Origin of the sequence: Streptomyces albospinus, from assembly GCF_014648695.1 — a bacterium.
Lineage (GTDB): Bacteria > Actinomycetota > Actinomycetes > Streptomycetales > Streptomycetaceae > Streptomyces > Streptomyces albospinus.
This window is the reverse complement of sequence record NZ_BMRP01000012.1, coordinates 1-57,671: the sequence shown is the minus strand read 5'-3', so window position 1 is coordinate 57,671 and position 57,671 is coordinate 1. Positions and strand designations below refer to the sequence as shown.

Below are 57,671 nucleotides of genomic sequence, written 5' to 3'. Positions count from 1 at the left end.
GGATGGCATCGGCGCGGGCGGCCTGGTGCAGTCGTGAGGCGTGCTGGGCGACACTGCGGTGGATGGCACCCTCCAGCACCATCCGTCCGTAGACCGCTGCGTGCTCCGGCCGTGGACAAGCCGCCACCAGGGAGTGCGCATAGGAGGCGGTCAGGCCTCGGGTGTGCTTGCTCGCCTTGGCGACCGTGTCGGTCATCCACGACATCGGCACGGGGCCAGCACCCTGCGCCTTCGAGGCAGGGTGGCCGTCGGCTCGGAGCCTGAGCATTGCAGCGTAGATCGCAGCGTGTGCCGGACGGGAGAAGTGCTCCGGCCGTAGCCAGGGCGAAAGGTGGTCAAGCTGGCCGGGAGCCAGGAAGACCGAACCCAGGACGGCCTGCTCGGCGTGGACGAGCGGTGTCACCGTCGAACCTCACGAACGGGAGTGTCGGAAGCGTCGCGTGCGTTGGGCAGATCAGCGACGGCTCGGTTGGCGGCGGCCATATCGGTGGCGAAGCGGTCCAGTTCGCCCGTAAAGGCGCGGTCGGAGGCGAGCATGGCTCCGGAGGACGATACGAGCCACCAACAGCCGCCGCGGCGTACGACGGGAGCGTCGGCCAGCCGCTCGGATTGGCTGAGCGATGCCCAGGACGGTGCGGGGTGTGGCATGGAAGAGCACCTCGTGAAGAAGGCGAAGGCCAGGAAGCGGATCAGGCGGCGGCGCGGCGCGGGGGTCGCGCCGGGTGGGTCTTGCCCGGCGGCGGGGTCGCAGGAGGCCGGTCATGCCGCAGGAGTGAAGTCGTCCTGGCGCAGTGCCTTGGCGGCAGCGCGTTCGCTGATCGCGGCTGTGGCCTTGGCGGACGCGGCGCCCAACTTCTTGGCGCCCTGGCCCTTGTACCAGGGCTTGAGGTCGATGCGTGCGAGGCGGATACCGGTGGCCATCAACACGGCGGTGCCCTTGGGCATCGCGCGGAGCATGTCCAGTGGGAGCACGCGCTCCTGGCGCATCGAGACGGAGGTGGACTTGCCCGACTCGCCGGTGGAGACCGAGACCGTGCGCACGTCGTGGTCACCGCCGAGGCGTGAGATCTTGTCGGCGAAGTCGGCGTCGTCCATGCCGGAGCCGATCACCTTGATCGTCGCGGCGGAGAGCAGTGCGTCCATGCCGGACTGGCCCCAGACCCTGACGCCCTGCTGGTAGGACTGCAGGATCGTCATCGGGATGACGCCGCGGGACCCGAGATGCGAGTACAGGTCCGGCAGGTCGGCGATCTTGCAGACGTTGGCGGCCTCGTCCAGGATCGCCAGTAGCGGGGCATCGAGGCGTCCGCCGTCGCGTTCGGCCTGGATGACGGCAGTGCGCATGACGGCGTCGGCTGCTGCGGCGATGATCGCCGAGGCGGATCCGCCGCCGTCCTTCGACAGCAGATACAGAGTGTCCTTGCTGGTCGCGAACGCTTCCGGCTTGAATTCCCATACCTTTTCAAGGCTGTTGGGTGGCGTGACCCAGGCGGCGATGCCGGGATCGAGCAGGCAGCTGGCGTACTGCCGGGCTGTTTCGAAGATGCCGTCGCGGGTTTCGACCGCGCCGGCCACGGTGCCCTGCAGCTGGGCGGCGACCGCGTCGAACCCGGCGTCCTGGAGCAGATCGATCGCCGTGCGGTCGGCCGGCGAGGCCAGCCAAGCCAGGACGTCCGTGATCGGGCGTCGGGCCTGAGCCGCGGCCAAGAAGAACGCGGTGAGGGTGTTGGCCGCGGCCGTGGACCAGAAGTCGCCTGCGCTCGACTCGTCTACGGAGGCCGTGACGAAGTGCCCGGCCAGCCGCCGCGCCCCAGCGAGATCGCGGGCGTCGGCGAGGATGTCCCACCACATGATCTGCGGCGCGTGGGCGATCTGCTGCGGATCCAGCGTCCACACCGTCCCTACCTCCGCTCGGGCGTCGACGGTCGCGGTATAGGCGTCGCGTGCCGCCTTGTTGGAGGTCAGTAGCACGGGGCCGGGGGCGCGCAGGATGGCGGGGATGGCCAGGCCGGAGGTTTTTCCGGAGCGGGGAGCCATGATCGCCAGGATCACGTCCTCCCAGGAGGAGCGGAGTTCGTCCTTGCCCGGTGTGAGGGTGCCCAGCAGAACGCCCCGGTCGTCGGGGGCGATGTCCTTGGGCTTCTTACCCGCCAGGCTGGGGCGCAGGTCGATGGCCTTGGTGGCGATCTGCTTCGCCAGGAGAGGTTCCAGGTCACGTCGGGTGGCCAGCCCCGACGGGCTGCTGCGGTAGCGCAGCCAGACCTTCGCGGCGACGACGGCGGTGGCTACCAGGACGAGGGCGGGCAGGACGTAGCAGCCGGTGATCTGAGCGGGTTGCGGCAGATGAGGCCAGACCCGCTCCGGGTGAAGCAATGTTTCTTCAGGGCGGTAGCCGGCCCATGGGTCGGAGCCGGCGATGGCGTTGGTGAGGTTGCCGAACAGCCAGGCCAGTGAGCCTCCTGCCATGCCGAGCCCGGCGACGGCGAGCAGGAGGTAGAGGAGGAGGTCGGTGCCGGTGGTGGTCGAGGGCGTGCTGGTTCGTGGGGAGGACAAGGTGAGTTCCAGGGGGCGCGGCGCGGTGAGGGACGGCGGGGCGGCGCGTTGTTCTGGTGATCACGAGGGCTCCTGGGTGGTGTTAAAGGAGGGGGCTACGGACGGCGGGAGGCGGCGGTCTGTGCGCCCGTTGGCGTGTGCGTGTCGGCGGTCGGGCTGGTGGGCCAGCCGGGGTAGTCGGGGCGGCGGTCGCGGATCTCGGCCCATGTGGCATCGCGGGTGGATTCGCACATGAGGTGGGAGGCGATGTCGGTGTAGTGGCCGGCATGGAACAGATGGACCATGGCCTGGGTGGCACGGGCCTTCTGCTCGGCCTCCGTCAGCCCCTCGGGCAGGCGCAAACGGAAGGCGGTGCCCGTCGGCTCGAAGCCGCAAACCCGGAAGATCAGGCGGGCGCAGTTGTTGCGGCAGTCGGCGATGACCGCGCCGCTGGTCGGGTCGCGGAGATCTCGGCTTCCCGCCCGTACACCTCGTAGAGGGAGGAGATGCAGCGGGACAGGAATCGGCTGATGCGGGACATGGGACGGCCTTTCGGAAGAAGAGTGGTGGCGGGTCAGGCAGCGAGCTGGGCGGTCAGGGCGCCGGCGTAGTGGTCACATGCGGAGCGTGCGTGGAAGGTGTCCTGATGGATCCGGGCCCGGCGTCCGTCCTGGCGGATCACGTTGGCGACGAGATCCACCGAGCGGTGGCCCCGGGCAACGCGACCCACCGGCAGGCGGTCGTGTCGCCGCCGGGCTCTATCCCCGTGGCGGCGACGATGTCCTTTACCAGGGCCGCCCACTGCTCGTCGGACAGGACGCGGCCGGTGTCCTTGACCACGGAGCAGTGCCAGGCGGGACGGGCCAGCCTTCGCCCGGTGCGCTGCTGGCGTGCATGGAGGGGCTCATCGAGCAGTTGTACGAGATGCGCGAGGGAGGGCGCGTTCGCGGCTTCCAGGTGCGGCGACCAGGCGGCGAGGAGGTAGGGCTCGAAGCCTTCTTTGCGGTTGGCGTGGAGCGTGGTGAGAAGTGCTGCGGTGTCGGCGGAGCGCCGTATGTGGCAGTCGAAGGACGGATGCACGGCAGATCCCTTCGGGGGTTAGAAGTGGGGGTTTTCGTTCGGCCGGTCGCCCTCGGTGGCGGCGTCCAGCAGCTCAGGCAGGTCGGCGGGGTCGGCGTCGCGCTGGTCGATCCACCAGCTGGCGCGGGTCAGAGGGCGCACCGCGTCCTCGATGGCCTCCCATTCCGCTTCGCTGGTGGTGCCTTCGAGGACGAGGGCGGCGTAGGCGGCGGAGACGAGCTGGTGGCGGCAGCGGGTGCCCCAAGCGATGGCACGGTCTGTGCCTTCCAGATCGGGCATGCGGTACTGCTCGGACCACTCCTGGGCCTCGGCCTGCTCGGCGGCCTGCTTCTTCGCCAGCCACTCGGCCTTCGACTCGGCATCCTCGCCCGGGGCGGCCCGCCAACAGTCGGTGCAGTCCCGTGCTGAGAGCCAGCGGGCGTATCCGGCACGCCGGTCGGCCGGACGGTCGGAGAGGTCGGCCTCGGTGGTGTGTCCGCAGGCGTGGTCGATGGTCCACAGCGTCTTGACGGCCATGACAGGAACTCCTTCATCTGTGCTTCGGGGATCGAAAAGGGGTGGTCAGCGTGTACGGCGGGGGCTGGGCGACGCGGCCGTGGAATGGGGCGCTTCTTCCGGAGCCGCAGGAAGGTCGGCTGGGCGCTTCGGTGAGGACGCCACGGCCGCGCGAGCACGGGCGGTGTGCGTGACGGAGGGGACCTCATACCGCTTCGGGAGCGGAACGTCGGCCAGCGGCGGGGCATCCTTGGGTGTCACATCCGGCATGACCGACAGATCGAGCTGTGCGTCGGCCAACCGGTCGCCGAGAAAGGCGACATGGTGCGCAACCGTGCGCAGGTGCTGGCCCAGCTCCCGGCCGCCCGGGGTATCGAGTCGCTCGCACCAGGCGGCAGCGGTGTCGATGAACTCCTCCAGATCGCCGACGGCACCGTGGTGCTCATCGAGGATCTGCTCCAGCACTTCGGCGACGTCGGCCGAGCGACGCAGCTCGTGCAGCTCGCCGGTCAGCGCGGTCAACGACTGCCCAGGCTGCGTTGTACGTGCGGTCACACCGTCCGGCGTGGGGATGGGCGGCGGCAGCATGATGCGGGGATCGACAGCGACGGTGTGGCCGGCATCCTGGAATTCGCGGGTGGCGGCGGCCACGGTCCGGACCGCGGTGTTGTGTGGTGTGCCTTCTGGCAGGAGGTAGACGTCCAGGTCCTGGCTGTAGCGGAAGTGGTGCTTGCGCAGGACCTTGTCCAGGTGCGGCCGGTCATCCACTACCGCGGCGGCCACACCAAGATCGGGGTGGACTCCGAAGGCGACGTCGGGGTTGTCGGGGAGGTTCATCGCGAAGGATCCTTCGAGGCTGGAGCGTTAACGGGCGCGAACCGGCTGCTGGGCGGTGGAGGGCGGGCGGTAGGCGACGGTGGCGGCTGGCTGCTGCGGCAGGGTGACGCCTGCACGGGCCGGGGAGAGGGCGGTGGCTGCCTGAGCGCGGCGCTGCATCATCGACAGCCGCGGGTCACGACGCTCGTTGCCGGGCATCGAGTAGAAGGCGTCGAACGCGCGGCCGGTGTGCTCCAGCCGAGTATCGACGTACCGCAGATCGCCCTCGCCGCGGAGCAGCAGTCCCTCGCGGGTACGTACGTCCGTGCCGACCGCGCGCAGGTTGCCCTCACGGTCACGTACCTGGTCGTGCACCACGATCTGAGCTGCCCGTATGTCAGCGTCGAGCGCGCGGGCGGAAGCGAAGGCCGCCTGCCCGGCGCTGGGCACCTGCGGGAAGGAAAGTTTCTCCAGTCGGCCAAGACCTTGGTGGGGGGTGAGCGGGGCGTGGGGATTGAGGTCGTATGCGGTGTCTGAGGTGACCGTGTACTGCGCGGCACGCAGGGACTGGACCGCCTGCTGTCCTCGTCGGCCCGGATCGCGGTTCGGTTCGGCCAGGGCGTAGAGGTTGCTGCCAGGCAGCTGCTCGAAGCCGACCCGCCGCAGCATGTGGTCGGCGACGTGATTTTCGTGCGAAGCCGCTGCCACGACGCCATAGCGGTCGTGGTGGTTGACGGTGATGTGCGGACGTGTTTCCGCCACGAGTGGTGCACCTCGCAGAGGTTGGGGCCATGCGGACGACGAGGGTGCGGCCCGAAGAGGGGTTTGGTGACGCCTGGACTATCTGCTAAGGGATTTCGGTTCAGGGCGACGCTGATCTCCGTGGCGGGCGTATCCCTGAGGAGCCCGTCGCGACGGGCCGGTTGTTCATTCGCGGGTCGACGGTTACGGCCGTATCCCAGTCCGCATCAGCCGCTACTCGATCGCGATCCGGCTGATCGGCAAACGCGTTGCGAGCCGTGCTACATGCCTTTCATCTGGTGGCCTACAACCAGAACGTGTCGGTGGCCGGCACGAACGACTGATCGCGAAGCGGCCGTCCGCCTGGGCCTGGATCACTTGGAAGTCCTGAACGGCAAGTCGGGCGCCTCCCCGGCTCTGCAACTCCCGGACAGGCTGATTCACCGGGCAGTTCCCCCCCCAGGCTCACGACGCCTGGGGGACCAGACCGCAGGAACCACGGCGACCGGGACGGCACCCGGACACTGATCGAGGTCCTCCTGATGGCGATGTCACCTGGCCACACGCATACAGTCGCCGGCTTGGCCGCGGCCTTGCGGGCTGGGGTCATGACCGCTCACGTGGTCGCCGTGGGAGCCGAAATCAGCCCAGGACGAGTCTTGCCATGACGTAGCCCAGTCACTCAATAGCTCTCGAAGCGACACGGCAGAGCGAAAGTGACGGAGGTCACGGAGTAACTCATCGTTGATGCCTCGCTCTTGAAATGTCTCACCTCATCATGAAATCTACGAAGACAGTCAGTTTGATCACTACTGGTCGTTACTAAATAACAGGAAGCTGACAAGCCGGTACCTTTCGATACACCTTCGTGGAGGCCCGGCGATGTATGTTCCATGCCGATCGCGGGGACCTCGACTCGCGTGAACCGGGGGGTTCATCGGGGCGGTTTTCCCTTGCGATTCAGCCATTTCACGTTTCGCCAGAGGGGGAATTCAATGTTCGGCTTCAATGTCAAATCCAGAAGAAGATCTGCTGTGGCTGCAGCTGCGTTAGCGATGCTGGGGCTTGCCGCTCCGCAGGCAATTGCTGCCGACGCCACTGCGGGGCCGGGGGTAAAGATTTCCGCCCGAGCAAGTGACAAGGCACGGGCCCTCGCGGCCGCGGATCCCCAGTCGGTACGCGCGGCAGCCAATCTCTGCGGTTCAGGTTATGAGCTCTTTATGGCTGAGCGTCTTCCTGATGCAACCAGGCTTGGGACCCTCTTCACCTACACGAAGAGCGGTTCCTCGGGCCTCTCTGGCGCTTGTGCGATTTTCGACAACAACACAGGAGCCAAGCAGTACATGAAGCTCAAGATCTGCCCCAACCGGACGGGGGCAACCTGCGACACAGACGAGGGCACATTCAGTGAGTACGCCGGTCCCGTCTACACCACTGGCTACAACAGCTACATCCTCTGCTCGAAGGTGACTGCCGTCATGAAGAGCGGTGGTGTCGCAGTGATCGACCGTGTCACCTACGCCGCTCCATGTAACTGATGGGGAACCGCGCTGCTCGCCCCACTCCACATCCGTCCTGGCGTCGGACTCTAAAAGTGTCCCTTGCACTGGGAGTGCTGGCTGCGTTGTCTGTCGCTGCCTTCATCGGGCTCCGGCAAGACGGACCCGGTGAACACACAGGACCGGCTGTCACGGCCGCCAGGCGGGCGGGAAGCTCTCCAGAGACGACAAGCGGAGAGACGGGCTCTTCGCAGAACCCACAGCCGACCCAGAGTGCATCCCCCGGTACGAAACCGAGGAGATCCCATCCACCGTCCCAGGCAATCGCAGAGCCTAAAGCCCCGTCAAAAGACTCAGCGGTAAGGCCGGGCGCACCACCCCCGGCTGTCGTCAGCAAAGACGGTGTGAGGGTGAAGCAGCCTGTTCCCAAGCCTTCCGGGAGCGGGATGTGGGTAGCGATCGAGATTGCCAACCGGGAACAATCATCGGCCGCTTACAAGGTGGAGATCCGTGTGACCGGTCCTGAAGGTTTCTCGGCAACCGTGAGGACCACAAGTGGTGTGCTTGCACCGGGGGCCACGGCGTCTCAGGTACTCACAGCGATGGATTCTTCCGGAGCACGCATACCCAAGCACCCCAGGGTCGAGATCATTCGCGTGACACGCACGCCCGCATAGCTGGGCGTTGGCCGCCGCACTCGCCGGTGCGGCGGCCAACTGCAGCCTGGGCCAAGCCGACAGCATCGACGACGGCTTGACGGCTCCTGCTCAGCTGTCCACCACAACGGCGTCGGTCGCCCCTACGACACCCGCAGCCGTCTCAGGACCACCACGGCGTCCCCGTCGTCTGCGGCGCCGGCCCACGAAGTGCTCGCCTGCCCTCCATGTCCGTCCGGCGCAGCGGGTGCTGACCATGTGGTTCACGATCGCCACCGATGAACGTGCACCCTCCTCGTCCCCGGTCAGATGACTGCCACGAACTTCGGACGAGAACGTCGGACACCGTCACCGTGTCCGTCTTCAGACAGGACTGCTCCGCCCAGACCACGATGCCGCCCAGACACGTTTCCGCTGCCTGGAGGCCGTCCCTTCCCGTGGACATCGATGTCCGCATCGCTCACAGAAAGGCACCTTGTGATGTCCGGCTCCCGAAGAACTGTGGTGGCGGCTTTGGCTGCCACCGCGACCCTGTTAGGGCTCTTACAGGCCCAGTCCGCAATCGCCAAACCCTCTCCCACACCCAGTGCCTCGGACGCCGCCCCAACCGGCGGCGTCAAGAACCCGAACAAGACCCTCGGTCGCGGCTGGAAGAGCAGCCAGGACCGCGCTGTGACTGGCGCGCCTGACACTGACGGATACAAGATCCTCGTTGCTGACAGCGGCAAGGCGTACGACTGGAACGCCGCCGCGACCCTCGCCGAACCCGGTATGCGGACTGACTCGTGGATCGGCAACGAGTGCATCATGGACGCCAGCCATGTAGCTGCTGTCTACGCACCCCGTACGTTCACCAACAAGCCTGACCTGATGCAGGGCGGGGCCTTCGCAGCCATCGTCAACTTGAAGACCGGCGCGGTGACCAAGCTGCGGTTCACTGCTTCGCTCTTCTCCTTCGACCCCACCTGCAACCCGGCGACCCGCACCGCAGCCTTTACAGCCTTCCGTGGCATGAACGATGTCAAGGGAATGAAGACGCGGGTGGTCACGGTCACCACAGCTGGCCGCACGACCGGCGACGTGACAACAGGCGGCGAGGTGACATCCGCCGTTCCCGTGTCTGACGGCACCGTGGCCGCCCGCGGCAACCGTCTCATCCACCTCGACCGCGCCGGCAAGGTGAAGACCCTCGCGGCAGCTCGCGGCGTTCCCTTTGACATCCGCCCGACCCAGGGAAGCGGAGTGGCGTTCATTGAACGCGACGGGGACAAGACGGCACACGCAAAGGTGTGGAAGGACACCGAGAAGCCGACCGTGGTCGCGACCGGCTCCCTCGGCGATCTCGCCCTCGCCCAGGGCGCCTCCCGCGTCTTCCTGACCGGACACCCGACGGGTAGAGCGAGCAGCGCCGGAACCGGCATCACCCGCCTGAACGTTCCTGCCACCTCCGACATCTCCTCCGAGGGCCGCCTGGCCACCACCCCTGTCCTGTCCCCGGGCGTCAAAGCCGGACTGGACCGGATCGCCAGCGCAGGCAAGGGATTCACGAAAAACAGCGCGGCGAAGATCAAGACGCGCGGGACAAACAGGCCCGACAGCCAGCCGCTGACGGTGACGTCGACGGTCACCGCGACCGGTGCCAAGGTCACCCAGGCCGTTACCCAGCAGACGGCGAGCGCCTCCGCCTCCCATCCCTCGCCGGCCCTGATCGCCACCGGAAAGAAGCCGCGTTCCCTCGCAGCCGCCGGTGTCTCCCACGACCCCACCGACCCGGACCGCCACTGCGCGATCTCCCGCAACGACGTCCACAGCCAGGCGCTCCAGCCCACCCCCAACCAGGTGGAGTGGGCGGTCGATATGGCCGTGCGTGGTGAACTGCACGCTGGCTACCTGATCCAGACCGGTTACCGCGACCAGATTGGCATCGGCACCGTCGACCCGCAGGGCATGTTCCCGAAGCCGACGCTCAAGGGGGGCGGCCGGGTCCCCGCCAACGTGCTCCTCGGCATCCTCGCCCAGGAATCCAACCTGTGGCAGGCCGAACCCGGCTCCATCCCAGGCCAGATGGGCAGTCCGCTCGCCGCCATGGACGGCTATTACGGCCGGAAGGCCGTCGAAGGCGACCCGAATGCCTACTGGAGGATCCACTGGGACGACTCCGATTGCGGGTACGGGGTCGGACAGGTCACCGACGGCATGCGCCTTAACGGATTCGAGAAGACCGACCCGTCCGGGAAGAAGATCCCGAACCTGCCGCCCGCAAAGCAGAAGGCCGTGGCAGTCGACTACGCCACGAACATTGCCGCAGCCGTGCAGATCCTCGCCGACAAGTGGAACGAGGTGCACACCGACGGCCAGAAGGTCACCGTGAACAACGACGACCCCTCCAAGGTCGAGAACTGGTTCACCGCTATCTGGAACTACAACCTCGGATTCAATGCCCCATCGGACGCTGGCGCCAACAACGGACACTGGGGCCTCGGCTGGTACAACAACCCTGCCAACCCGGTATACGCCAAGGGGTGGGGGCACCCCTTCATGGACACCGACGTGGATGGCTCTGAGGCCAACAAGGACGCCGCCCACCCTCAGGACTGGCCCTATGAGGAGAAGGTGATGGGCTGGTCCGCCTGGTCCATAGACACCGGCTACTCCTACGCCACTTCCGGCCGCCAGGACTGGCCCGGAGAGGCTGGCTACGCCACTGCCGGCTTCTACCCTGCTTGGTGGAACTCGACGGGAGCACGCAGCGCCGTCTCACCGCCCCTGAGCACCTTCTGCAACAGCAACAACAACTGTGACACCGCAACTCCGCCGGTCTGCCCCGACGCGGCGTGCTATCAGAAGTACTGGTGGCACCAGCCGAACGCCACATGGAAGTCCGACTGCGACAGCACTTGTGGAAACGAGCACATCAAGTACACAACGCTCATCACCGAGCCTGGCCGCGGATACCGGCTTCAATACGGCCAGCCTGTATGCGCCGGTGCTCCGCCAGGCTCCCATGTCGTCGCCTCTGTCCCTGACACCACCAAAACGTGGAGTGACTGCGGGCAGATCGCCTCATCGGGAAGCTTCCAATTCACCTTCTACCCCGACAGCGACAATCACTACGAAGCAAAGGAAGATCTCTACCAGATCGGTGGCGGGTATGGCGGCCACTTTTGGTACGCCCAGACCCGCAACAGTGAACACCTGGGCGGCGAAAACGGCCCCATGACCGTCAAGGGCACCTGGACTGATCCCGAAACCCTCGGTTGGGCCCGGGTCCTGGTCCACCTCCCCGACACCGGCGCACAGACCCGCCAGGCGAAATACCACGTTCTCAACACCGACAGCGACAGCTCAGTACGCGCCGTCGAGCAGCGCGCGGGCCGATGGGTCAGTCTCGGCGTATTCCACTTCAACGGAACACCCAAGGTCGAGCTGTCCAATGACACTCAAGACGGTACCGCCGACGAAGACATCGCTTGGGGGGCCGTAGCCTTCCAGCCGCTGCCTGGCAAGCCGAAGCACATGATCGTGGCCATGGGCGACTCCTACTCGTCCGGTGAAGGCGCCTCCGAAGGAAACCGCGACTACTACCCCGAGACCAACTACCGCAACAAGAACAATGACAAGTCCCGCGACGCCTGTCACCGCTCCCGCTACGCGTGGTCACGGCAAGCCACACTTCCCGGCGAGTCCCGGGCAATCGGATCCCTGGACGACAACTCGGACTCGGACATGGACTACCACCTCATCGCCTGCTCCGGGGCGCGTACCTACAACGTCCTGAGCAAGGTTCAGAAAAATGGGGGTGAACTCCCGCAGATCAATCAGGGCTACCTCGACAAAAACACCACCCTGGTCACGATCTCCGTCGGCGGCAACGACGCCCGCTTCGCCGATACCGTCCAGAAGTGCCTGGTCTCCTTCGGTGGCGGCAGCTGCCAAGACAAGGCCTTCGACAAGCCGGACGAAGATGTCCACGGACGGGACCAGAAGTTTGTCGGGCAGCCATTGGTGACCGCTGTCCCCGGCATCATCAACGAAATCGTCCGACCCGACATCACCCAGACCCTCTTCCAGATCCACTCGTTGGCCCGGAACGCGAAGATCGTCCTCATGGGCTACCCGCCTCTGATCTCCGACAAAGGCTCCTGCCTCAACATCAGCATCATCGGCTTGCCCACCATCGGTCTGTCCGAAGCCTCCGCCATCTGGCTCAACAGCACTGCCGAAACCCTCGCCGGCGCTATGCAGGGCGCAGTCGACGATGCCAAGAAGCAGGGCGTGCCCGTCTGGTTCTCCTATCCAAGGGAAGACTTCGTGAACCAGGCGGTATGCGGTGATCCCGAACAGGTTCACGGGCTCGTGAAGACCCTGACCGCGTCCGACGATCCCGTCAAGGACTGGCCAATCATCAACAAGTACGGCCTCTCTGCCCAGTCCTTCCACCCCAAGATCGGGGGTGCGCGGCTCTACGCGAACTCCCTTGAAAGGACCATGGCGGGCATGGGTCTGTAACCGTACCTCCACTACCTGCGGGGGCGCTCCACATGGGGCGCCCCCATCCGTAGGAGTGTCCGTTCGCGTAGACATCGCCAACCACGTTGGGACAATGACAGCATGACCACCAAACAGGCGCAGAGGGCCGCAGCCACCTTACGTGACGCCGTCCGACGCATCTTCGGGATTCTCTCCGTCCTCCTCATTTTCGCCTTGACCGCCTGCTCCTCCCAAAACCGCGCCACCAGCCCCAAAGAGGTACGCAGACTCGCAGGAAGCGCGCAGGCCGAAGAGTCGCGTCACAAGGCAGAGAAACGGCTGAGGTCCATCGCAGAGGCCTATGGCAAGGAGACCCCCCTCACCCTGGCCCTGGTCACCGTGGACGACATCTGCTCAGGTGGACAAGCCAAACAGTGGTTCTTTCAGGACGGAAAGGACCAGTACAAGATCCGCTGTGCCCTTCGCGTCACCGCCTACTATGGCGCCGACCCCCACCGCATCGGAGACACTCTGCACGGCGTCTTCGCCGCCGGTGACCACTACGCCTCCCAGGGCACGGCCGGGGCCACCATCCCGTTCAGCCATGACTCCTATCGCAGGCGCCTCGTCGACTACTACCGAGGCCACGGTCCAAACCCATCGGGCCCGGACGCGCAGGAGCCGGCCCAGGTCTTCACCCCTTCGCAAACCCTTTCATGGGACACCGTACGCAGCAGCAAGAAGCGCCTGCTGCAAGAGCTGGCTCCCTGCATGAAGGGTGATCCGCCGGTCACACGGTGCCTGCACGAACCGGCGCAGAAGACGGTGGCCGAGATACGCAGGCAGTATGGAATGGTGTTCAAACTGGAATTCCCGGTAGTTGACTACTACCAGGTTTCCAAAAAGGGTGAAGTGCTTATAAGTTAGGGAGCCCTTTGCGCGTACTCCCTGCCCTCGGTTCGACAACCGTCACATGTTGCCTCGCCTTCCGCCAGTCACACTCCCAGGACCGCTTGCTCACCCAGTCCGCACAACGATGGCCGGACGGTTCATGAGGGAGGCTGAAGTGCTGCGGGCTCTCCAGCGCGACCTGTTGGGGGGAGCCGCGCGGTGACACGCGGCAACCGCAGAGAAACGTTGGCATGCGGAGATGTTCGTCCGGCCTTACTTCGACGGCATCACGAAGGTGAGCGATGCCGTTCCCGTTCCCTCGTAGTAACTGACCTTTCCGCCCTTGCGTGGCACGTCAAGGACGATGTCACCGGTTACGGCCTCTCCAGGGTGGTACGTCGAATCGACACGCTGTGTACCAGTCGAGTACAGCGTGGCAACCCCCTGCGTCACGGTATTTCCGCCCTCCCATTTCATGAAGCCGTATGGATGGAAGGAGCCATCTCTACTGCCAGTATTGGTGACTTCGATGGTGATCACCGCATATCGTCCCTTTGGTTTCCCTGCGCTGATCTCCGACGCTGTCACGTACTTGGCGGAGTGAAAGGTGACAGAAAAGGTCGTCCTTGCCCCTGTAGTGCCATTAGCAGCGCTGTAAGAAGCCGTCTTTCCGACAGTAACGACCGGAGCCTTGCCCTGCTTCTGCAGCGGCCCTGTAGCCTTCTCTCGCTTCGGTACTGACGGGTGTGGCCGGTCCGCAGGTGCTTCTGGCGACGACGAACAGCCGGCTACAAACGTCGTCATGCCTAACGCTGCTATGACGAACGCAGTGGCGTGGCGAGATGGGCGCATGGCGTCCCCCAGACTCCAGCGGGCCCCCTGCCCGCGACGGAGCGCACTGTACGGCATGCGGCTCCACGAAGGTTTGTTTAGGGCCTCACTGACCCTCGCGAAATCTCGCCGACGGTGCGCAGCGCACCGACCACCGGGCCGAGCCAACATCGTCCGGTGTCAGGAATGGCATGAAGGCGCGGTCCCTGCTGCCCAGCCATGGGAATGGATGACTTCGATGCTTGGGAGGAGTGGGCGGAGGGAGCCGAAGCGCGGCTTCGGCTCCCTCCGTGAGGTGAGCAGGGCGATGGCTGATGCTCAGGCGTGCATGCGGATATCTGTATCGAACAGTTCGCGCTCGCGCGGGTGGAGGAGGTGTTGTGTGATGAACGACCTGCCTGCCACCTTCCATAGGCCCCGGCCCTTGGTGAGGGCGGACACGGCTTGGGTCTCGACGCCGGTGAGCCCCAGCAGGGCAGCGGCGGACGCGAGTTGGTCGGCTTCCTGGCGGTAGATGATCCGGGTCGAGCAGTCGGTGAGCAGACCCTCGGCCAGTGCCCGGCCTCGGGAGCCGGCATCGCCTGCGGTCAGCAGGTCGCTGAGGCGGTGGATCACCATGAGGTTCGCGATGCCAAGACCGCGTGAGAGCTTCCACTGGCTCTGCATGCGCTCCAGCAGGGCGACGTGCCGCATGACGCGCCATGCCTCGTCATAGATCACCCAGCGCCGCCCACCGGTGGGGTCGGCGAGCGCGGACTCCATCCACGCTGAGGCGCAGGTCATTGCGAGGACGAGCGCGGTGTCGTCGCCGGCACCGCCCAGGCGCGAGAGGTCGATGGACAGCATTGGCGCACTGGGGTCGAAGGCCACGGTGCTGGGGGCGTCGAACATGCCGGCCAGGTCACCGTGTACGAGCCTGCGAAGCGCGTGGGCCAGGTCTTCGGCTGCGTGTCCCAGGCGGCCGGTCAGCTCGCCGAGCGCGGAGTCGAGCCGCTCAGTGGAACCGAGGATATGCGCGACATCGCCCAGCAGCGGCGTGGTGCCGTTGGCCTCGGCGTGAGCGACGGTCTGGTCGAGCGCCACATCGAGAGCGGTGTGCTCGATCGGGTGCAGGTCCCGCCGCATGACGGTCTTCGCGAGCGAGCCGAGGAGGAGAAGGCGCCGCTTGCGGACCTCATTGGCCCAGTCCTCCTCGCTGACGCCGTGCGGCCTGGCGGGTGCGTCCAGGGGGTTGAGCCGTCCGGGCAGGCCGGGGCCGAGGGCGATGGTCTGGCCGCCCAGCTCCTGGGCGACCACGGTCCACTCGCCCTTTGGGTCGCAGGGGACGTAGATGCGGTAGTCGAAGGCGACGGCCCGCAGGGCGAGGGACTTGGCCAGGGCGGACTTGCCCATGCCGATGATCCCGGCGAGCAGGATGTTCGGATTCGTGAACCCGTCGAGACGCCCGTACAGCGCGAACGGGTCGTAGGTGAACGCCGCCTCGGCGTGGACGTCGCGGCCGATGTAGAGCCCCTGGGCGCCGAGGCCGCCCTCGGCGAGGAATGGATACGCGCCGCTCGCGGTGGCAGTCGTCATCCGGTGGGCGGGGAGCTTGAGACGGCCCCCGCGGGCGGAGTACGGGCCGGGCCGGCCGGCGGCCGGGTAGGTAGCCCGCAGCTCGGAGTCGATGCCCGGTTCGGCGCGGCGGGCTTGGGGACGTGCGGCATGGCGGGCCTGATCGCGGGCGGCAGCGAACTGGACACGGGCCGCGCGGGCGGAGCGGCGGTCGCTTTTGCGGGGGACGAACAGCGGGCTGGCGCTGGCGCGGTCGCGGGTGTGGTTGGACATGACGGGTGCTCCAGCAGGTCAGTGGCGGGTCAGGCCGGTGAACGGGTCGCGCAGGTCGGCCGGGGTGTGGTCACGGCGGACGTGGGCGGAGGTGGCCAGGTGGCGCTGGCAGATGGCCAGTTCGGGCGCGCCTTCGGGAAGCCGCGCCCGGCACGCCTCCCGCGTGCGGGGTCGGCCGGTGCCGGGGTGAGCGGCTGTGTGGTAGGCATCGTGGAGGTGCTCGGCGGCCTGCCACAGCCGGATCCGGCAGGCTCGCAGGTGATCGCCCTGGGCCTCGGCCACCGGGGTGGTGCGGGCGGTGTGGGCCTCGAGTAGGCCGTACAGGGCGGTGAGGTGGGCGTGGAGAGCGTCCAGCTCGGTGCGGTGTGCGGCCACGGGGCCGGTGGGGAGGTTGATCGCCCGGTGGAAGTCGAGCGCCGCAGTGGCGAACGGGACGAAGTCCTCAGCCAGGTCGGGCAGGGAATCGGTCGGCATGGGGAGGGCCCTTCGGGTGAGCGCGGTGGTGGAGCTGGTGCGCTAGGGGCGGGCCAGCGGGAGGGCGGCGCCTGTGAAGGCTTCGGCCTGCTGCCAGGTCAGCAGCCGCAGATCGAGGAGCGCGGAGACCGCGGCCGTCTCGATGGCGGCGCAGGCGGAGTTGAGTTCGTCGTCGGTGTCGGCGCTGACGGTGAGCAGGCCGGTCAGGGCGACGTCCGCGTGGCCGGCGATCAGCTGGCGCTCACGGGCCTTGATGTCGGCGTACTCGACCGAGTCCTCTTCGGAGTCGACCTGGCCCTTGCGCTGCCGCTCGGCAGCGTCCGCGATCACCGTGGCCTTCTTGCGCTGCACGTCCTTCAGCGCTGCATCCAGGCCCTTGGGCGCATAGGTCAACGACAGGGTGCGCCGCACTCCGGAGGTGAACAGCAGCTGGTGCAGGAAGCCGGGGCTGGTTTCGATGCGGGGCCAGTTCTCGATCCAGTACGTGGCGTGGCGGGCCGAGTCGGTCTGGATCCGGTCGGCCTTCTCCACCAGCACGACCGGACCGGCAGCCGCCGGGTCGGCCTGCGGGCGGCCGGCCTCGGACCACTGATCCAGGGCCGCGGACGCCTTTGGGTCGTAGGCGGTGCGGATCACGGCGGCGATTTCGCTCGCCCCCAGCCAGCCGCCCGGTGTGAGACCGGAGTTGCGGGCGGCCTGGTCGAAGGTGGAGGTGAGCTGGGACAGCACGGCGAAGGCGCCGGTGAGTCCGCCGCCGGCCTGGTTGATCAGACGCCGGGCGGCCTTGAGATCGAGGGCCAGTGCGACGTATGCCTCGTGTGGGGCCGCTGCGGGACCGGCGGCGGCCAGCAGTTCGCTGTAGATGGGGCCGGCCAGGTGGGTGTCGGCGTTGCCGTGCTCGCTCCAGTAGCGGTTAAGCGCATCGCCGGAGTCGGGCACGGTCCGCTCCAGCACCTGGACGCGAGCGATGTGACCGGTGCGGGAGAGGGCAGCCAGGGTGCGGCCCCAGCCTGCGACGTTGCTGGTCTGCGTGGCCGGATCCAGCAGGGCGAAGGCACGGGAGGACACCTTCACCACAGCGGTCAGCGTGCCGTGGTGCGGATCGTGCACCGCACCGAAGCCGCCGCCCGGAGAGGTGACCACCCGCAGGGAAGCAGCGGTGCCGGGAAGGTGCAGTAGACCCTCGCGCCGCGGTCGGGAGGGGCGGGCCAGCCAGATGAGCTGGCCCTTGAAACGCCGCAGCGCATAACGCAGGGCAATGGGCGCCCAGTCGGCCAGGGAACGTCCGCGGTGGCGGATGAAGACCGCCCCCAAGATGACCGCCCACAGCGGTATGAGCTTGAGCGCCCCGGTGACGCCGGATTGCATCAGCACCCCGAGCAGGGCCAGGCCGGTGAGGGTGACGACGATGAGCTGGGCGACCGAGAGGCCGAGCAGTACGCCTCGACGTGAGCGATGGGGGAACTTCACGGTAGCCGGGCCGTCAGGCAGAGAAGCGTCGGGATGCATGGCAAAGCCGTCCTTGGAACGTGGTGAGAAAGAACGAAGGGGAGACGGGGGCGGGCGGGCCGAGCGCGTCAGGCGCCCGCCCCCGTCAGATGAGGGCTACGAGCCCGATCCACCCGGTGGCTTGGGGTAGATCCACCGCTGCGGCGTGGTGCCGCCCTGGGGCGGAGGCCCACTCGCCGGTGGCGGCCCGCTGGGCCGTGGCGCAGGCGGATCCATCCGCGTACCCGGCGCCGAGGCGCCCGGCGTGGACGAAACCGGCGCCGAAGCTGCCGCCGCGCCCGGGGCGGCCCCCTGACCGGGGCGCTGGATCAGGGGCTGGCCGCGGTCGCCGTCCGTGGGAGGCCGCTGGATCAGCGGCCGGCCTTTGTCGCCCGTGGCGTTGGGGTCCTCGCCGTAGCGGAATCGGGTCTGTTGCGGCTTCCCGCCACCGCTCGAGCCGCCGGTCGGGTCGATGCCGGAGGCGATGCCATCCGTGCCCTGGCCCGGCACCTTCGACGGCCCCTGCGGAGCAGGCGTCCCGGTGCCGGCCTGCATGGCGAGCTGGCCTGCGGTCTTGGCCGCGCCCGCCGCCACCGCCATACCGGCGATGCTGGTGCGGTGCAGGTCATCGTGGCCGCCGCCATCAGCGGCCCAGTGGATGAACTTGTAGGTGGCGTAGGGGCACAGCATCACCAGGACCATCACGACGATGCCCGCGATCGCATCCGACAGGGCAGCGAGCCCACCGTGCGAGTCGGACTTGCCCATGGCCGAGACGCCCAGCAAGAACACGATCGTCATCAGCAACTTGCTGACGACCAGGGTGGCCGTGGCCTCGACCCAGCCGCGGCGCCAGCGCCTGGCCACCTCCCAGCCCCCGCCGGCACCGGCGAAGACCGCCAGCGTGACCAGGACCAGGATGCCGACCTTGCGGGCCACCATCACGGCCCAGTACAAGAACGCCCCGATCGCGCAGCCGAGCGCGATGATCGAGGGAACACCCCAGCCCAGGCCATACATCGCCCCCAGCTCGTTCACCTTGATCATGCGACGGACCGCATCATCGACGGAACTGTTGGCGGCCTTGAACAGACCCGCACTGAGCGCGTCGACCACGGTGATGGCGACGGTGGTGCAGGCGATGGCGGCGAAGGCGAAGAAGACGCCCACCATGGTCCCGAACGCGGCCTGGGCAAGGGCACGTTCGTCCCTGCGCCAGGCGGCACGGGTGAGCTGCAGGCAGAACGTGCCAACCGTCAGGATCAACCCGATCGGCAAGAGCAGTTCGTAGTTGTTGCGAAACCATTCGGCGTTCAGGTCGATGGCGGTGGTCTGGTCGACGGCCTTGGATGCGAGGTCGGCGGCGGACTGGGCCACCTCGCCCATCGACTTGGCGATCCAGGCACCGATGCCGTCGGTGACCGCCTCGCCGGTGGAGCTGACGACGCCGCCGACGGCGTCGCAGACCGTATTCATCAGAGGAAGGTCGCAGGCTCCCATCAGGGCACCTCCTTATCCGGAATCAGGGCGCTCATGGCGCGGCGTTGGGCAGGACGGCGGCCAGCGCACAGTCCTGGTGCGGTCGGCACTGGACGGCGAGGGTCATCGAGCGGGCCTCGGCCCCGGCTCCCGAGCCCTTCCAAGCGAGGGCCTGGTTGCCGGTGACCGTGACGGCGTAGACGTATGCCTCGGTGATCGCACCGGGCTCCTGGGCCAGCGCGGTCTTGAACGCCTGCGGAAAGTGGCCCTCGCCGACCGTGGCACTCGCGTGCTGGCGGTTGTCGTGCATCCGCGACCACAGCACCGGGCTGGGCACCTGGTCCGTGATGGACTTCCAGTCGGCGTACTTCTTCTCGCCGCTCATCCACCGCTTCAGCCCGGCCAGATGCTCGGCCTGGGAGAAGGCGCGGGTGTCGTACGTCCACAGGACCTTCGTGGCCGCCTTGGCGAACACGATCGGATCGCTCGTCTTCGGAGGATCCGCGACAGCGACACGATTGCCGTCAGTCGCCTCGGGTGAGGGCGACGGCTCCTGGGCGGACGTCGATGGTGGGGAGGGCTTGGCCGAGGCCGGGCTGTCCGTACGGTTGAGATACGCGACGAGACCGGCGACGGCCAGCAGCACGGCGAGGGTGATGCCGCCGATCAGTGAGCGCCGCAGGACCGAGGCTGGTTCTCCGTACGTGCGCTCCTGGGTGGCGCGGGAACGTTGCTTCGGCATCAGTGGACCTGCGTTCCCATGGCGGAGAAGAACGCGACGATGCCGTTTGCGGCACCCAGCAACAGGGCGCATCCCGCGGCGATGGCCGTGCCCTTCTTGCCGTTCTGCTCGGCCTGGTGGCCGCCGCTGTGGTGGCCCCAGGCCCAGACGACTGCGGAGATGACCAAGGCGCCGACCGTGGCGATGATGCCGAACAGGTTGATGCTGCCTATCACGTTCTTCAGGACATCGAGACCGGGGAGCCCGCCCTGCTTGGGCGTGACGCCGGGGTTGTAGGCCAGGTACTGGGCGTGCTGCATGAGCTTCATAGGAACTCCAGTGCGAATATGGGCATGCGAAAGCCCGGAGAGAGGAAGAGGGGCCGGTCAGACGACTCGGCGGGCGGCGAGGATGTCCGGCTGCCAGGAGGCGAGCGTCGAGATCTTGACGACGTCGCCGGTCTTCGGCGCCTGCAGGATCAGCCCCTGGCCGATGAACATCCCGACGTGTTCCGGCACCGCGGCACTTCCGCGGGTGAAGAGCAGATCGCCAGGCTTGAGGGCATCAACGCTGACCGCCTTACCCTCCTTGACCTGCGTGTACGTGGTCCGGGAAATCGAGACCCCACCGGCCTTGTACGACGCCTGCATCAGCGACGAGCAATCACACCGGCCCATCGGATCCTGGCCATGCGCATCGGTGCAGCTGCCACCCCACTGGTACGCAGTGCCAAGCTGACCGAGCCCCCAACGGATCGCCGTGCGGATCGACTTGGGCGCGTCGGCCGGGATCTTGTAGCCCTTGGGGACGGACCCGGCCGGGATCGGGCCGAACCCGCTCCCATCGCCTCCCGTCCCGCACCCGCCAGAAGAGACCTCAGGCTTGGCGTCCGTGCCGTCGTCCTTGCCGGAACCGCCCTTGGCGGGGAGATTCTTGGCGATGGCCTTCTGGAGCGCCGTGGACAGGGGTTCCCACTTGGCGTAGGCGTCGGGGAACCCGCTCGCCTGGACTGCCTGCGCGGCCTGGGCGATGGTCATCGACTGCCAGCCCGGGACCTTCAGCAGCCCCTCGAAGAACTTCGTCGAGGCGTGCACCGGATCCCGGACCTGCGTCGCGGTGCCCCATCCCTGGCTGGGACGCTGCTGGAACAGGCCGAGCGAATCCCGGTCGCCGTAGTCCAAGTTCCGCAGCCCCGACTCCTGCAACGCAGTCGCCAGCGCGACGATCTGCCCGCGCGGGGGCACCTTCATCGCGACGCCGGTGGCCAGGATCGTCTTGGCGTTCGGTATCTGCTCCTTCGGGTTGTCCAGCCCCGCAACGGACACCGAACCCTTGCCGCCGCCCTTGAGGATCGACTCCACCTGTTTGGCCACGGCTTTGGTATCCACCGCGCCAGCACCACTGGCGTCGCCGCAGGCGGCCTGGGCGTTGCTGGCGCCGGCCAGGGCGACGGCAATGGGCGCGATCAGCAGCATCGGGGCGAGGGCGACGCCCCCGGCTATCGCGGCGACCTTCTTCACAGCCGACCACCGGATGCTCGGCGTATCCAGATATCCGGCTCAGGCGACGGGCGTGCCTGGGCATGCTGCATCAGCAGCTCCTCACTCGTAGGCAGCGTGGCGCCGGCGTTCTCGTCGGAAAGGCCACCGGCACCACACCGGTTAAACACTCGAAAGTCCCCGAAGGAGGGCCGCGCGCTTCAGAGCTGCTAACCCCGAAGCGCCGGACCCTTTATCGCAACACGGCAGCCAGCCGCGCTCGTAATCTCAGGCGCCACACGATGAATTCGTCTCCCCCGCATTCGTCAAGGTTTTTCACGGGTGCTGAACGGGCTGCCGAATGGACGAGGCAACACGCAACAGCACAGCTCAACAGGGCCGGGCCCAGGGCCCGTCCTGCGAACACGGCGAGACTGTAGAGATAAAATCCGGCCGCACCAAACGAGCCGCGATCATGAAAGGAAAAACCAAGATCACGCCATTGGGTGCCGCCGGAAAAAGGCGCTAACCTCCAGCCCACTGCCCGCCCGGTCAGCCACCTGCGCGGTTGCCCCGACCAGTTCTTGCACGCATATCCCGATCCACGAGTGCGTGCATGTGGTCGTCCTCCAGACAGAGAGATTCGCCGAATGTCCTCGTACACCCTCCACCGAGGCGACGCGCTTACCGTCCTGAAGTCCCTGCCGGACGAGAGCGTCGATGCCGTCATCACCGACCCGCCCTACAACTCCGGCGGACGCACCAGCTCCGAACGCACCGCCCGCACCGCACGGGCGAAGTACACCAGCGGCGACGCCCGCCACGACCTCGCCAACTTCCCCGGCGAAAACCGCGACCAACGCTCCTACCGCGCTTGGCTGACCGAACTGCTCACCGAGGCATACCGAGCCAGCCGCGAACACGCCGTCGTCATGGTCTTCTCCGACTGGAGGCAGGACCCCACCACGTCCGATGCCCTGCAGATGGCCGGCTGGACCTGGCACGGGAAAATGCCGTGGATCAAGCCGGCCTCACGGCCCCGCAAGGGCGGACCGAAGCAGGACTCCGAGTTCATTCTCTGGGGCGTCAAGGGCACCCTGGACAACACCCGCGACCTCTACCTCCCGGGCCACTTCATCGCCTCGCAGCCCCGCAAGGATCGCGTCCACATCACCCAGAAGCCGATCGAGGTCATGCAGCAGCTTGTCCAGGTCTGCCCGCCCGGCGGCACCGTCCTCGACCCCTTCACCGGCTCCGGCTCCACCGGCATCGCCGCCCTGAAGGAAGGCCGCAACTTCGTCGGCGTCGAACTCTCCGACCACTACGCCAACATCGCCGAACAACGCCTTCGCAACATCCTGACCCAGGACGACTTCGCACTCGCCGGGCCCGAAGAGTGAGAGCGACACGCCCCGGAAGACCGGGCCAGAACACAGAAGAAGGGCGGTTGCGTCATCGAAAACCCGGTGACGCAACCGCCCTTGACGTTCGAGATCAGCCTGCTTCGACGCTCTGCCGGATAAGGTCACCGGCTCGTGCGAGATCCTCGCGCGATCTGATACGCACCTCGACGCCGTCCTTGATTCCCAAGCACCCCAGCCCGCGGACGTCCCGGGAGAAACCCTCCTCCAGCTCCACAGCATCCGGATCCAGCTTCAGGTTGACCACGAGCATGCGGTTCCGCGGCTGGACGCGCACCGTGGCGACATTCTTGATCCGTCGGTACGCGATGTAGTGCAGCTGGGTCTCCTTCTGCACGTCCTCGTGTGACAGGAGAATGTCGTCGAGGTCCGCGTACAGATCCTGAAGGGCCTGTGGCGACTCGTCCAAGTACTGCTGCACCGACTTCGGCGAAGCCGCACCGGCGACTCGGGCCGTGGTGGGTGACTTTCCCCGAGCCGGAGAGGCGGAGCCGGCAACGGAGGCGACCAGCTGCAGTGTCAGCACATCGTCGAAGACCCGGTAGCTCACCAAGTCGATGCGGCGCCCGATCATCTCGATGGCAACCGTGTCATGGTGCGTGAAGTCCCCAGCGACGCATACGAGCCGGGGATTGCTCCAGTCGATCATCTCGGCCGCCTCGGTGCCCAGCTTCTCCTTGACCAGGCTCGCGAACTCATGGTGATGGTCATGGAGCCACGACAGATACGACAGCGCCTGATTCGTGACGTTCTGGTCACGGGAGCGCTTGTACTCCACGATGACCGGCGTACCGTTCTCATCCAGACCCAGAGAGTCGATCCGGCCCCGATGTCGACCCGTCGCGTACTCGCTCGCCAGGAAACGGATGCCGAGCATCGCCTCCATGTTGTCCTCGACCAGCGTCTGCAACTGGCGCTCCAGCGCCATGGACGAGCCCGCAATCTCCGTGGCTTGCCCGCCGCGCACCCGGAACACCTTCAGGTTGCTCATACGTCACCCCCGACTCCACATCGATCACTGCGAACGAACAATCGAGCCCAGAAGGCATTTATTCCGGCGGGGCCTCGCTGCCTTCCCACCAAACCGTGAGCACATCTCGCCAGGGCTGAAACAGCGCGCTCGGCTCGACAGAATCTTGCAGACGGCACATCTGCCGCCGCCAGCTGTCACCCTTGATGGGTGATCGAACGCATACGGGGCCAACTAGCCCGTCGGCAAAAGAAGAAGGCCGACGAAGCGATACGCAAGCTATGCGAAGCGTCCACAGTGCTTGGTCTGGGCCCGGTGCCAGGATCGGTACGGGTAGCGCTCCGGGTGCGCTATCAAACAGCACTCCCAACGTGGGCCGTTCTTATACCCATCGTTGTGGCCGAGTGGTGGCTCGTCGGGCGGCTTATGAGAGGGGGCTTGCACGCCCACGCGCCGTCATGGCTGCTGAGCGATCTTGCTGAACGTAATGCAATGCTGACAACTCGGGCGGGAGGGCTGCAGTTCGCGAGCGGTTGGATCTTCATCGTCACGCTTGGGCTTGTTGCGCGGGTCACTATGCGTTTCATCACGTACGCATTTGACTTGCGGGCCTGGACGTTTCTGCGCGTCGCAGAGTGGGTGGGGGGCGTCCGCAAGTGCGCAGACATAGTCCGGTCAGGCCATGACCGGAGCGACCACTTACGCGCCCTGTCGCTGAGTATTCCGGTCATGCGGGTGCGTGGCGCATGGCGGGCGCGAAACACCATCGGATCGTCCTGGCGGCGCCGGAAGGCGAAGGAACATGCCGAACGAGTGGTGATGGCACTTCGGACCGCCGAGGCTGGGCTTGACGTGGAGCCGGAGGAGGCTGCGCGGAATCTCGCCCGCATGATGTTGAAGATCAGTGAGCGCTATGCGCAGGGGAAGGTCGGTGCCCTGCTGGACCCAGGCGACCTTCCAGACCCACAGTCACGGCATGAGGCGCTACGGCTTTCATTCGCTGTTGGTCTTGTTACAGGGCTCGCTCTGATCGCTAAGGCGATGAACTTGCCCAACCAGATTGCCGTCGCCAGCACAGTGATCGCGGCAGCGTTGGTGTATCGCAGGGCAGCCATGGCTGGTCTCGGCGTCCTTGCGTTCCTTCACCCGCTGCTGTTCCCAGACAAATGAGCCGCCACCCGAAACGAAGGGGGCTTGTGATTTGCCAAGGCCCGCACCGCGCTCCGTGGTGCGGGCCTTCGCGACGGGTTAGGCGTCGAATTCGCCTTCCCAGGCGAATTCGAGGAGGGCCTGGGGGAGGTAGTCGGTCTCGACCTCGACCGGGATGCCGTTGGCCTTTGCGAGGCTGGCGATGGCCAGCGGAGCGAGGGCCACGATCCCGAGGATGTTCTCGGTGCGGTCTTCGTCGGCGGTCCAGTACTCCTTGTGCCAGCGGATGGCGTCGGCCAGGGCGTCGTTGAAGCCAGCGACGTCGTTGCGCAGGTACCGGTAGAGCATCATGATCGGCGGGTACTTGAGCTTGATCATTGTCTCCGCGTCGACGACGCGGGCGTGCTCGGGAGCGCTCAGGTCCACGGCCCGCACCAGGTGCGTGCGCAGGTCGTCCCGGCGGAGCCAGAAGCTCTGGAGGGTCTCCACCCAGGCGTAGGTGTACTCGTCCAGGGCGCCGCCGAAGTCGCGCAGAAGGGAGACCGGGATCCGGGCCAGCATGTCGAGGCGGGCTGCTTCACGGCAGATGACCGCGAGGTAGAAGGCGTTGAGCCAGGTGTTCGCGTTGAGGTAGGTCTGCGGCCCGGTGGTGGCGAGGTGGCGCTCCTCCTGGCGGATCTTGCAGGTGACCGTTTCCCGGTTGGGATCGGCGGCGGCGAAGACGGCCGAATGTACCTGCATGGCCAGCAGCCAGGACTCCCAGGTCTCCAACATGCCGGCAGTGGGGTCCCCGACACAGCGGACGAGGGCGACGTTCAGCGACTCCATGACTGCTTCCGACCTGGAGTTGTGCGAGGTCTCGATCTTCTCCAGCGAATAGGACAGTGACTCCTCCATGACGGGAACCACCGCCGCCATCTCGTCCCTCGGATAGTCCTGGCGCGCCACGATCACGGACACGGTCTCCTTTGTCAGATCTTGAAGAATTCGAGCACGGCCCCAGCGTACTCACCGCCGCCGTCCGTGGCCTTCACCATGGCGTACTCCAGGTTGCCGTCGTCCAGGGCCGTCTTGAGCTCCTTGGCAAGGTCCGCGTTCGTCCATACCTTGCCCGATGCATCGGTCACCTTCAGCTTCGGCCGGAGCTGCATCTCGGCGATGATGGTCCGCAGGTACGGCTCGGTGCCCTGCTTCACCATGAAGCCCTCGGCCGGGCCGACGCCCTTGCGCCAGAGGAGGCCGGAAGAGGGTGCCTTCGCCTCGATGATCATCAGTTTGCCGTCCGGACGACGGTACAGCTGGTCGAACATGTTGGCGCCGTTGGGCGTCTTCGGTAGCGGCTGCTCCACCGAGCCAGGGAACCTCTCCGGGACGACGTGCAGCCGCGCCGCGTCCTCGCCCAGGCGTTCCGAGAACGAGGTGTTGTTGGAGGTGTTCTCGCCCCACTGCGGGGTCATGCGGGTGTCGAAACGCTCCTGCGCTTTCGCCAGCTGGTCCAGCGTATCGGCGGTGGGCGAGGTCTTGTGTGCGCGCTCGGCGTTGGCGAGTTCGACGGAAGCCTTGCGGTCCTTGGCTACGTCGTCGAGGTGCTCGATCGCGGGATGGGTCTCGTCGCGGAGGAATTGATCACGGCCGAACTTTGTCTCGGAGCCGGCGGACGGAAGGCTGTTCTTGGAGATCCAGGACCCGTCGCTGTCCTTCGCCAGGATCGGCAGCTCGACGCCGTCGATCTTGGTGTGGATGCTGAGACGGTGCCCGTCCGACCGGTAGTACTGGTTGAACCAGGTCTTGTCGGGATCGTTCGCCTTCTGCACGAACTCGTCCTGCCTGGCCTTGACCTGCTCGGGCGTCATCTGTTGCCCGGAAGCGGGGTGCGTCGGCTGGCCTTCGCGACCGCCCGCCGGGGCCGTCCCGTCGCCCCCGCGGGCCGCGTCGTCACCGAAGCCCGGGATGTCGTCGAAGCCGCCGGGGCCGTGGCCGCCCAGCGGGTTGTGGGTGCCGCCGGTGCTCGGGGTGTCCGGGTGCGTGCCGCCTCCGCCGGGACCGTGCGGGCGGGAGTCGCCTCCGCTTGGAGCGTTGGTGCCGTGGGTGGTCGGGGAGTTGCCGTGGCCGACGCGGGGGTGCTGGTTTAGGTCGTTGCGCGGCATGTTGTCTGGGGCGTGGCCGCCGGGGGTGCCGTGGTCGTCGGCGCGGCCCATGCGACTGTGATCGCCCGGCCCGGTGTCGCCGTGGCCTGCGTTGTGGCCGACGCGGTCCGGGTCGGGGAAGTCCGAGCCGACGCGCGTGATGTCGTCGCCCCGTCCGCCAACGCCGACAAGAGCTGGCTGTTCCTGGCGGACCGGGGGCTCGACCCGCGGGTTATCCGCGCCCGCAGCGGGTTGAGTGGGCGTTTCCTTGGGGGCATCCTCGGCACGCTGGAAGAGGCTCCCGTCCTCGTTGTAGAGGTCGCCTCTGCCACTCATGTACTTCCCGGTGGACGGGTCCTTCACCGTGTCGGGCGGGAAGGTGACCGTGTCCTTGGGCAGCTCGATTCTGCCGTCTGGGAGTTTGGTCGCCCCTTCCGGAATGGCGGCGCCCTTGGGCAGCTCCACCGTGCCGTCCGGCATCTTGACGGCGCCTTCGGGCAGGCTGTAGGCCCCCTCGGAGATTTTCGGGACCTCGACGTGGCCGAGCCCCTTGAGGTGGGCCATCACGTCGCCGACCTTCGACAGGCCCGCGCCTGCGCCCTTGATGACGTACGTCATCGGGTCGACGGCGCTGCCCACCTTGCTGACGACGGACAGGCCCTTGCCCAACGCGCCGGCCTTGCTTGCACCCTCCACGGCGGCACCGCCACCGCGGGTGAAGACGGCGGTCACGATGTTGAAGGTGACCGCGCCGGCGGCCCGGGAGCCGTTCGATTCCCACTGGTCCCAGGCCACAAGAGCCTTGCCGGTATCGAGCATCGCTTTACGCGAGTCCCGTAGCCAGGAGGGGAGCATGCTTCCTGGCATCATCAGGTAGGTCTGTCCCACAACGGGCAGGGTGCTGATCGTAAAGGCTGTGGAGAGCTTGGCCAGACCTTTCCACGCCTCGCCGGCGGCGTCCCCGCCATGCCCGCCGAACAGGGTGTACAGGCCGTCGATGGTGCCCCCGACGCCGTCGACGATGAAGCCCTTGCCAAAGTCGTAGGCGTGCTCCCACACCTGCCACCAGGGGACGGATTCCTCTACCGCGTCGCCCCAGGGCAGGCTCTTGGACTGCTTAAGGGCTTCGGCGTCATAGCCGTAACCCTTCGTGTGGGAGGCGTCGATCGTGTGGAGCGCCTTGCCGCCGACCAGGGCGACGATCTTGGCGTGACAGTCGCGTTCGGCTTCCTGGAAGGCTGCCCAGACTTCGGCGATCTTGTTGCGGCGGTTGAGGTTCTCCTCGACCAGGTCGCCGTCCTCGTTCCAGTCGTCGTCAGCGGCTTCCGTGGCACGGAAATCAGCGGCGTCCTGCTTGAGCTGCTTCAGCTGGTGTACCAGCGGGGTGATCTCATGGGCGTAGGTGTTCAGAGCCTTGGCGATGACGTGCATGTCTTCGCTCAGGCCGTGTGCCGTGCGCTCCACCGGTTTGGTGACGCCGAACAGCTGCTCCGCCTCGGGCGCCTTGTAGAAGGCGGACAGTCCACCGAAGGACTTGTGGACGTCCGAGCCAGCAGCTTGGACCTTGGAGCCGCCACGAGACAGCGCTTTCGCCTTGGTTTCGAGAAGGGCCAGATCGCCAGTGAAGACCGGTACCTCGGCCGGGTCGACCGGCGCGTCGCTCACTTCTTCTTCCCCCCGAAGTCCTTGAGAGCATTCAGCCGCACGTCCCGCGCGGCTCTCTGGGCGTTCTTGGCCGCCTCCAGGTCGCCCTGGACATACTCGTTCGTGGCTTTGGCTGCGCCCAGGACGGCGGCCTGGCAGCGATCGGCCATCGCCTTCATGTCCTTCTTGCGGTGCCTGACGTACTCGACCAGCGCCGCGGCGACCGGCCCCGTCGCCTTATGCGGCAACAAGTCGGGGGCCACCGGTCCCACCGGCTTGTACCCCCGCGGCGCCATCAGTCCCCCCTGCGGCAGCGTCTCGGCGTGTGAGCCCGGCACGGCTGTACCCGCTGCCTGAGCCGCCTCCTGCATGTCCGTGAGCAGCGTATTGAGGGCGTTCCCCAAGTCTTCGGCATGCGTGCCGACGACCTTCAGCTGGCCCTGTACGCCCTGCGGTTGAATGTCCCACGACGCCATGAAGGCCCCCCCGCACTCCTGTCTCCTTAACCCACACCACGGCGCGCGTGGCGCCGCCGTGCCGACGATCGGCACCCACCGGCCCACAGGGGAGCATTGCCTCTCCTCTGGTGGGCTGGGGCTGGTTCAGCCGATGTTGTCGACTGCGGACTTCGCGCGGGCGAGCGTCTGGTGCGCGGTCGCGTCGTTCTTCTCCAGCGTGGTCTTCAGCAGCTGGATGATGCTCCTGACCTCCTGTGAGGCGCGGTTCCAGCGCAGTTCCTTGCCGTGGTACTCCTCCGCCACGCCATCCGCCGCGAAGTCCGCCATCGCCGCCTTCACCTGCGCGTCACGGGCCGCGATCACCTGCTCCAAGCGGCCGATCACCGCCTGGATGTTGCCCTGCGCCTCCGCGGACGCACCCGAGTCGTACGAGCGGCGATCCATGCCAGCAGCCATCACAATCACTCCCCCTGAAGATCAAACGAGATCCGAATACCGTTGCGGCAAGCGGGCTGTCAGCGGCCCGAGAAGCGGGCCGCGTCGAAGTTCGCCGCTGCCATCTGCGACCGGGCGTTGTCGGCCTGCTCCTGAACACCCGAGCCGAACGCCGACTCCATGCCCGACTGGCCGCCCACAATCGCAGACAGCGCACTGTTCAACGCTGACGTGATCTCGTCCGCCCGCGACTTGAACGAGTCGAACGCCGCCTTGCCCGAGCCATTGAACTTGCCTTCCAACGGCTCTGCTGCCTGGACGAGTTGGTGGATCAACGTGCCCAGTTCCGTGCTCGATCCCTGCGACTTCGACCTCAGGGTCGAGAGCGTCTGCGCCCCCATGTCGAACTTCATCGGGCTCCCCCCGCCGGACTTGACGATCGTATGTACGGTCATGCCTATCAACCGGGCCATGGCCGGTGCAATTCACAATCACTATGCTATGAGCAGGGTCTGACAATGGCTCAAAACGGCTAGGGCTCAGACCGGTCACGTGCTGTGGTGTGCTGAACGTTGTCGGCGTGTTCGGGTCCAGCCCCAACAGACAGGTGTGCTCTACGCGCCCTTCAGATGCCGCATCAGGCGCTCGAAGTCCTGCCAGCCCGACAGGTCCGCTGGGTTTCCCGGCAGGGGGTAGTACAGCGCAGGGCGGGTCTTCGGGCCGAGGGGGAGAGGCGGCTGGGACAGCGGTGTGTTCCGGGCACGGTCGCCGGGCATCTGGTGGACCTCCTCCGCGCCGAGCACGAAGGCGAGTGGGACACCGGGCCCCTCGAAGCGGGGCGGTACCGTCAGAGAGCGGTGGGCCTTGCGGAGCTGGACGAGCATCGACAGGAGCCGGTGTCGGGTGGCGAGCTGCTCCGCTGCTCTGGGCAGGGCGTCCACCGGCGGTTCCTCGTCGGGGCCGTAGCCGAACATCAGCGTGACGTACTCCTCCACGCCTGCCTTCGTACGGCTGACGCGCACCGTGGCCAGGCCCGGCCGGGCAGGGCTGCCGACCACCACGAACCAGGTCGGCTCCGGCGCCCTCTCGTAGGCGAGGTCGGTCATCTGGCGCGGCGACCAGGGAAGGTTGGCGGGTTCCGCGGTGCCCCAGCCGGCGGGGGGCTCGCCGGTGAGTTCGCGCCATATCGACTCCAGCGCGCCGCCGAGTACCAGACGTTCGTCCGCGGGGTGGACCGTGCGGAACGTAATGGCCAGCTGGTGCTCGCCGGTGGCCGTGACTTCCTGGTAGGAGGCGGCCACCGGGGTGCGGGGGTCGTCAGCGGTCGCGTCGGCTGCCGCTACCGGTTGGAACATGTCGTCCTGCCAGCGCAGTACGGCTCCGGAGAGCCCGTCGTAGTAGCCGTCCCGCTCGTCGCGCACGACCCAGCGGGAGGGCCAGTTGCTCAGGCTGTGGCGTACGGCCGGGGAGAGCATGGTTCCTGGCGGGGTGACGACCTGGAGGCCCAGCTCGGCGCCTGCGGCGGTACGAAGAGCGTGCTGGAGCCAGGCCGTCATGGCGATCACCGGACGGTCCATGATGACGACGGCGACCTTGTCGGTGAGCACGTCGACGGCCGGCTGCGCGGCGTCGGGCGCGGGCGCCACGCTCACACCGTCGGTTTCCACCACGGCCAGGGACTGCGCGGCCTCCGGCGGCCAGGCGGAACCGTCGGCCAACGCCGCCAGCCGGGCAGCGAAGGTACCTGCGAGCCGCTCGGCTTCTTCGACACCAGTGGTGGCGCGGGCCTCGGTCCACCAGTAGGGAACGGGCGGCGCGGTGGCTCCGAGCAGCCGCTCGGCCTCGCCTGCGACCTGCACAAGTAGCGGTGCCTCGACGGAGACGAGCGGTCGGCCCTCACCGTCGCAGAGTCGTACGACGGCGCCTTCGCCCGCCGCGCCCAGCAGCTTGTCGGGGCCGCCGGAGAGCAGGCCCGCGAGCATGGCCGACGGGTCGGGCATGCGCTGGGTGAGGGCGATGACGTCCTTGGTCATGGGTCGTCTTGTCCTTCGTCGTTCGTGGCAGGGGTGCCGTAGGGGACATGGCTCGGCTGCGCGGGAGGGCTCTCCGGTGTGTCACTCGGGGGAGGAGACGGTCTGGATCAGGCGGTTGGGCTGGCCTCTGCGGATGAAGATGCCGCGTCCGGCCGGCTGCTGAGAGGCGTAGACCCCGGGGAAGAGCTGGCCCTCGCTGCGGTCGCCCGCCATGAGGAGCGCGGAGGATCCGGACTCGCGCAGGCCCTGCACGAGGGGTTCATAGATGCCCCGTGAGGCGCCTGCCACGCGGCGGGTCAGCACGAAGTGGAGGCCGATGTCCGCCGCGGAGGGAATGTACGGGAGGAATGGTTCCAGCGGTTCCTGGCCAGCGGTGGTGAGCACGTCGTAGTCGTCGACGAGGACCACGATCCGCGGGCCGCCGCCCCAGCTGCCCGGTTCCAGGTCCTGAGGACCCGTGGCGTCATCCGGTAGCCGCTTGTCCAAGACGGTGGCGATACCGGCGGCCAGCCCCGCGCACATTTTGGCGTTGTAGGCGTAGCCGCCATTGAACTCCTCGGGGATCGCGCCGCGCAGGCTGCGCCTTGGGTCCATGACGGCGAAGACCAGCTCATCCTCGCTGTAGCGGTCGATGAGGCCCCCAGCGATGGTCTTCAGGAGATTCGTCTTGCCGCATTCGCTGTCGCCGAGGATCAGCAGGTGCTGGTCATGCTGGAACAGGTCGAGCACAACGGGATCGAGTGCGGTCTGGTCCAGGCCGATGGGCACTCGCTGAGGTTCGGCGACCGGGCCCGGCAGGAGGTGGGGCTCCACGACGTGCGGCAGCACCCGTACCGGCTGGGCGACCTCGCCGCTCCAGGTGGCGCGGATCGTCCGGACCGTCCGTTCCAGGACGGCGCCGAGGTCCGCGGTGTCGGCACGTGAGTCCGTACGGGGCAGCGCCACCTGCGCAAAGAGTTTGCGATCGGTGAGCACACGGCCGGGCTCGTCGGGCGACAGGGTCGCGGCGAGCTTGTGGTCGATGCTGGACTCGCTGGGGTCGTTCAGCCGCAGCTCGACGCGGGTGCCGAAGTTCGACTGGACGGCGATGCGCACGTCGTTCCAGCGCAGCATCCCGGCCACGACGTGGATGCCGTACCCGCCGCCGCGCTTGAGGATGTCGGCGACGTCGTCATCGAGCTCCTCGAAGTCGTCGCGCAACGCGCCGAAGCCGTCGATGACGAGCACGATCTCGGCGGAGGCCAGCTGGGGCAACCGACCCGCCGCGTGCAGGTCACGCAGCTGTGAGAGGGAGTCGATGCCGTGCTCGCGGAAGAGATCCTCGCGGGCCGCGAGCATGTTCCGTACTTCGTCGACGGTGCGGGCCGCGCGCTCGCGGTCGGCGCGGCTCGCGATGCCGCCGACGTGCGGCAGGCCGGACAGCGCCGCCAGGCCGCCACCGACCAGGTCGAGGCCGTAGATGCCGACCTCCTGCGGGGTGTGGGTCAGCGCCAGTGAGAGGATGAGGGTGCGCAGAAGCGTCGTTTTGCCGGATTGTGGGCCGCCGATGACGGCGGCGTGGCCGCCCGCCAGCGTGAGGTCCAGGTACCACTGGCCCTGCCACTGACGGGTCGGGTCGTCGAGCAGGCCAAGGGGTACTTCGAGCGGGCCGCGCCGCTTGGTCAGCTGCATCCCGCGCGCACCGACCTCCAGGGGGCCGGCGACCGTGTCCAGGGCGATGGCATCCGGCAACGGAGGCAGCCAGATGCGGCGCACCGGCCCGGCGGCGTGCGCCAGCTGCTCCACCATGACGCCCAACTCCGTCGGCCCCATCTCGCGACGCCGCACCTGGGGTTCCTGCGCGCTCGAATCATCCGCATCGACGGTGGTGTTGAAGGTCTCGTAGAGGAAGGCGAGGGGCCCGGCGTCCTCTTCCTCCGAGCGCTGCACGGGGCCGCGGTAGGCGCCCGAGACGTAGCTTGCCTTGAAACGGTCGTAGTGGCTGGTGTCGACCTTGAGGTAGCCGAATCCCGGCAGCGGCGGCAGATGGAAGGCGTCTGTGGTGTCCAGGACCGTGCGGGATTCGTCGGCGGAGAAGGTCCGCAAGCCGAGCCGGTACGAGAGGTAGGTGTCCAGTCCCTTGAGATGTCCGCCCTCGATGCGCTGGCTGGAGAGGAGCAGGTGCACCCCGATGGAGCGACCGATACGTCCGATGGACAGGAACAGGTCGATGAAGTCGGGCTTGGCGGTGAGAAGTTCACCGAATTCATCGATGACGACGAACAGGTGCGGCAGCGCCTCCAGGTCGGGGCGCCGACTGGCGCGCAGCGCCGCGTAGTCACCGATGTCGGCGACGTTGCCCGCGTCCTTGAGGACCTGCTGGCGGCGCTTGACCTCGCCGGCGAGCGAGGCGTGGACGCGCTCGACGAGGCCCGCCTGGTTCTCCAGGTTGGTGATGACGCCGGCGACGTGCGGCAGGTCCGCGAACGGCGCGAAAGTCGCACCGCCCTTGTAGTCGACGAGGACCAGGGCCAGATCCTCCGGCGGGTGAGTGGCGACCAGGGCCAGGACGATGGTGCGCAGGAGCTCCGACTTGCCGGAGCCGGTGGCACCCACACACAGGCCGTGCGGGCCCATACCGAGCTCCGAGGATTCCTTCAAGTCCAACAGCACCGGCTCGTGGGAGTCATTGATGCCGATCGGTACGCGCAGAAAGGCACGTTCGCCGCGCGGCGCCCACAGGTGCGGGAGGTCCAGGCGCGCCACGTCGTCGACACCGAGCAGCTCGGCGAAGTCGACAGGCCCGGTCAGCGGGGCGTCGGTGAGTGATTCGGCGGACAGCCGCAGCGGGGCCAGCATCCGGGCCAGCCCTTCGGCGAACGGGATGGCGACCTCGTCCACAGTGCCGTGCGCGCTGACCGGCTCCTGCCCGCGCAGGTCCTCGATGACTATCTGGTCGCCGTCGACGGTGATCCGGACGGCGACATGCCCCGGCTCCTGCACCCGCTGTTCAAGCAGATGCACGACGGTGACACCCATCTCCCGCAACCCGACCGCCTCGTCAGGACGCGGCAGGTCCACGGCGTCCTCGCCATGTACGTCAGCGACGACGAGCAGCCGTGATGTCATGGACAAGGCGTCGTTGCCCGACAGACCGCGGCGCACCTCGGCCGCATAGGACGCTCGGCGGCGCAGTTCGGAGCCGAGCTGCCGAGCGAGCTGCGGCGCGGAAGGGGCGATACGGCGAGCGGCGACAGGGCCATCGAGCTGCTCGGCATCGAGCAGATGCGGCAGCCACTTCGCCCATTCCCAATCGGCGAGCTGGTCGCCGGGCACCGCGAGCGCCATGGCCACGTCGTCGGGCGCGTGCAGGGCCGCGGCCTGGACGAGCAGAGCGCGGGCGACGCGCAGACAGTCCTCGCGGGGACCGATGACGCTGACGTTGCCGACGCGGTCGAGTGGGACGGTGAGGGGGAGTTCGGTGCCGGTCCGGAACCGCGCCATCAACGCCGACGCCTCATTGAGCATGAAACGGTCAGGGGGAGTGAGGACGGACGAGCCCTGCTGAGCGATCTGCAAATCCCGCACCGGCATCTCGCCCGTGCCGACACGTACGCGCAGGAAGTCGCCGTCAACGCGCCTGCGCTCCCACAGCCGGGCCGGATCGCGCACGATGTCGTAGAGGGCGGCCGGCGGCGGGTTGAGGACCTCAGCTCGCTCACGCCGCCCACGCTCCTCGACAGACAGCTCCTCGCGCAGATCCTCCAGATAGGCGAGATACGCCTCGCGCTGGGTGCGCCGGGTGCGCTGGGCCTTGCCCCGTTGCGAGAAGACCAGCGCGACCGAGCCGATGACGGTCACGACGAGGATGATCGCGCCGAGCCCGGCGAACTGGCTGTTGCGCACCACCGTCATCATCACCACCGACGACATGACACCGGCGACCGGCAGCAGCGACATCGCGATGTTGCCCGCCTTGCCCTCGGGGAGGTTGGGCGGGGCCTCGATGATGCGCGCCTCGGAGGCGGCCGGCGGCCGGGTGGTCCTGGCCGGGCGGTGGATCAGTCGGGTACTCATCGTCGTCCGTCATTCACGGTTCGTCGTCCGTTGTTCACGGTCGGGCTCGTTATCCGGTCAGTAGCGTGTCTGGGAGAGCTGGAAGACGTCCGCGGCAATCCGCGCGGCGGCCTCCCTGGTCGGGGCGGCGAGGAACTCGGTACGGACCGGCCCGCCGGCCGCCAAGTGCCTGTCATACGGCAGGATCTGGACGCTCACCCCGGTGGACTTGAGTTTCTCGGTGGCCTCGTCGAGGTCGATCCCTGAGTGAGGCATCAACTCGGTGAGTACGAGGACGGTGCCGGCGATCATGTGCCGGGGCAGCCGCTGCATCCACTGGAGTACCGAGTACGTGCTGGTGATGCCTTCCGGCGTGGCAGGTGTGGTCAGAACACGACTGTGGGCGGCGGCGAGCGCGACCCGGGCGACCTCGGCGGGCAGCGTTTCGCAGTCGATCACCATCAGACCGAAGTAGCGGCGCAGCGCGACCACGGCCCGTTCGTACGCCCGGCTGTCCAGCATCACGCCGATCTCGCCCTTGCTCGCGGGCAGCAGCCAGGCGTTGTTGGGGAGCTGGACGAGATAGCCGGTGACGTCGAGCAGCGACATGTTCGGCTTGATGATGTCCGCAATATCGCTGGTGGTCCAGCGCCGCGCGTGGGCGCCGAGACGCAGCGGCAGCGAGCCGAGTGCCGGATCGGCCTCCAGGAAGAGGACCGGGTCCTGCCGGTAGTGCGCGTACGTGGTGCCGAGCAGCGCAGCGACGGTCGACTTGCCCGAGCCACCCCGGATGGACGTGACCGCGATCTGCCGCCCGGTCGTCACGGGATGCTGGAGAACCTGAGCGGTGCGGGTGACCTCGGCAACCTCGCGCGCCGCTGACGAGGACAGAGTGCGCCGCAGAGCACGTGCGGCACGCGCACCGAAGGACTCGCCGTGCTGCGGCTTGACCCACACCGCCCCAGCCAGGCCCTCGTCCACCACAGGCCGAGAGCCGGGGGCGGCGCTGTGAGGTGGTTGGGGACTCGGGGCATACGTGGCGGCGGGACTCTGCTGCTTCTGCCCCTGAGAGCTGGCCTGTTGCGGCCAGCCGCCCTGATGGCCCACCTGCTGCTCCTGCCCCGGGTACGGGTGGCCGGCCTGCCGGGGCGCACCACCCCCATGGGTGACGTCCGGCGCCTGGGCACTCTGCGCAGACAGGCCCGGACCCGACGCGGAAGCCTGGTACGTCTGCCCGCTGGTGCCCTGAGCACCCTGCTGGGCACCGCCTCTCAGGTCGCGCAGCACATCCCCTTGCCAGCCGTCTCCGTTCGACATGTCTGCCCCTCACCCCCAAACCTGCTGCTGCCGGGCCCAAACCGTCGGCACATCAACTCAGAACTGGTTGAGCAACTGCCCATACACACCGAACACGCCAAAGGCGAGCGGAAAGAGCCCCACCATGCCAACGGACTCGACCAGATCGGCCATGCGCCGCAACCGCACCTGCACATGCTCGGGTACCTGCACCGCCAAGGCGACCAGCGGCAGCACCGCAGCCACACACAGCACAGCAAGCGGCCCCCCGCCCCCTGCGTGGTCCATCCACATCATCACGAGACGCACGATGAGGCTCGATGCGGCCAGGAAGAGCACGACGACCTCGGCGACCAGTGGGAATGCCCGTGCTCTCGACACCAGGACCACCACGACGAGCGATGCCAGCATCACTGTCCATACGGTCGGCACCTCAGCCAGGGTGAGCAGCCAGCCGGCGCAGACTGCCGAAACCGCAGTGACCGTCGTCGACAGGGCAAGACCGCGGTGCGTCGCTGCCAGAGCGGTACCCACATGGTGACGGCTGACAGAGACACCGCCCGAGCGGCGGTCGTCGAGCGCGGTGAGCCCCGAGGCCATCAGGGCCAGCCGCGGCAGCACACCGAGCAGCACGAGAGAGAAGACAGCCATCACAGCGCCGAGCCGCGCCGGATCATCCTGGACGGCCGCGACTGCCTCCCACACGATGGTGATCGTGGCGGTGGTCACGGCGCCAACGAGCCCGCCCTTGCCGAGCGGCGAGAAGTAACCAAGGAACACAAGCGTGACGACCAACGCGCCCGTGACGGCGGGGAGCCGCGCGGTCCCCGGCCAGCCGAACACATCGGCAGCCGTCCACGCAGTGAGAACACCAAGCCCACCGGAGGCGACCAGAAGCGCGGTCGCCAAACCCCGATTCCCCCGTCCCACCTTGGCGACGAGCGCACCAGTCGCCAGCAACACGACCGTGACAGCCAAGAAGGCACCGGCGAGGGCGCCTAGCGGGAACTCACGACGGGCCAGCAGCGCAGCGATCACCGCGAAGGTGACAGTCGCCCCGCCGGCGCTTGCCCGGCGTGCGGCGGGGCTCCAGCGCCAGGCCCGCAGGTCGAGGTCCTCAGCTACCTGGTCGGTGACGTCATGGACCACGGGAGCGGGCGGCGCGGAGTGCGTCGTGACGAGCCGGAGCACGGCGCCGTCGGCTATCCCGGCCGACGCAAGCGTGCTGTCATGAGGCAGGACGGAGCCGTCGGACGTAACCAACTGCCGTGTCATCGGCTGCGCTGCCGGCCGGTCGTCCAGCAGCTGCAGGATTTCCGGGATCAGTTGCCCTACCGGCGTATCGGAGAGCAGGACGACATCGGCCCGGCGTCGCTCGCCGACCAACGTCACTCGGCTCAGCTGCCCCCGGGAAGTCGTTGCTCTGCTCACCACTTACGGGAACCTATCATCGCGGCGTTGACGAACTCTCGGGCCAAACTGGACATGCCTGTGCTGCTCACTTCCACTCCGGCCCCGCATCAGGAACCCATCTGGCGTTACTCGGAGGTCTTCGCATATGTCCCTGGAACGCTGCAAGCCTGTCCGAATCTGATCGGTGGACTTCTAGGATTTCCCTGACCTTGTCGGCTGCTCGAACTGCTGCACCTGACGCTGCCGTTTCTCCTGCTCGGCCTTCTGCTGCATCAACGTGTGCTGAAGGAAGGACCATCCGACGCACCCCGCGCACAGGACGGCAGTGATGGCGATCCCCGTGAAGACCTTCCCGAGCCGCTCGTCCGCTGTGCGCCGCCCCCGCTGCGCGCCGAACAACAGGGCATCCCGCATCCTGCGTCGGCGCACTGCTACCGACTCCAGCAGCTGATTGTCGTAATCCCACGCCATCTCGTCGTCCGTCCGCGCCTCAGTTGTCCGTCGCCGCAGTCACGGTCGATGAACCTCAGTCCATCGGCAGTCCCGCACCCGGCAACAATCCTAGGTGCTCCGGCGTGACGGCGACTTCCGCATCGGTCGTTGTGGGGATCTTCGGGGCGGGCAGCCTCGTGGCCGGCGATAGAGGTTCTGTTCTTACTCGCCGTACACCATGGGGTCAGGAATTCCGGGGTGGGCGGCCTCCGGATACCAGCGGCCGAGCGCGTCTGTCAACAGGCGTGGGGGCCGAGTTCGGGGCGCAGCGTGTCCGGACTGAACGAGCTGGTCGTGACGATGAGGGCATTGTCGCAGCGCGAGGCGCGACAGGTGCCGTCGATGGCATAGATGGCAGGGGCTCCGACACGGTTCGATGGTGTGTAGCGCTCGTACTTGACAATCAACGAGGCTGCGAATGTGAGAGCTGGGAAGGCATTGCCACGTGGCTTTATCGAGCAGTTGTGGTCCTGGCTCAACTTCCGCGACGCACGCACGCTCAGTGACGGCGGTCGCTCGGATCTGGCTCCGGGAAGTCAGGAAGCTTGCTCCTGTGGCTCATACTCCTCATCGATCCGGCGGGGAGCCACGCCGAGCACCAGGTTTTCGAGGGCCTGTGGCATCGGTCCGAAGCTGGCAACCCAGGTCTCGACGAGGTAGATCTCATTGACCTCGTCGATGGTCAGGGGTCTCGAATTCGACGGGTATCAGCCGGCCGAGTGCGGCTTGTCTGCGGCGCCGGTGGTAGGTCCTCTCGATCTAGGACACGATCGCGATCCGCAGTTCTTCACGGGTGGCCCAGGTCCGGCGGTCGAGGACGTTCTTCTGCAGCAGGCTGAAGAAGGACTCCATGGCCGCGTCGTCGCCGGCCGCCCCGACTCTCCCTATCGATCCGGCATCCGGTGGTGGTCGTCCAGCACCTCGTCCGTCCACGCACTGGCGGGCATTCCTGCCTCCCTGAAGTAGGTCACGAGCGAGCCCACCTCTACCAGCCCGCAGGGTTCTTCACCGGGAACATCACCCGGACGAGGAGAGGCGGGGGTCGGACCGGCCCCCAACCGCGAATCAAACTCACGTCCGTTTCCTGGGTAGGGTCGAGCCGCGGTGGCTGAAAAGTTCGACTTTCTGCGGACCTGGTGGACGCCCAAGAGCAGCTGCACACCGTCCGGTCGGAGTTGTCTGCCCTGCGCAAGCGACTGCCGTGGTAGGTGGAGCCGCATTCCCTGATGATTGAGCGTGTTCAAGCGTCAGTCGAGCGAATGGCGAGTGGTGCGGGTGCCGAGTCCGCTGTCCCAAGGTAGTACAACTACCACTCCTGACTTCCGGGGTCGCAGCCTCGCCGGGCGGCCCCGCTGACGATGACCTGAGCAAGCGCCTGACATCTCCCTGAGCCTCAGGTCGTCAGCTGGAACAGCGCTGCTTCCACCACTCAGTCAGCCTGTGTGTGTACCTCGTGAATGAGGAGTGCTCGTCGATGCCGAGCGTAGTGCGGATCTGCTGGCCTTCGGGGTCTTGCTTGAGGAGCTGGGTGAAGGAGACGTCGCGTTGGACTATGCTGTTCGGCCGCCCGGCATACAGGAGGCAGTCGAGTAGCTGACCGAGCTGCCGATTGGGCCCCCCTTCGAGGTATTCCACAGCGGCGAGGCAGGCCCGCTGGTACTGGAAGTCCGGTGACGAGGGCGTGACGTCGGGCGGGTTCTCCGGCTGCCCGTCGGGAAGCTGGCAGCGCTGCACGAGAAGGTCTATGGCACTGCTGAGGCCCTCGGCGACCGGAGCGAGGTAGACGGCGAAGTCTTTGGCTGTGTCGTTGTTGCCGTCTGGTAGCTGGGCGATGGCCTTGGCGTCGGTCTTGAGGGTCGCGACGCGAGCTTTGGCCGTGAGGAGGGCGCTTCGGCCATCCGGTGAGAGCGTGCCGTCGGCTTCCGCCAGTTCGTGCAGGACGCCGTTGATGCGCAGGGCGGTGCTGCTGTAGCAGATCTGCAGTCTCGGGAATTCCCAGCCTGCCTTGCACCCCTCCTGGGGGTCACCCTCTCTCTTTGTTAGTTGCAGTTCCTGGTCCAGCATGCGGGCGAAACGGAAGCGATTGGCCGGGCCGGTGGGGCCGAGAATCAGCTCGTTCAGGTAGGCGATTCGGGCGAGGCCATATCCGGGGTCGAGGTTGACGGCCTTCCGCAGCAAGTAGACGCGCAGAGCAGGGTCGTCTCCGGACAGGGCAGGCTCGTTGGCGATGAGCTGCAGGGCGACGCTCTTCCACCTCTGGGCTCCGCATAGGGCGGGTTCGAGCCGTTGAGGATGGCACTGGCTCAGACGGACAAGGACGAACGCGGCAGTCGCGGTAAGCAGCTGGGCCCGGTTTCGGCCTTGCTCGTGTTCCAGCTGGGGTGCTGCGAGGTCTCTCGGGCACCCAGGCAGACGTAGCGCTGCGCGGCTGACGGCGGTGGTTGCCACGAGCCGGTTGTTACGGGTCAGTGCGACGGTGGCCCGGTCCGGGTCTACCAGGGTGACGTTGGCCCGCCAGGTGAGGCCTGGCTGGACGGCGTACATGATCTTTGCGAGAGTGCCGGCGATGGCGCCCGCGGGTATCGCGCTTAGATCTTCACTGCGCAGCCGGCTCAGATCGGTCTCTCGCGCGACGTCGGGACTGGCTGAGGGCTTCGATCCAAGCGACTGCAGGCGTGCCATCACGTACTCGGAGGCGGCGACGTCGGTTGTGCCGTGGGCGTTCCGGACTATCACCTGGAGTCTCAGGTTCTGTCCCAGGGAGAGCCCGATTGCTACCACGCCGAGCATGGCCAGGCTGATCTCCGCGACAACCAGGCGATGGCGCGATCCCCATGAGTAGAAGCAGCTGAACAGCGCCGCCCATGCAAGCGCGCAGAACACGGCTGATGGCACGGGCATCACCTGGTGGCCGGCAGGCAGGCTGGTCCAGCGCAGGCAACCTGCCGCGTGCGCGATGAGTAACCCACCGGCTGCGCACAGCACGCCTCCAGCCCACGACAGCCAGAGGCCCGGGCCGAACGGCTCGAACATCGGAAACATGGAGAAAAACGCCGCAGCCGCGGTGATGGCCAGCGCGCCGGCAACGCCCCAAATCCAGCACAAGACCGGTGGCCACGCCTGCGCCTTCGTGGCCACCAGCCAGCGCGTGATCAGGCCGGCCAGGGCCAGCAGTATCAGCAGGGCGAGCACAGCGGGAATCAACAACTGGACGGTTGGCATCACCCACTCGGCGAAGAACCGATCCCAGCCCCGCGTACTGAAGGCCAACACAGCGCACGGATCCCTTCTCGCGCGTCGCGACTCCTCCTGCGCGACAGCACCTCCTTCGACGCTAACCCCGTGTGGTCGGGGCTGGCACCTGGAAGCTGAACACTAGAACTTGGTGGGGAAGCCCCTGCTGGGCTGGTCGCACACCAAGGAAGGTGGGCGCTACTTCGAGTCGAGGCGCCCTGACTCCCCAGGCTGGAACGACGAGGAAAATCAGCAGGTCAACGAGTTGCGCGCCGGCCAGATGGAACTCGCTACCTCTGTCTTCGTCCACGAAATCTGGAGTGCGTGCGAGGACCCGGTCACTGCACGCTCGGCGATCAAGCACGTCGGCGAAGCGAATACTGATTCGACCCGTCAAGGTGGCAGTACTGCGCCAGCGCCGCGACCGCTCGGGCACGTGGTGGTACGACCTGCAGATCGAGCTGCCCGACCGGGTTGATGACCGTCGCTGCGGGTCGACCCTGACGTCCCGCACGGTCACCTTCAGCGCACCGTTCCCCGTGGTCCAGGGTCTACCCGGGGTCAACTACACCAGCCTCGACCTTCCCTCACCCGAGAAGCACAAGCGATGGCGCCTCTCCCCGCCACCCCCCAAGACGGCTGGGTCGAGGCATACCTCCACCGCCCGGACTGCGCGCGGGCGCAGTCGATGGGCGGCATGGTGTCCGACGAGGAGGCGCTCGCGGCGCTCGGCAGGACGGACATGGTCACGGTGGCCTGCCCGGTGTGCCGACCCGACACTGTCCTGCAGGCTCGCCGTCCGCGCAACGACGGCGACTTCGACACTTGCTGAGCCTGGCACGAACGGCAGGAATCCATCCGCAACTACCGGCTGCCCTACCGTCACTGACTCGTACTCACCTCTTGGTCGACAGCCCCCTCATTGAAGCTGCACTCATCGCCGGTGACTTACAATCGCATGATTCACAAGAGGGGTGCCGCGTGCACGGCGTCTGGGGGCAGGAGAGGCATGGCAGCGTCGAGCTTAGAAGCCCTGCGGAAGGTGTGTGTTCCGAGGGAGGATGTACTTGAAGGCGGGTTAGCGGACAACCACTTCGCAGCGCAGCTGGACAAGGTGGTCCGCGACGCGGAGCACTATCCGGTGTATGGCGACGCGCAAGCGTTCTTCGCGCAGACCTACCCCACGAGCGGCCTTAAGACGCTGCTTACCAAGACCTTCGGCCGCCTGAGCGGAGCGAAGGGTGTCGCAGGGGAGAACGGCGTGCTTCGCCCCACGACCTCGTTCGGTGGCGGTAAGACTCACGGCCTGACCGCCGTCTACCATCTCGCCAAGGGTGCCCGGCCGTCCAACATCGCTGAATTCCTGGATCCGATCCTGCTTCCCGACGGCCCGGTCCAAATCGCGGCCCTGGTCGGCGATGCTCTCGACCCCACCGCGGGCATCGAGACCAACGGCCATCGCACCTACACGATGTGGGGTGAGATGGCCGCCCAAATCGGCGACGACGCGTTCGCTGTGATGGAGGCGAACGACACCCAACGCACGGCTCCAGGCACCGCCACGATCAAGGCCGCCTTCTGTGGCAAGCCGACGGTAGTGATCGTCGACGAGATCGCCAAGCACCTGCGTGCAGTGACCTCCTCTGGCAGCGAGGACGTACGCCGCATGGCTGGCGCAATACCCGTCTTCCTCGGCAACCTCTTCGAGGTCGCTTCCGACCCGACCAACAAGGTCTCGGTCATCATCACCCTGGCTGCGACCACGAACGCGTTCGGTGCAGAGACCACCGAGATCAGTGAGCTGACCGGTGAGGAGAAGGAAAGGGCCGACGCCGCCAATGCAGCCTCGGTCAAGGCTGCCCAGGAGACTGGCGACGTGCTGGCCCGTGCGGTGCGACCGAGCGCGGTGATCACACCGGCCGACGACACCGAGATCGGAGAAATTCTCAAGAAGCGCATCTTCGCCTCCGTCGACGAGGATGCCGCCAGGGCAGCCGGGGATGCCTACCGGGGCTTATACGAACAGCTCTCCGAGACCGAGCAACTCGCCGGCGGTGCCGAGCACCCGGCTTCCTACGGCAACTTGGTCACCAAGACCTACCCGTTTCACCCCGAGCTGGTCCGCGTGCTCGACAAGCGTCTGGGCAACATCACCGATTTCCAGCGCGCCCGCGGTGCCTTGAAGCTCCTGGCCGAGGTCGTGGCCAACATCTACGCCACCAACGATGACGCAGCGATCATCAACGTCGGCGACATCGACTATTCCAACGAGCCGGTCCTTAACCATCTCACCGACGGCCTCCAGCGCGCTGAGTTCGCGAGCGTGGCCAAGGGCGACTTCGCCTCCAAAGCCTCGCACGCGGCAGTCGTCGATGCCGAGGTCTTCCCCGGCAAGCCCATCTACGTCACCCGCGTTACCCGCACCGTGTTCACTCACTCCCTGGAAATGGTCTCCACCGCAGGGGCGGGCCGCAACGACTGGCTGGTCGGCACCCTGCGCCCCGGCGAGGACGCCACCATCTTCGAGAAGGCGCTCACCGAGTCGGAGAAGGTCTTCTGGCACCTGTCGTACGACGGTGCTCGCTGGCGCTTCAACATCGAGCCCAATGTCAACGCCATCATCGAGACGGAGAAGCGCAACGTCGCCAACACCGCGGTCGCCGCGGAAGTTGACAGCCTGATACAGAAGGCGTTTGCGAATGACGGCGGCGTTACCGCGATCCATTTCCCGTCAGGCCCTGCCGAGATCCCAGACAAGGACGCACTGCGCGTGGTCGTGCTCGACCACGATGTCGTCACCGTCGACCCGGCCCACGCTGACCAGCCGCCGACCCAGATCGTGGAGATGCTCGACAAGGTTGGGTCGGTCGGCGCGCCGCGCAAGTACCGCAACTCCCTGGTTTTCGCCCTGGCCGACGCTGAGCAGGTCCACGTGCTCAAGGACCGTGCACGGGCCCTGATCGCCTCCAACAACCTCGCTGCCGATACCCACCGGCTCAGTCAGTTCAGCGAGGGAGTCGGCAAGAAGGTCGAGGCATACGACAAGGAGGCCCGTCTCCAGGCACGCATCGCGGTCACCCGCTGCTTCAAGCACATCTACTACCCAGCCGATGAGAAGGCCACCGGCTACCTGCGCCACCGTGAGCTTCCCGCCCAGGCCCAGGGCGACCCGAAGAATTCCACCTCTGCGGTCATCACGTTGCTGACCGACGAGGAGAAGGTTCGTACCAGCCCGTTCACCGCGTCCTTCCTGCGCAACCGAACCTGGGCACACAAGGAGGCCACGAGCACGGCCGCGATCGCCGACTACTTCTGGTCCGACCATAAGGCGTCCATCGTCCGCAACACCTCCCTGCTGCGTGACGCGATCGTCAACGGTGTCAACCACGATGACTGGGTCTACTACGACTCGGCCAGCGGTAAGGCATACACGGCCAACAATCAGGCCGGCATGTCGATCACCTTCAGCGCCGACGCCGAGGTCATGACCAAGACCGAGGCACAGAAGCGCGGACTCCTGGTCCGCAAACCCACCCAGACGGACCTCCGCTCGGTGCTCACCAGCGACCAGCTCACCGGCGCTGACCTCCGCGCTCGCCTTGAGGCAGCCTGCGGCGGCGAACCCTCCAAGACCGACGTCCTCGACCTGCTGGCCACCGCCGTCCAGTCCAGCGAGTACGGCTGGTTCGTCGTCACCGACATCGAGCCTGCTGCCGGCGTCCGGGCACTCTCGCCCTCGGCCATCAAGGGCAAGGGCCTCGACACTGTGCATATCCTGGCCCGCGAGACCGCCGACGAAATCGGAGTCGAGGTCCCCACTCGCACGGCTACCTCCAAGACCTTCACCGCGAACGGTCCCGGCGGCGCGGCCATGCAGGCCCTGCTCGATGCCGTCTCTGACTATGCGATCCGCGCCATCTCAACCCTCACTTTGAAGGTGAGCGCGGATGCCGCGTCTGGCCCGAGCGACATCGACCTCGCCGTCGCCTCGCTCGGCATGCTGCAGAAACAGGCCATCACGGTCCGTTCCACCATCCGCGCCGAATACAAGGGGCTCACCGGAGGCGGCATCCAATTCCAGGGCACCGCCGAGCGCGCCGACTTCCAGGTGGCGTATGGCCACGCCAAGAAGGCGCTAACCGCCGCCACCAAGGTCGCCGGCGACGTCACCCTCACCTTCCGGTTCGACCCGGCGCTCGACGCCGACGACCCGCAGATCGCCCAGATTCATGACGTCATCAAGAAGCTCGGCATGAAGAACACAACGATGACGGCCGAGGTGACCAAATGACCACTCTCCAGGGAACGATGACAGCCCCGAGCCGACGGCTCTCTGCCATCAACGGCGTCCGCGGTTTCCGCCTCATCGTGAAGCCCAGCCGCAACGAGACCTACGGCCTCACTATCGAGGAGACGTACGGCGAGGACGGCTCTGCCCTTGCCACGGCCGTCGTCACCCTCACCCCGCAGCAGACCGGCCGCATCATCGATGCCCTCTTCTCAGCCATGAGGCGATCGGGCCACCAGCCGAGCGTGCTGACCTTCACCCGCAAGGCACCCATCTGGCTCGCCGAACCCGACGGCGTACGCCTGGCCCTGATCCTGATGGCCACCCAGCCCATCGCCAAGCACGAGCGCGTCCGCGCACTCGTCGCCGGCCTCAACGCCATGAGCACCGAAGAGACCTACTACTGGTACTCCAAGTGCATCGGCGTCGACGCCAACCGCGCCCGCAAGGCTCTCCGCACCCTCCTCTCTGACGACTGAAAGAGCCCGCCTTGAGTAGCACCAAGCCGCGCCTCCTCATCGAGGACTGGCTCCCTGTCGCCGAGCTCGGCATCGAATCGCGCCGCGAACGCGGTGCCGCATCCGCACTCCCCCCGCTCTCCTTCCTCCACATCTGGTGGGCCCGCCGCCCCCTCGTCGCCTCCGCCGCCGTCGCTCTCGCGGGTGTCCTCCCCGCGTGGTCCGAGGAGCTCGCTAAAGCGTTTCCCGACGCCGTCGAGCTCCAGGAGGAGGCCGCCTACCGCCGCTGGCTCCTCCATCTCGTCGGCATCTGGGGTGACCCCATCACCGCCCGCCGCATGTATGACGTCGCTGTCGCGACAGGCCAGCGGATCCCCAATCCCTACACCTACAAGCAAGCCTTCCGAAACGCGATTCCGCGCAAGGACATCGACCTGCTTCATGCGGTGCTGATCCACACCTGGGGCGAGCTGCCAGTGATCGCAGACCCGACCGCCGGTGGCGGTTCCATTCCGTGGGCCGCCAGCCGACTCGGGCTTCCAGTCGTTGCCAACGACCTCAACGGCGTGGCCGCGAGCGTGCTCAAAGCAGGTGTCGAGGTCCCCGCGACCCGCGGGCTCGACCTTCTTCCGGAGCTCAAGAAGTGGGGCGGCATCCTCATCAAGCGCGTCAAGGAACGCCTCAAGGAATACTTCCCGAGCGGCAAGGCTGAGGCCGTCGCGACTTACCTGTATGCCAACGCCATCCCCTGCCCTCGCACCGGCCGCCTCGTACCACTCCTGCGCGACAAGTGGCTCCGCAAAACCGCAGGCAAGGAAGCCGCCGTTCGGATGCGTACCGAGTACGACGGCGTCGAGCTCCCCGAGCCAATCTTCGAAGTCGCCCTCGGTAGGGACGTCGATGAGGCCGACGCTTCCACTGGAACCACCGCCCGCGGCAAGGCCATCTCGCCCTACGATAGCCTCGTCATCGACGGCGACTACATCAAGCAGGCCGCCCAGGCTGGCCAGATGAAGCAGGTCCTCTACGCCGTCGCCGTCCGCAAGCCGTCCGGCGAACGCACCTTCCGAGCCCCCACCCAGACCGACCTCGACGCCATCGCGGCCGCTGAAGCCGCATACTCCGATGTCAAGGACCTCTGGCTCGCCACGGGCATCCTGCCAAGCGAAGCGATCCCCGACCTGATCCCCAAGCACGAGATCCGGCCCTACGGCTTCACCTACTGGACCGACATGTTCACCCGGCGGCAGGCACTCGTCCAAGGGGTCTTCGTCGAGGAATTCACCAGGCTCGTAGCCGAGGTTCGCGAGGTACTCGGTGAGGACGCCACCGACGTCTTGTTCCAGTTGGCATTGATGCAAGGTAAAGCTCTGAACTGGAACTCGCGCTTATCGTCTTGGGACGTGTCACGTCAGAAGATGCGCAGCGTCTTCGACCGCCATGATTTCTCATTCAAGTGGACCTTCGCCGAGTTCGAGGGCGCTCACGCGCTGTTCTCGTGGTGTCTCGACCAGCTTATTGACGCTTATGGCGGTATCGCGCGCCTGCTGGATGAAACCGGAGTCGCGCCAGCGGACGTCAATGATCGGTTGACACGACAGGTGACTGTCCTGCAGGGAAGTGGCGCAAGCCTGGCCCTTCCTGACGGCGCCGTGACTCACGTGTGCATGGACCCGCCCTACTACGACAACGTGATGTACGCGGAGCTGGCCGACTACTTCTATGTCTGGGAGAGACGCACTCTCGGCCGGCTGGTTCCCGACTACTTCCGCGACGACCTCACCGACAAGGACAACGAGGCTGTCGCCAACGTTGCCCGCTTTCTTACGATGGGAAAGCGTCGCCAAGAGCTCGCTGACCTCGACTACGAGACGAAGATGACCAACATCTTCGCCGAGTGCCGTAGAGTCCTCACCCGCGATGGTGTGCTCTCGGTGATGTTCACGCACAAGAAGGCAAATGCGTGGGACACCCTTGGCATGGGCCTTCTGCAGGCAGGATTCACAATCGAGACCTCGTGGCCGGTCAACACCGAGACTGAGGTTGGGCTCAACATCAGGGCTCTCAACTCAGCCCAGTCGACGATCATGCTGGTGTGCCGCAAGCGTGAAGACCGTGAGGGTGATGGGAAATTCTATCTCGATGACATCGAGCAGGACGTTCGTCGTGCAGCCCGTGACGCAGCGATGCGTTTCCAGCACGACGGGATTGAGGGCGTCGACCTGCTGTTGTCCACGTATGGCCCAACGCTCTCGGTGATCTCGCAGAGCTGGCCGGTCTACTCCTCGGCTCCGGATGAGGAAGGGCGCGACAAGCTGCTGCGCCCAGAGGAAGCCCTCACTCTGGCACGCGAGGAGATCGTGGACCTGCGCCGTTCCCGACTGGTCGGGAAGGCGGCGAAGGTCGACATACTCACCGACTTCGTGCTGTTGGCCTGGGACACCTTCGCTGTCCGCGAGTTTCCCTTCGACACTGCCCGTCTCTTGGCGCTCGCCGTCGGCGGGCTCGACATTGACGCGCTCGAGAGGGCCAAGGTGGTCTCGAAGTCCGCTGGCAAGGTCACGCTACTTAGCCCAAGCGAGCGGGTACGGCGCGGTGGCGACTCCAGCGCACCCGGCGTACGGCCCGAGGCTGCCTCGTTCGACTACATCATCGACGCAGTCGACACGACCCTGTACATCGCCGAGCACGATGGTATGCCGGCGGCGAAGCGATTCCTCGACAAGCACGGCTACACCAACGACGCCGGATTCATATCCGCGCTGCAGGGTCTGGTGAACGCAATGCCGTGCACCAAGGTCAAGGGAGAGTGGCTTGTACCCGAGGCAGGGCGCCTTGACACCCTGTGCACACTCTACTTCCCCGACGTGACGCTGCCGGAGACCACGGACGTGGCCACGCTGGTCGAGGACAAGCCCGACACGCTCTTCGAGATGGAGTGAGGTTGGCCGAGTACGACGACGCCCTGTTCCCCGGTGCCGCCGCCAAGCCAGCGGCACCAGCGCAGGGTGGTCTCTTCGACCACGACCCTGCCACGGCCCAGGACTCGTTCCGTAGCGTGATGCTGAAGGCAATGTACTCGCCCGACGATGCACCGTTTGAGGCATTCTACGAGCCGCTGCTCTCCAGGGCCGTCGCCTACGACCGTGCAGTCGGCTACTGGTCCGGGGCAGAACTGCAATTTGCCGCGCAGGGCACGGCGCACTTCATCGCCGGTGGTGGCGTGATGAGAGTTATCGTCGGCGCCCAGCTCGGTAAGAAGGACGTCGACGCGTTACTCTCCGGCACTCCGCTCGACGATGTAGTCGCCGAGCGACTACTGGCTGAACCTGGCCTGGAGGGCACGAAGATCGTACAGAGCGAGCACCTCAGCGTACTGGCCTGGATGGTCGCCAACGACCGTCTTCATATTCGGGTCGGCGTTCCGGTCGACAGTCACGGCCACCTGCTCACCCATCAGGAGTCGGGCCGCTACTTCCATACCAAGTACGGCATCTTCACAGACCGTTACGGCCACAAGGTCGCGTTCAGCGGCTCTAACAACGCCTCGGTGACCGCATGGGTGAAGAACCACGAGACCTTCGACGCCTATCGCTCTTGGCGTACCGAGTCCTGGGAGGACTACGGCAAGCCCAAGGAGCGAGCCTTCGAGCGGCACTGGCGCGCTAACCCAGACCAGGGTTGGGCGATCATCGACTTGCCCACCGCGGTCCGCGAGCACTTGATTGAGCATGCCCCCGACGCTCCGCCGTCCCCCTTCGAGGCGCCCGTACCGCAGCCGAGGCATGGAAAGGCCGATCGCGAGGCACTGCCTGTCGAGATGGTTCCCGATACCCAGGCGGCCTGGGACGAGCTGATCGCTCTCCGTGATGCGCCGAAGGCGTCCGCGTGGACCGGGGTAGGGACGGCGTGGGCTCAGCCGCTGCCGCACCAGGCCGAGGTGATCGACCGGGTGGTGTCGACGTACCCGCGCGGCTATCTCTTCGCCGACGAGGTCGGTCTCGGCAAGACGGTCGAGGCAGGCATGGTGCTACGCGAGCTCTTCACCTCAGGCCGGGCGAAGAAGGCGCTACTGCTGGTGCCTGCCTCGGTGATGAAGCAGTGGCAGGAGGAACTCCACGAGAAGATGAACCTCGACGTCGCCCGCTACCACAAGGGCGGCTTCGTCGACCGGTTTGACCAGCCCATCGCGACCGGTCCGACGGCGAATCCGTGGTCGGCCTTCCCCATCGTGCTCGCCTCCTCCCACCTGGCTCGCCGCCGCACTCGCCGTACAGAGATCCTTGAAGCCGGACCGTGGGATGTCGTCCTCGTCGACGAGGCCCATCACGCTCGCCGCCGCGGCTCTAAGGCGACCGATACTCCCAACTCCCTGCTCGCGCTGCTGCAGGAGATGAAGAAGCGCGACCTCTGGCGTGCGCTTTACCTCGCTTCGGCGACCCCGATGCAGATGTATCCGCACGAAGCATGGGACCTCATCGAGCTCCTCGGGCTGCCGGGAAAGTGGGGTGAGCAGGCGTTCTTCTTCACGCAATACTTCACCTACCTCGGAGACCCGCCCGAGAGGCGCGGCTGGAAACTCATCTGCGACATGCTGGAGGACTATTTCTCCGACCCACTCGCGGAACACGACTACGAGTTGGAGCAGCAGGTCAACGACGTACTCGGGTGGGCTGACGCGTTCACGGTGACCGGGATGGCCGGCAATCCGCCGTCGCCTGATCTCAGGGCACTGTTCCCTAATGCCACCTCCGAGTGGATGGATAAGTGGGCTCGCAGGCACACCCCGATGCGCGATCGGGTCTTCCGCAACACCCGCAAGACCATGCTTGCCTACCAGGCGGCAGGCATCATCCCGGCCTCGGTCGTCATCCCGTATCGGCACGTCACGGACGAGTTCATCCGCCTGACGGCGAACGAGCGGAAGTTGTATGACCGCATCGAGGAGTACATCCGCCGCCACTACAACGCCTACAAGTCCGACAAAGCCACCAAGGCCCTCGGCTTCATCATGACCGTCTACCGGCGCCGGCTGACCTCCTCCTTCGAAGCGATTAAGCGGTCCCTGCAACGCCGCCTCGATGTCCTGGAGCAGGGCAAGAGCCTCGCTGATCTCCTCACCGACGACGACGACGCCGACCTGGAGAACTCTCTCTTCGACCCTGAGACCTTCGACGTCAGTGCCGACCGCCTCAGGGAAGAGATCGTCGAGCTCCGCTCCTTTCTCAACGATCTGGGCGACATATCCGGTGAGGACACCAAGGCCAAGAAGCTCGTCGAGGACCTGGCCGAGTCGTTCAAGACGTATGACTCCTCGGTGGTCTTCACTCAGTACGCCGACACCATGGATTACGTTCGCGAGCGCCTCTTAGCCGCTGGCTACCACAAGCTCGGGTGCTACTCCGGCCGCGGCGGCGAGATATACGATCCCGTAGAAAAGGAGTGGATCCCGGTCACCAAGGCCGAGATTAAGACCCGATTCCGTAACCGCGATGTCGAGGTTTTGATCGGCACCGACTCGATGAGCGAGGGCCTCAACCTGCAGACGTCGGGTCGTCTCATCAATTACGACATGCCCTGGAACCTGATGCGCGTCGAGCAGCGCATCGGCCGTATCGACCGGATCGGCGCCGCCTACGAGCGCCTCCAGATCAGCAACTATTTCTACGAAGACACCGTCGAGGAGCAGGTCTACACGGGCATCAAGGACAACTACGACGACTTCACCAACATCCTCGGCGGCGCTGCCCCCGTCCTCGGCACCGTCGAGAAAGTCATCGAAGACCTTGTCCTCGCCGCGAACCTCAGTGACGAAGTCATCGCCAGTGAGATCGCCGGCATTCGAACCCAGATCGGCGACATCAACAACCAGCCCGTCACCACCGATGACCTCGGCACTCCCAACCAAGACATCACCATCAAGCCACCGCCGGACCTGGTCGGAGACATCACTCCGTCAGACCTGGCCACCAAGCTCACCAACAACCTCCTCGCAAGCCGGTGCCTAACCCCAGATGACGAGCGCCCCGGCATCTACAGCCTCGCCCTTGCGCGTGACGACGCCCGTGTGTCCTTCGGGCGTTCCGACGGCGCGACGTCCGTCGAGAGTTACTTGAGCCAGCGATCCACGGCCTCAGTCCCCGTGACGTTCGACCGCGACACCTGGGACACCAGCAGCGACAGTGACCTCGTTTTCTTGACCTATGGGTCACCCGAGTTGGGATCCCTCCTACCCGCCGAACCCGGTGAGTGACCGGTAGTGAGGTGGCCCCTTTGGCACCCAGGCCTGGACGACGGGCACGGCCTGCTTTCCTTACACCACGGCCGCTCACAGAGTGGGGCGGCCCCTCCTGACAAGAAGCCGCCGACTCCAACCGCGAGCGCACTTGTGGTTACAAGAGCTCCGTACCGTCATAGACCTGCGCACAATGGGCCCTGGGTCTGCCTCCAGCCATGCGGCGGTGAACGCTGATGCTGGACCAGTACACCGCTTCCGCACCCGAACGCAGTGCTCGGTTCGTCAGCAGTGCACATTGCCCAGTCGTGGCCTTCGCATTCCGGGGTCAGGAGACTGATTGGAGAGGCAGGTCCGACGCGACCGAGGGAGGAAGCATCGGTCCTGTGAGGTTGGCGGGGCGCCCAGGCCGTCCAGGAGCACGATGACCCGGTCGATGTTGGTGAGGCGCCGCTGTCCGGAGTCCAGCATCCACAAGAAGGGCTGGCTCAGCCTCGTCAGGAGGGCCATGTCCTCGGTCAACGTGTCCTGGGCGGATCCTGTCGAGGGGACTTTTCGGAGACTCTCCGCCGCGTAAGCAGGGAAGGCCCTTTCAGCGGTGAAAGACACGAACGCGCTGGCCAGGGCTATTTCCTCAGCACTCGATGATGTTGACGGCGAGCCCGCGCCGCGCCGTCTCCTTGTACTTGACGTTCATGCGACCCCCTGTTCGCGGCAATTTTCTTCCAGCCAGGTCTTGATCTCGCTGGGCCAGAACCGCAGCTGTTGGCCCACGCGAAAGCTGGGGATGGCCTGCTTCTCGTGATTGTCGTAGACCCATGAGACGGGCTTGCCGAGAAAGTTTGCCAGGGCCAGCACAGTCCACATCGGTTGGTCCATTGCTGCTCACTTCCGTAGGTTGGGAGTGCGACACGATAAGGATGGAACGCGGCCGCACCAAACGACCAGTGCAGCGCCTCGTGACCTTCATGGGCCTGGCAACGGGCGTTTCGTTGGGAGGCGGGCGTGGGTGCCGTCGTGACACGCAGTGAAGAGCGAGCGCCTTACGGCCTCGCGCTGCCCGCAGTTCCCCCCGCAGCCCTGAAACCAGCACCGATCCAGCACAACGCTCCCGGCAGGACCGGAATGGACGGCAGCGGAACTCAGCACGAAGTCAGCACGGCCCGGCTTAGGTTCCCTCGCCGTGAACGAGCTCAAGCTGTTGACCTGCACGTTTGCCATGGCATCCGGCGTCTGCTAATGCCCCGCATCCCAGTTCGAGAACATCTGGCTGCGGACCAAGCGCAAGGACGCGAGCGGGAAGGTGAAGAGCGGGTCGGGCGGTGTCTGCTACCTGTACTTCCCGGCGCGGCCGGCGCCGACGCAGCGGCGGGTGCTGGGGGAGCTGGGGATCCGCTGAGCGTATGCCGGTCAGGGGAGGGTGAGGCGCTGCCCGGGGCGGAGCCGGTGCGGGTCGGGGCCGAGGACGGCCGTGTTGCTGCGGTAGAGCGTCAGCCACGACTCGCCGTGGGTGTGGCCGATGCGGGTCAGGGTGTCGCCGCGGCGCACGGTGTAGTGGTCGGCGCTGCCGGTGGGCGGGCCGGCCACCGCGGTTCCCGGGGAGCAGCCGGTTGACGAAGGCCGTACGGGCAGCGGCGTCAGCGGGGTGCAGACCGGGGTGGCGAGGCCGACGAGCTGGACCAGTCCCTCGCCTCCGGTGGGCGGCAGGAGCTTCGACCAGTTGTTGGCGAGCCAGACGTTGCCCGACGCGTCGATCTGCACCGCGGTGAGGTGCTGGATCGCCTTGTTCCGGAGCCCCACCGGGGGCGACAGGACGGTGCCGGTGGCGGCGCCGGGCGGGCAGGCGGCGGTGTTGGTGCCGCACAGCAGCGATACGGAGGAGTTGCCGAAGCCGGCGACCCACACCCGGTCCTGCCCGTCGACGGCCACCGACCAGGGGAGGACGCGGCGGGGCAGCGGGTAGACACCCGCGACGGTTCCGTCCGGCCGGATCTCGGTGATCGCGCTGCTGAAGAGGCCGGCCACCCAGGCGTTGCCCTTCGAGTCCAGGGCGAGCCCCACCGGCCCCTGGAGCGCGCTGTTGTGGATGGTCCTGATCGGTCTGAAGTCGGGGCCCAGGACGGTGACGCTGCCGCCGACGGGGCCGGGCGAGCCGGTCTGCCGGGTCTCCATGAGCTGGGCGAAGGAGATATGGCTGTTGGTGACCCAGGCCCGTCCGCGGCCGTCGATCTGGAGGGCGAACGGATGGTTGAAGGCGGGGTCGGTGATGGTGAACGCCTTCGCGGGATTGCCGTGCGGGTACACGACGAGGCTGCCCAGGCCGGCTGCGCCCTTGAGGCCGTAGGAGTTGGCGATCCACAGGTTGCCGCGCTGGTCGACGGCGACGCCCTGCGGGCGGACCAGCCCGCCGTTCCGCCACCCCGTGGACGGTGACAGCGGGACGCCGTCGGCCGCGTACTTCGCCATGGCGTTGCCGCCGTAACTGGGCACCCAGACCGAGCCGTTGGGGTCGACGGCCAGGCCCCACGCCCCGCCGTCCATGCCGCCGCCCCTGATCGGGCTGCCCAGGGCGGGGCGGCCGGCCGGATCGAGCACGGTGACGAAGGGGTTGGACTGCCGGGTGCCCGGCAGCCAGTTGTTGGACGCCCAGGCGTTGCCCTGCGCGTCGAACCCGATGCGGCCCGGGGCGTAGAGGTCGGCCGCGGTGTGGCGCAGCGCCAGGATCCAGGCCGCGGGGGGCGTGCTGAGCCCGGGGGCGAAGACCTTGGCCCCACCCGCCAGGGCGTGGAGGGCGGCCGGGGACAGCGTCGGGTGGTGGACGAGGTTGAGGACCGCCTGCACCGTGTCGGCCGGGGCGGTCCCGCCGCGCGGGGTGGCCAGCCGCAGCAGTTCGGCGCAGCGCGGGGTGCCCGTCGCGCAGACCGAGACCATGTCGGCGAGCGTGTTCAGCGTGGCGAGGGTCTCGCTGTTCGCGCTGTCGGCGGTGACCGCCCCTCCGGGCCGGCCGGTGGCCGGGTCGGCGAGGTTGAAGGATGTCGCCGCGGCGTTCTGGAGCCCCGGTCCCGGCCCGGCGATGCCGCGCCGGTCGCTGAACTGGGCCATGGCGTAGGCGGTGGCGACGGTGGTGAGTTCGTTGACCGTCACCGTGTCCACCGACCGCGCGGGGACCCCGCCGCCGTCACCGACGCCCACCACGGAGCGGAGCCGGAGGCGTTGTCCGTCCCCGCCGGCGGCCTCCACGTACAGCACGCCGGCGGCGGGCCTGGTGGTGGAGAGGGTGAAGGATCCGGATCCGTCGGTCGTCGCCCGGCCCAGTTCCCTCACCCCGGTACGCGAACCGGCGAAGAGCGTGACCCGGACGCCGCGGAGCGGTTTTCCCGCGCCGGTGACCGTGCCGTGGAGCGGGGACGTCGCGGCACCGATCGGCGCCGTCGGGATGCACACCGCGCCCAGGGCGACGGCGGCCGAGGCCAGCTGCCACGGCCGGGGCCGTCTCCGGGCACGGCGGGCTGTGACGTGGGCGGGCCTGCGCGTGGGTATGCCTGAGGTGCTCATAGCTCCGAACCATTCCCTGTGCGTAGTTCAAGAAGGGCGACGTCCGAAAAGGCCGACGGAGGGGCGCGGTGCGGGGCGCGGCGGGCGGTCATCCCGGCTGCCCGGCTGCGGCCTCGTCCGCCGCCACCGGTGCGCTGCCGCGCTCCGGCACCCGCAGGGTGAACCAGCCGACCCGGAGCCCGAACAGCCAGACCACGCCCAGATAGAGATCCGGGCCGACCTGGCGCATCTCGTCACGTACCGCGCGGGCGGCGAGGGATATACGGGAATAGTCGATGACGATGCAGTCCCGGTCGTCCAGCATGCTCGGGCCCTTGTAGACCTGAGCCAGGACGGCCAGCACGTCGAACGCGGTCAGCCGGTTGCTGAGATAGCCCTCGTGGTCGATGACCTTGCCCCGCCACAGGGCCAGCCGCACGAAGCGGGCCAGCGATCCGGTCAGCCGACGGCCGCCCCACCGGACGATGCCGGTGCCCTCCAGCGGACCCTTCGGAATGACACCCGGGGGGCTCTTGCGGAACAGCTCCAGCAGCCCGGCGTCACCGGCCTTGAGCAGATCCGTCTCACTGAGGGCCATGATGATCGTTCTCCTGAGGTCGTCCGTGCACCGCTGCTCCGCACCGTGTGCGGGCGATCCCGTCGCGCCCGGTCCGAGCGCCGGGTGACGGGTACCACCGCCCGCCGCGAGAGCCGGTTGCGTTCTCACCCTGGCCGTCGGCGGGGGCGCCCACCACCGTTGCTAGGCCGAACGGCCGCGCGCCGAGCCGACCTGGCCGACGGGTCGCGTTCGGCGCAGGACCTGGCCGCGTGGGCGCGTGGAAGGGGGAGACTTCTTCACCGCCGTGCGCAGGGCAGGGACCTGTACCTGCTCAAGAGCGTCCTGCACGGCCGGCCCGACGAGGACTGCCTGCGCATTCTCGGCACCGTCCGCCGGGCCATGGCGCCCGGCGG

Annotated in this window: 44 protein-coding genes and 2 pseudogenes (1 of these 46 running past the window's edge); 13 read left to right on the top strand and 33 right to left on the bottom strand. The window is 67.0% G+C overall.

The genetic code is table 11. From position 1 onward, the window contains the following. From IEZ17_RS18110 to IEZ17_RS18075, 8 genes are all read right to left on the bottom strand, one after another. Positions 1-403, bottom strand: the 5' end (the start) of a protein-coding gene (locus IEZ17_RS18110) for a DnaB-like helicase N-terminal domain-containing protein (RefSeq protein ID WP_189301371.1). Its footprint begins 782 nt before the window's first position; the window shows 403 of its 1,185 coding nt (coding positions 1-403); the start codon lies at positions 401-403; its stop codon lies beyond the left edge, outside the window. Beyond that, positions 400-648, bottom strand: coding sequence for a hypothetical protein (locus tag IEZ17_RS18105; protein ID WP_189301369.1), 249 nt, complete (start codon positions 646-648; stop codon positions 400-402). The genes IEZ17_RS18110 and IEZ17_RS18105 overlap by 4 nt, the downstream gene beginning before the upstream one ends. A 111-nt stretch (positions 649-759) precedes the next feature. Then, a complete protein-coding gene (locus IEZ17_RS18100) occupies positions 760-2,553 on the bottom strand; it encodes a type IV secretory system conjugative DNA transfer family protein (protein ID WP_229852361.1) in 1,794 nt (597 codons plus the stop codon). A gap of 95 nt (positions 2,554-2,648) precedes the next feature. Further along, on the bottom strand, positions 2,649-2,894 hold the full coding sequence (locus IEZ17_RS18095) for a hypothetical protein (protein WP_189301367.1): 246 nt from the start codon (positions 2,892-2,894) through the stop codon (positions 2,649-2,651). A 316-nt stretch (positions 2,895-3,210) separates the two neighbouring features. Continuing rightward, entirely contained in the window at positions 3,211-3,612 is a 402-nt protein-coding gene (locus tag IEZ17_RS18090; protein WP_189301366.1) for a hypothetical protein, read from the bottom strand. Positions 3,613-3,630: 18 nt separating this feature from the next. Continuing rightward, entirely contained in the window at positions 3,631-4,128 is a 498-nt protein-coding gene (locus tag IEZ17_RS18085; RefSeq protein ID WP_189301364.1) for a hypothetical protein, read from the bottom strand. 45 nt (positions 4,129-4,173) lie between these two features. Next, the gene (locus IEZ17_RS18080) at positions 4,174-4,944 is read right to left on the bottom strand and encodes a hypothetical protein (RefSeq protein WP_189301362.1); all 771 of its coding nucleotides are present in this window, start codon (positions 4,942-4,944) and stop codon (positions 4,174-4,176) included. 27 nt (positions 4,945-4,971) lie between these two features. Next, positions 4,972-5,685, bottom strand: a complete 714-nt coding sequence (locus IEZ17_RS18075; RefSeq protein ID WP_189301360.1) for a hypothetical protein — start codon at positions 5,683-5,685, stop codon at positions 4,972-4,974. Between the two features lie 974 nt (positions 5,686-6,659). On the opposite strand from IEZ17_RS18075, the gene IEZ17_RS18070 reads away from it, so the two are divergent. From IEZ17_RS18070 to IEZ17_RS18060, 3 genes are all read left to right on the top strand, one after another. Beyond that, on the top strand, positions 6,660-7,202 hold the full coding sequence (locus IEZ17_RS18070) for a hypothetical protein (RefSeq protein WP_189301358.1): 543 nt from the start codon (positions 6,660-6,662) through the stop codon (positions 7,200-7,202). A gap of 1,121 nt (positions 7,203-8,323) precedes the next feature. Continuing rightward, complete coding sequence (locus tag IEZ17_RS18065) at positions 8,324-12,328, top strand: hypothetical protein (protein ID WP_308427673.1); 4,005 nt, start codon at positions 8,324-8,326, stop codon at positions 12,326-12,328. A 102-nt stretch (positions 12,329-12,430) separates the two neighbouring features. Then, entirely contained in the window at positions 12,431-13,216 is a 786-nt protein-coding gene (locus tag IEZ17_RS18060) for a hypothetical protein (protein WP_189301354.1), read from the top strand. Between the two features lie 237 nt (positions 13,217-13,453). Here IEZ17_RS18060 and IEZ17_RS18055 read toward each other — a convergent pair whose 3' ends face one another. The 8 genes from IEZ17_RS18055 to IEZ17_RS18020 all read right to left on the bottom strand — a co-directional run bounded on the left by IEZ17_RS18055 (position 13,454) and on the right by IEZ17_RS18020 (position 21,520). Further along, on the bottom strand, positions 13,454-13,984 hold the full coding sequence (locus IEZ17_RS18055; protein WP_189301353.1) for a DUF4352 domain-containing protein: 531 nt from the start codon (positions 13,982-13,984) through the stop codon (positions 13,454-13,456). A gap of 345 nt (positions 13,985-14,329) precedes the next feature. Continuing rightward, on the bottom strand, positions 14,330-15,838 hold the full coding sequence (locus IEZ17_RS18050; RefSeq protein WP_189301351.1) for a putative type IV secretion/conjugal transfer ATPase: 1,509 nt from the start codon (positions 15,836-15,838) through the stop codon (positions 14,330-14,332). Positions 15,839-15,856: 18 nt separating this feature from the next. After that, positions 15,857-16,312: a DUF6238 family protein gene (locus IEZ17_RS18045; RefSeq protein WP_189301349.1), complete on the bottom strand. Its 456-nt coding sequence runs from the start codon at positions 16,310-16,312 to the stop codon at positions 15,857-15,859. Positions 16,313-16,354: 42 nt separating this feature from the next. Beyond that, positions 16,355-17,821 carry an SCO6880 family protein gene (locus tag IEZ17_RS18040; RefSeq protein WP_189301347.1) on the bottom strand — a complete coding sequence of 489 codons (1,467 nt, stop codon included), beginning with the start codon at positions 17,819-17,821 and terminating at the stop codon, positions 16,355-16,357. A gap of 96 nt (positions 17,822-17,917) precedes the next feature. Next, a complete protein-coding gene (locus tag IEZ17_RS18035) occupies positions 17,918-19,300 on the bottom strand; it encodes an SCO6881 family protein (RefSeq protein WP_189301344.1) in 1,383 nt (460 codons plus the stop codon). A gap of 31 nt (positions 19,301-19,331) precedes the next feature. Further along, on the bottom strand, positions 19,332-20,021 hold the full coding sequence (locus IEZ17_RS18030) for a hypothetical protein (protein WP_189301343.1): 690 nt from the start codon (positions 20,019-20,021) through the stop codon (positions 19,332-19,334). Further along, entirely contained in the window at positions 20,021-20,329 is a 309-nt protein-coding gene (locus IEZ17_RS18025; protein ID WP_030068283.1) for a DUF6112 family protein, read from the bottom strand. The genes IEZ17_RS18030 and IEZ17_RS18025 overlap by 1 nt, the downstream gene beginning before the upstream one ends. A 57-nt stretch (positions 20,330-20,386) precedes the next feature. Further along, complete coding sequence (locus IEZ17_RS18020; protein ID WP_444544824.1) at positions 20,387-21,520, bottom strand: C40 family peptidase; 1,134 nt, start codon at positions 21,518-21,520, stop codon at positions 20,387-20,389. Between the two features lie 608 nt (positions 21,521-22,128). Between IEZ17_RS18020 and IEZ17_RS18015 the strand changes: the two genes are divergently transcribed. Then, a complete protein-coding gene (locus tag IEZ17_RS18015; protein ID WP_189301339.1) occupies positions 22,129-22,878 on the top strand; it encodes a DNA-methyltransferase in 750 nt (249 codons plus the stop codon). Between the two features lie 94 nt (positions 22,879-22,972). Here the strand turns inward: IEZ17_RS18015 and IEZ17_RS18010 are convergent, their stop codons facing one another. Then, positions 22,973-23,890, bottom strand: coding sequence for a DUF5655 domain-containing protein (locus IEZ17_RS18010; protein ID WP_189301337.1), 918 nt, complete (start codon positions 23,888-23,890; stop codon positions 22,973-22,975). A 417-nt stretch (positions 23,891-24,307) separates the two neighbouring features. Between IEZ17_RS18010 and IEZ17_RS18005 the strand changes: the two genes are divergently transcribed. Continuing rightward, on the top strand, positions 24,308-25,039 hold the full coding sequence (locus tag IEZ17_RS18005; RefSeq protein ID WP_189301335.1) for a hypothetical protein: 732 nt from the start codon (positions 24,308-24,310) through the stop codon (positions 25,037-25,039). 78 nt (positions 25,040-25,117) lie between these two features. Here the strand turns inward: IEZ17_RS18005 and IEZ17_RS18000 are convergent, their stop codons facing one another. The 13 genes and pseudogenes from IEZ17_RS18000 to IEZ17_RS17940 all read right to left on the bottom strand — a co-directional run bounded on the left by IEZ17_RS18000 (position 25,118) and on the right by IEZ17_RS17940 (position 42,223). Next, complete coding sequence (locus tag IEZ17_RS18000) at positions 25,118-25,978, bottom strand: immunity 49 family protein (protein ID WP_229852360.1); 861 nt, start codon at positions 25,976-25,978, stop codon at positions 25,118-25,120. Between the two features lie 11 nt (positions 25,979-25,989). Next, positions 25,990-28,809 (bottom strand): hypothetical protein, encoded by a 2,820-nt coding sequence (locus IEZ17_RS17995; RefSeq protein WP_189301333.1) that lies wholly within the window; start codon positions 28,807-28,809, stop codon positions 25,990-25,992. Next, positions 28,806-29,264: a DUF6507 family protein gene (locus IEZ17_RS17990; protein WP_189301331.1), complete on the bottom strand. Its 459-nt coding sequence runs from the start codon at positions 29,262-29,264 to the stop codon at positions 28,806-28,808. Before IEZ17_RS17990 ends, IEZ17_RS17995 begins: the two co-directional genes overlap by 4 nt. Positions 29,265-29,390: 126 nt before the next feature. Further along, a complete protein-coding gene (locus IEZ17_RS17985; RefSeq protein ID WP_189301330.1) occupies positions 29,391-29,702 on the bottom strand; it encodes a pore-forming ESAT-6 family protein in 312 nt (103 codons plus the stop codon). Between the two features lie 59 nt (positions 29,703-29,761). Next, the gene (locus IEZ17_RS17980) at positions 29,762-30,094 is read right to left on the bottom strand and encodes a hypothetical protein (RefSeq protein WP_189301328.1); all 333 of its coding nucleotides are present in this window, start codon (positions 30,092-30,094) and stop codon (positions 29,762-29,764) included. Positions 30,095-30,295: 201 nt separating this feature from the next. Continuing rightward, positions 30,296-31,714 (bottom strand): DUF6177 family protein, encoded by a 1,419-nt coding sequence (locus tag IEZ17_RS17975; protein ID WP_189301326.1) that lies wholly within the window; start codon positions 31,712-31,714, stop codon positions 30,296-30,298. An 81-nt stretch (positions 31,715-31,795) separates the two neighbouring features. Continuing rightward, positions 31,796-35,770 (bottom strand): type VII secretion protein EccCa, encoded by a 3,975-nt coding sequence (gene eccCa / locus IEZ17_RS17970; protein WP_189301324.1) that lies wholly within the window; start codon positions 35,768-35,770, stop codon positions 31,796-31,798. A 57-nt stretch (positions 35,771-35,827) separates the two neighbouring features. Then, positions 35,828-37,066, bottom strand: coding sequence for a MinD/ParA family protein (locus IEZ17_RS17965; RefSeq protein ID WP_189301322.1), 1,239 nt, complete (start codon positions 37,064-37,066; stop codon positions 35,828-35,830). Between the two features lie 57 nt (positions 37,067-37,123). Continuing rightward, positions 37,124-38,479, bottom strand: coding sequence for a type VII secretion integral membrane protein EccD (eccD, locus tag IEZ17_RS17960; protein WP_189301320.1), 1,356 nt, complete (start codon positions 38,477-38,479; stop codon positions 37,124-37,126). Positions 38,480-38,650: 171 nt separating this feature from the next. Then, positions 38,651-38,929: a hypothetical protein gene (locus IEZ17_RS17955; protein ID WP_189301318.1), complete on the bottom strand. Its 279-nt coding sequence runs from the start codon at positions 38,927-38,929 to the stop codon at positions 38,651-38,653. 257 nt (positions 38,930-39,186) lie between these two features. Further along, entirely contained in the window at positions 39,187-39,447 is a 261-nt protein-coding gene (locus tag IEZ17_RS44465; protein ID WP_373299859.1) for a restriction endonuclease, read from the bottom strand. A gap of 166 nt (positions 39,448-39,613) precedes the next feature. Further along, positions 39,614-39,844: pseudogene (locus tag IEZ17_RS17945) on the bottom strand (IS3 family transposase); the annotation flags it as partial. A gap of 507 nt (positions 39,845-40,351) precedes the next feature. Beyond that, positions 40,352-42,223, bottom strand: coding sequence for a hypothetical protein (locus tag IEZ17_RS17940; RefSeq protein ID WP_189301314.1), 1,872 nt, complete (start codon positions 42,221-42,223; stop codon positions 40,352-40,354). A gap of 112 nt (positions 42,224-42,335) precedes the next feature. On the opposite strand from IEZ17_RS17940, the gene IEZ17_RS45680 reads away from it, so the two are divergent. The 6 genes from IEZ17_RS45680 to IEZ17_RS17915 all read left to right on the top strand — a co-directional run bounded on the left by IEZ17_RS45680 (position 42,336) and on the right by IEZ17_RS17915 (position 53,183). Next, positions 42,336-42,662 carry a DUF8825 domain-containing protein gene (locus IEZ17_RS45680; protein ID WP_506005249.1) on the top strand — a complete coding sequence of 109 codons (327 nt, stop codon included), beginning with the start codon at positions 42,336-42,338 and terminating at the stop codon, positions 42,660-42,662. A 129-nt stretch (positions 42,663-42,791) separates the two neighbouring features. Beyond that, the gene (locus tag IEZ17_RS17935; protein ID WP_189301313.1) at positions 42,792-43,016 is read left to right on the top strand and encodes a DUF6233 domain-containing protein; all 225 of its coding nucleotides are present in this window, start codon (positions 42,792-42,794) and stop codon (positions 43,014-43,016) included. A gap of 177 nt (positions 43,017-43,193) precedes the next feature. Then, complete coding sequence (locus IEZ17_RS17930; RefSeq protein WP_189301311.1) at positions 43,194-46,475, top strand: ATP-binding protein; 3,282 nt, start codon at positions 43,194-43,196, stop codon at positions 46,473-46,475. Beyond that, positions 46,472-46,951 carry a DUF7680 family protein gene (locus tag IEZ17_RS17925; RefSeq protein WP_189301309.1) on the top strand — a complete coding sequence of 160 codons (480 nt, stop codon included), beginning with the start codon at positions 46,472-46,474 and terminating at the stop codon, positions 46,949-46,951. Before IEZ17_RS17930 ends, IEZ17_RS17925 begins: the two co-directional genes overlap by 4 nt. A gap of 11 nt (positions 46,952-46,962) precedes the next feature. Further along, entirely contained in the window at positions 46,963-49,872 is a 2,910-nt protein-coding gene (locus IEZ17_RS17920; RefSeq protein WP_189301307.1) for a DUF1156 domain-containing protein, read from the top strand. Between the two features lie 2 nt (positions 49,873-49,874). Further along, a complete protein-coding gene (locus IEZ17_RS17915; protein ID WP_189301306.1) occupies positions 49,875-53,183 on the top strand; it encodes a DEAD/DEAH box helicase in 3,309 nt (1,102 codons plus the stop codon). 675 nt (positions 53,184-53,858) lie between these two features. Here IEZ17_RS17915 and IEZ17_RS17910 read toward each other — a convergent pair. Continuing rightward, positions 53,859-54,044, bottom strand: a complete 186-nt coding sequence (locus IEZ17_RS17910; RefSeq protein ID WP_189301304.1) for a helix-turn-helix domain-containing protein — start codon at positions 54,042-54,044, stop codon at positions 53,859-53,861. A 373-nt stretch (positions 54,045-54,417) separates the two neighbouring features. On the opposite strand from IEZ17_RS17910, the pseudogene IEZ17_RS17905 reads away from it, so the two are divergent. Continuing rightward, positions 54,418-54,564, top strand: a pseudogene (locus tag IEZ17_RS17905) (peptidase C39 family protein); the annotation flags it as partial. A gap of 11 nt (positions 54,565-54,575) precedes the next feature. On the opposite strand, the gene IEZ17_RS17900 reads toward IEZ17_RS17905, so the two are convergent. Continuing rightward, entirely contained in the window at positions 54,576-56,720 is a 2,145-nt protein-coding gene (locus tag IEZ17_RS17900; RefSeq protein ID WP_189301302.1) for a LysM peptidoglycan-binding domain-containing protein, read from the bottom strand. Positions 56,721-56,808: 88 nt separating this feature from the next. Further along, complete coding sequence (locus IEZ17_RS17895) at positions 56,809-57,297, bottom strand: hypothetical protein (RefSeq protein WP_189301300.1); 489 nt, start codon at positions 57,295-57,297, stop codon at positions 56,809-56,811. A 159-nt stretch (positions 57,298-57,456) separates the two neighbouring features. Between IEZ17_RS17895 and IEZ17_RS42465 the strand changes: the two genes are divergently transcribed. Continuing rightward, positions 57,457-57,671 (top strand): methyltransferase (locus IEZ17_RS42465; protein ID WP_268249830.1); only part of this gene is annotated, 215 nt, incomplete at its 3' end.

Excerpts from the sequence above, each read along its gene's own strand:
- IEZ17_RS18070 (WP_189301358.1), top strand. The coding sequence starts at position 6,660 with ATGTTCGGCTTCAATGTCAAATCCAGAAGAAGATCTGCTGTGGCTGCA.
- IEZ17_RS17980 (WP_189301328.1), bottom strand. The coding sequence starts at position 30,094 with ATGAAGTTCGACATGGGGGCGCAGACGCTCTCGACCCTGAGGTCGAAG.
- IEZ17_RS17900 (WP_189301302.1), bottom strand. The coding sequence starts at position 56,720 with ATGAGCACCTCAGGCATACCCACGCGCAGGCCCGCCCACGTCACAGCC.
- IEZ17_RS17925 (WP_189301309.1), top strand. The coding sequence starts at position 46,472 with ATGACCACTCTCCAGGGAACGATGACAGCCCCGAGCCGACGGCTCTCT.
- IEZ17_RS17975 (WP_189301326.1), bottom strand. The coding sequence starts at position 31,714 with ATGACCAAGGACGTCATCGCCCTCACCCAGCGCATGCCCGACCCGTCG.
- IEZ17_RS18105 (WP_189301369.1), bottom strand. The coding sequence starts at position 648 with ATGCCACACCCCGCACCGTCCTGGGCATCGCTCAGCCAATCCGAGCGG.
- IEZ17_RS18085 (WP_189301364.1), bottom strand. The coding sequence starts at position 4,128 with ATGGCCGTCAAGACGCTGTGGACCATCGACCACGCCTGCGGACACACC.
- IEZ17_RS18010 (WP_189301337.1), bottom strand. The coding sequence starts at position 23,890 with ATGAGCAACCTGAAGGTGTTCCGGGTGCGCGGCGGGCAAGCCACGGAG.
- IEZ17_RS17935 (WP_189301313.1), top strand. The coding sequence starts at position 42,792 with ATGGCGCCTCTCCCCGCCACCCCCCAAGACGGCTGGGTCGAGGCATAC.
- IEZ17_RS17955 (WP_189301318.1), bottom strand. The coding sequence starts at position 38,929 with ATGGCGTGGGATTACGACAATCAGCTGCTGGAGTCGGTAGCAGTGCGC.
- IEZ17_RS17965 (WP_189301322.1), bottom strand. The coding sequence starts at position 37,066 with ATGTCGAACGGAGACGGCTGGCAAGGGGATGTGCTGCGCGACCTGAGA.
- IEZ17_RS18080 (WP_189301362.1), bottom strand. The coding sequence starts at position 4,944 with ATGAACCTCCCCGACAACCCCGACGTCGCCTTCGGAGTCCACCCCGAT.
- IEZ17_RS18045 (WP_189301349.1), bottom strand. The coding sequence starts at position 16,312 with ATGCCGACCGATTCCCTGCCCGACCTGGCTGAGGACTTCGTCCCGTTC.
- IEZ17_RS18060 (WP_189301354.1), top strand. The coding sequence starts at position 12,431 with ATGACCACCAAACAGGCGCAGAGGGCCGCAGCCACCTTACGTGACGCC.
- IEZ17_RS18015 (WP_189301339.1), top strand. The coding sequence starts at position 22,129 with ATGTCCTCGTACACCCTCCACCGAGGCGACGCGCTTACCGTCCTGAAG.
- IEZ17_RS18040 (WP_189301347.1), bottom strand. The coding sequence starts at position 17,821 with ATGCATCCCGACGCTTCTCTGCCTGACGGCCCGGCTACCGTGAAGTTC.
- IEZ17_RS18035 (WP_189301344.1), bottom strand. The coding sequence starts at position 19,300 with ATGGGAGCCTGCGACCTTCCTCTGATGAATACGGTCTGCGACGCCGTC.
- IEZ17_RS18055 (WP_189301353.1), bottom strand. The coding sequence starts at position 13,984 with ATGACGACGTTTGTAGCCGGCTGTTCGTCGTCGCCAGAAGCACCTGCG.
- IEZ17_RS18050 (WP_189301351.1), bottom strand. The coding sequence starts at position 15,838 with ATGTCCAACCACACCCGCGACCGCGCCAGCGCCAGCCCGCTGTTCGTC.
- eccCa (WP_189301324.1), bottom strand. The coding sequence starts at position 35,770 with ATGAGTACCCGACTGATCCACCGCCCGGCCAGGACCACCCGGCCGCCG.
- IEZ17_RS17895 (WP_189301300.1), bottom strand. The coding sequence starts at position 57,297 with ATGGCCCTCAGTGAGACGGATCTGCTCAAGGCCGGTGACGCCGGGCTG.
- IEZ17_RS18025 (WP_030068283.1), bottom strand. The coding sequence starts at position 20,329 with ATGAAGCTCATGCAGCACGCCCAGTACCTGGCCTACAACCCCGGCGTC.
- IEZ17_RS17990 (WP_189301331.1), bottom strand. The coding sequence starts at position 29,264 with ATGGCGTCGTGGGACATTCAACCGCAGGGCGTACAGGGCCAGCTGAAG.
- IEZ17_RS17930 (WP_189301311.1), top strand. The coding sequence starts at position 43,194 with ATGGCAGCGTCGAGCTTAGAAGCCCTGCGGAAGGTGTGTGTTCCGAGG.
- IEZ17_RS17910 (WP_189301304.1), bottom strand. The coding sequence starts at position 54,044 with ATGGACCAACCGATGTGGACTGTGCTGGCCCTGGCAAACTTTCTCGGC.
- IEZ17_RS18030 (WP_189301343.1), bottom strand. The coding sequence starts at position 20,021 with ATGCCGAAGCAACGTTCCCGCGCCACCCAGGAGCGCACGTACGGAGAA.
- IEZ17_RS17985 (WP_189301330.1), bottom strand. The coding sequence starts at position 29,702 with ATGGCTGCTGGCATGGATCGCCGCTCGTACGACTCGGGTGCGTCCGCG.